This is a genomic window from Colwellia sp. Bg11-28 (assembly GCF_002836245.1).
GTDB classification, from domain to species: domain Bacteria; phylum Pseudomonadota; class Gammaproteobacteria; order Enterobacterales; family Alteromonadaceae; genus Colwellia; species Colwellia psychrerythraea_A.
Genome location: NZ_PJBA01000002.1, coordinates 115343 through 173013, shown reverse-complemented (window position 1 = coordinate 173013; position 57671 = coordinate 115343). Strand labels below are relative to the sequence as shown.

General features: G+C 37.4%; 52 protein-coding genes. 16 read left to right on the top strand and 36 right to left on the bottom strand.

Annotation, left to right across the window (positions count from 1 at the left end):
* Nucleotides 1-58: 58 nt before the first annotated feature.
* Both CXF79_RS02705 and CXF79_RS02700 read right to left on the bottom strand, forming a co-directional pair.
* Nucleotides 59-358, bottom strand: coding sequence for a PTS sugar transporter subunit IIC (locus tag CXF79_RS02705; RefSeq protein ID WP_101153833.1), 300 nt, complete (start codon nt 356-358; stop codon nt 59-61).
* Between the two features lie 668 nt (nt 359-1026).
* Nucleotides 1027-1791 (bottom strand): NRDE family protein, encoded by a 765-nt coding sequence (locus tag CXF79_RS02700; RefSeq protein WP_101153832.1) that lies wholly within the window; start codon nt 1789-1791, stop codon nt 1027-1029.
* Between the two features lie 283 nt (nt 1792-2074).
* Between CXF79_RS02700 and CXF79_RS02695 the strand changes: the two genes are divergently transcribed.
* The 3 genes from CXF79_RS02695 (at nt 2075) to CXF79_RS02685 (ending at nt 3900) form a co-directional block, all read left to right on the top strand.
* Nucleotides 2075-2566, top strand: a complete 492-nt coding sequence (locus CXF79_RS02695) for a VOC family protein (protein WP_232769058.1) — start codon at nt 2075-2077, stop codon at nt 2564-2566.
* Between the two features lie 149 nt (nt 2567-2715).
* Nucleotides 2716-3168 carry a tellurite resistance TerB family protein gene (locus CXF79_RS02690; RefSeq protein ID WP_011042669.1) on the top strand — a complete coding sequence of 151 codons (453 nt, stop codon included), beginning with the start codon at nt 2716-2718 and terminating at the stop codon, nt 3166-3168.
* A gap of 108 nt (nt 3169-3276) precedes the next feature.
* Nucleotides 3277-3900, top strand: a complete 624-nt coding sequence (locus CXF79_RS02685; protein ID WP_011042668.1) for a MarC family protein — start codon at nt 3277-3279, stop codon at nt 3898-3900.
* 169 nt (nt 3901-4069) lie between these two features.
* Here the strand turns inward: CXF79_RS02685 and CXF79_RS02680 are convergent, their stop codons facing one another.
* From CXF79_RS02680 to CXF79_RS02625, 12 genes are all read right to left on the bottom strand, one after another.
* Complete coding sequence (locus CXF79_RS02680; protein ID WP_101153830.1) at nt 4070-5257, bottom strand: ABC transporter permease; 1188 nt, start codon at nt 5255-5257, stop codon at nt 4070-4072.
* Nucleotides 5254-6441, bottom strand: coding sequence for an ABC transporter permease (locus tag CXF79_RS02675; RefSeq protein ID WP_101153828.1), 1188 nt, complete (start codon nt 6439-6441; stop codon nt 5254-5256). The genes CXF79_RS02680 and CXF79_RS02675 overlap by 4 nt, the downstream gene beginning before the upstream one ends.
* 4 nt (nt 6442-6445) lie before the next feature.
* Nucleotides 6446-7444 (bottom strand): HlyD family secretion protein, encoded by a 999-nt coding sequence (locus tag CXF79_RS02670; protein WP_101153826.1) that lies wholly within the window; start codon nt 7442-7444, stop codon nt 6446-6448.
* 2 nt (nt 7445-7446) lie between these two features.
* A complete protein-coding gene (locus CXF79_RS02665) occupies nt 7447-8847 on the bottom strand; it encodes a TolC family protein (protein WP_101153825.1) in 1401 nt (466 codons plus the stop codon).
* Between the two features lie 494 nt (nt 8848-9341).
* Nucleotides 9342-9629, bottom strand: coding sequence for a hypothetical protein (locus CXF79_RS02660; protein WP_101153823.1), 288 nt, complete (start codon nt 9627-9629; stop codon nt 9342-9344).
* 271 nt (nt 9630-9900) lie between these two features.
* Nucleotides 9901-10305 carry a hypothetical protein gene (locus CXF79_RS02655; protein ID WP_011042660.1) on the bottom strand — a complete coding sequence of 135 codons (405 nt, stop codon included), beginning with the start codon at nt 10303-10305 and terminating at the stop codon, nt 9901-9903.
* 64 nt (nt 10306-10369) lie between these two features.
* Nucleotides 10370-12352 (bottom strand): S1 family peptidase, encoded by a 1983-nt coding sequence (locus CXF79_RS02650; RefSeq protein ID WP_101153822.1) that lies wholly within the window; start codon nt 12350-12352, stop codon nt 10370-10372.
* A 586-nt stretch (nt 12353-12938) separates the two neighbouring features.
* The gene (gene torD / locus CXF79_RS02645; protein WP_101153821.1) at nt 12939-13649 is read right to left on the bottom strand and encodes a molecular chaperone TorD; all 711 of its coding nucleotides are present in this window, start codon (nt 13647-13649) and stop codon (nt 12939-12941) included.
* On the bottom strand, nt 13646-16138 hold the full coding sequence (gene torA, locus CXF79_RS02640; protein ID WP_101153819.1) for a trimethylamine-N-oxide reductase TorA: 2493 nt from the start codon (nt 16136-16138) through the stop codon (nt 13646-13648). Before torA ends, torD begins: the two co-directional genes overlap by 4 nt.
* Nucleotides 16139-16153: 15 nt before the next feature.
* The gene (gene torC, locus CXF79_RS02635) at nt 16154-17332 is read right to left on the bottom strand and encodes a pentaheme c-type cytochrome TorC (RefSeq protein ID WP_011042656.1); all 1179 of its coding nucleotides are present in this window, start codon (nt 17330-17332) and stop codon (nt 16154-16156) included.
* Nucleotides 17333-17392: 60 nt separating this feature from the next.
* Nucleotides 17393-17566 (bottom strand): trimethylamine N-oxide reductase system protein TorE, encoded by a 174-nt coding sequence (gene torE / locus CXF79_RS02630; RefSeq protein WP_011042655.1) that lies wholly within the window; start codon nt 17564-17566, stop codon nt 17393-17395.
* A gap of 383 nt (nt 17567-17949) precedes the next feature.
* Nucleotides 17950-18711, bottom strand: coding sequence for a TorF family putative porin (locus CXF79_RS02625; protein ID WP_101153817.1), 762 nt, complete (start codon nt 18709-18711; stop codon nt 17950-17952).
* Between the two features lie 239 nt (nt 18712-18950).
* Here CXF79_RS02625 and torR point away from each other — a divergent pair, with 239 nt between their 5' ends.
* Complete coding sequence (torR, locus tag CXF79_RS02620) at nt 18951-19673, top strand: two-component system response regulator TorR (protein ID WP_101153816.1); 723 nt, start codon at nt 18951-18953, stop codon at nt 19671-19673.
* A gap of 51 nt (nt 19674-19724) precedes the next feature.
* Here the strand turns inward: torR and torT are convergent, their stop codons facing one another.
* Nucleotides 19725-20795 carry a TMAO reductase system periplasmic protein TorT gene (torT, locus tag CXF79_RS02615; RefSeq protein WP_101153814.1) on the bottom strand — a complete coding sequence of 357 codons (1071 nt, stop codon included), beginning with the start codon at nt 20793-20795 and terminating at the stop codon, nt 19725-19727.
* A 52-nt stretch (nt 20796-20847) separates the two neighbouring features.
* On the opposite strand from torT, the gene torS reads away from it, so the two are divergent.
* The gene (gene torS / locus CXF79_RS02610) at nt 20848-23850 is read left to right on the top strand and encodes a TMAO reductase system sensor histidine kinase/response regulator TorS (protein ID WP_101153813.1); all 3003 of its coding nucleotides are present in this window, start codon (nt 20848-20850) and stop codon (nt 23848-23850) included.
* Nucleotides 23851-24113: 263 nt separating this feature from the next.
* On the opposite strand, the gene ribA is transcribed toward torS, so the two are convergent.
* The 3 genes from ribA to CXF79_RS02595 form a co-directional block, all read right to left on the bottom strand.
* Nucleotides 24114-24710 carry a GTP cyclohydrolase II RibA gene (gene ribA / locus CXF79_RS02605; RefSeq protein WP_198560025.1) on the bottom strand — a complete coding sequence of 199 codons (597 nt, stop codon included), beginning with the start codon at nt 24708-24710 and terminating at the stop codon, nt 24114-24116.
* Nucleotides 24711-25119: 409 nt separating this feature from the next.
* The gene (locus tag CXF79_RS02600; protein ID WP_101153811.1) at nt 25120-25839 is read right to left on the bottom strand and encodes a hypothetical protein; all 720 of its coding nucleotides are present in this window, start codon (nt 25837-25839) and stop codon (nt 25120-25122) included.
* 282 nt (nt 25840-26121) lie between these two features.
* Nucleotides 26122-27360 (bottom strand): acyltransferase family protein, encoded by a 1239-nt coding sequence (locus CXF79_RS02595; RefSeq protein ID WP_101153809.1) that lies wholly within the window; start codon nt 27358-27360, stop codon nt 26122-26124.
* 162 nt (nt 27361-27522) lie between these two features.
* Between CXF79_RS02595 and CXF79_RS02590 the strand changes: the two genes are divergently transcribed.
* Together CXF79_RS02590 and CXF79_RS02585 are read left to right on the top strand one after the other, a co-directional pair.
* Nucleotides 27523-28608: a sensor histidine kinase gene (locus tag CXF79_RS02590; RefSeq protein WP_101153808.1), complete on the top strand. Its 1086-nt coding sequence runs from the start codon at nt 27523-27525 to the stop codon at nt 28606-28608.
* Between the two features lie 109 nt (nt 28609-28717).
* Entirely contained in the window at nt 28718-29500 is a 783-nt protein-coding gene (locus tag CXF79_RS02585) for a LytR/AlgR family response regulator transcription factor (RefSeq protein ID WP_011042643.1), read from the top strand.
* Between the two features lie 216 nt (nt 29501-29716).
* Here the strand turns inward: CXF79_RS02585 and CXF79_RS02580 are convergent, their stop codons facing one another.
* From CXF79_RS02580 to CXF79_RS02560, 5 genes are all read right to left on the bottom strand, one after another.
* Nucleotides 29717-30109: a MerC domain-containing protein gene (locus CXF79_RS02580; protein ID WP_011042642.1), complete on the bottom strand. Its 393-nt coding sequence runs from the start codon at nt 30107-30109 to the stop codon at nt 29717-29719.
* Between the two features lie 52 nt (nt 30110-30161).
* A complete protein-coding gene (locus tag CXF79_RS02575) occupies nt 30162-30788 on the bottom strand; it encodes a DUF2796 domain-containing protein (RefSeq protein ID WP_101153806.1) in 627 nt (208 codons plus the stop codon).
* A 27-nt stretch (nt 30789-30815) separates the two neighbouring features.
* Nucleotides 30816-31520 (bottom strand): DUF1826 domain-containing protein, encoded by a 705-nt coding sequence (locus CXF79_RS02570; protein WP_101153804.1) that lies wholly within the window; start codon nt 31518-31520, stop codon nt 30816-30818.
* On the bottom strand, nt 31517-32725 hold the full coding sequence (zigA, locus tag CXF79_RS02565) for a zinc metallochaperone GTPase ZigA (RefSeq protein WP_101153803.1): 1209 nt from the start codon (nt 32723-32725) through the stop codon (nt 31517-31519). Before zigA ends, CXF79_RS02570 begins: the two co-directional genes overlap by 4 nt.
* Nucleotides 32726-33255: 530 nt before the next feature.
* The gene (locus CXF79_RS02560) at nt 33256-33825 is read right to left on the bottom strand and encodes a DUF3299 domain-containing protein (RefSeq protein ID WP_101153801.1); all 570 of its coding nucleotides are present in this window, start codon (nt 33823-33825) and stop codon (nt 33256-33258) included.
* A 116-nt stretch (nt 33826-33941) separates the two neighbouring features.
* On the opposite strand from CXF79_RS02560, the gene CXF79_RS02555 reads away from it, so the two are divergent.
* Both CXF79_RS02555 and CXF79_RS02550 read left to right on the top strand, forming a co-directional pair.
* Entirely contained in the window at nt 33942-34637 is a 696-nt protein-coding gene (locus CXF79_RS02555) for an ABC transporter ATP-binding protein (RefSeq protein WP_101153799.1), read from the top strand.
* The gene (locus tag CXF79_RS02550) at nt 34634-35872 is read left to right on the top strand and encodes an ABC transporter permease (RefSeq protein ID WP_198560018.1); all 1239 of its coding nucleotides are present in this window, start codon (nt 34634-34636) and stop codon (nt 35870-35872) included. Before CXF79_RS02555 ends, CXF79_RS02550 begins: the two co-directional genes overlap by 4 nt.
* Nucleotides 35873-36065: 193 nt before the next feature.
* On the opposite strand, the gene CXF79_RS02545 is transcribed toward CXF79_RS02550, so the two are convergent.
* The gene (locus CXF79_RS02545; protein ID WP_011042613.1) at nt 36066-36752 is read right to left on the bottom strand and encodes a MaoC family dehydratase; all 687 of its coding nucleotides are present in this window, start codon (nt 36750-36752) and stop codon (nt 36066-36068) included.
* Between the two features lie 194 nt (nt 36753-36946).
* Nucleotides 36947-38401, bottom strand: a complete 1455-nt coding sequence (rimO, locus tag CXF79_RS02540) for a 30S ribosomal protein S12 methylthiotransferase RimO (RefSeq protein WP_101153797.1) — start codon at nt 38399-38401, stop codon at nt 36947-36949.
* Between the two features lie 399 nt (nt 38402-38800).
* On the opposite strand from rimO, the gene CXF79_RS23560 reads away from it, so the two are divergent.
* Complete coding sequence (locus CXF79_RS23560) at nt 38801-39388, top strand: PEP-CTERM sorting domain-containing protein (protein ID WP_232769057.1); 588 nt, start codon at nt 38801-38803, stop codon at nt 39386-39388.
* A gap of 477 nt (nt 39389-39865) precedes the next feature.
* Here CXF79_RS23560 and pntB read toward each other — a convergent pair whose 3' ends face one another.
* Both pntB and CXF79_RS02525 read right to left on the bottom strand, forming a co-directional pair.
* Nucleotides 39866-41275, bottom strand: coding sequence for a Re/Si-specific NAD(P)(+) transhydrogenase subunit beta (gene pntB / locus CXF79_RS02530; RefSeq protein ID WP_101153795.1), 1410 nt, complete (start codon nt 41273-41275; stop codon nt 39866-39868).
* Between the two features lie 9 nt (nt 41276-41284).
* A complete protein-coding gene (locus CXF79_RS02525) occupies nt 41285-42814 on the bottom strand; it encodes a Re/Si-specific NAD(P)(+) transhydrogenase subunit alpha (RefSeq protein ID WP_101153793.1) in 1530 nt (509 codons plus the stop codon).
* Nucleotides 42815-43306: 492 nt separating this feature from the next.
* Between CXF79_RS02525 and CXF79_RS02520 the strand changes: the two genes are divergently transcribed.
* From CXF79_RS02520 to CXF79_RS02510, 3 genes are all read left to right on the top strand, one after another.
* A complete protein-coding gene (locus CXF79_RS02520; protein WP_101153791.1) occupies nt 43307-43900 on the top strand; it encodes a PEP-CTERM sorting domain-containing protein in 594 nt (197 codons plus the stop codon).
* Between the two features lie 405 nt (nt 43901-44305).
* Entirely contained in the window at nt 44306-44833 is a 528-nt protein-coding gene (locus CXF79_RS02515; protein WP_232769056.1) for a PEP-CTERM sorting domain-containing protein, read from the top strand.
* A 241-nt stretch (nt 44834-45074) separates the two neighbouring features.
* A complete protein-coding gene (locus tag CXF79_RS02510; RefSeq protein WP_101153786.1) occupies nt 45075-45404 on the top strand; it encodes a NirD/YgiW/YdeI family stress tolerance protein in 330 nt (109 codons plus the stop codon).
* Between the two features lie 79 nt (nt 45405-45483).
* Here CXF79_RS02510 and CXF79_RS02505 read toward each other — a convergent pair whose 3' ends face one another.
* Both CXF79_RS02505 and CXF79_RS02500 read right to left on the bottom strand, forming a co-directional pair.
* A complete protein-coding gene (locus tag CXF79_RS02505; protein WP_101153784.1) occupies nt 45484-46317 on the bottom strand; it encodes a lipase family protein in 834 nt (277 codons plus the stop codon).
* A gap of 376 nt (nt 46318-46693) precedes the next feature.
* Nucleotides 46694-47614, bottom strand: coding sequence for a LysR family transcriptional regulator (locus CXF79_RS02500; RefSeq protein WP_011042605.1), 921 nt, complete (start codon nt 47612-47614; stop codon nt 46694-46696).
* Nucleotides 47615-47746: 132 nt separating this feature from the next.
* Between CXF79_RS02500 and CXF79_RS02495 the strand changes: the two genes are divergently transcribed.
* Nucleotides 47747-48187 carry a hypothetical protein gene (locus tag CXF79_RS02495; protein WP_101153782.1) on the top strand — a complete coding sequence of 147 codons (441 nt, stop codon included), beginning with the start codon at nt 47747-47749 and terminating at the stop codon, nt 48185-48187.
* Nucleotides 48184-49341 carry an alkene reductase gene (locus CXF79_RS02490; RefSeq protein WP_101153780.1) on the top strand — a complete coding sequence of 386 codons (1158 nt, stop codon included), beginning with the start codon at nt 48184-48186 and terminating at the stop codon, nt 49339-49341. Before CXF79_RS02495 ends, CXF79_RS02490 begins: the two co-directional genes overlap by 4 nt.
* A 122-nt stretch (nt 49342-49463) precedes the next feature.
* Here CXF79_RS02490 and CXF79_RS02485 read toward each other — a convergent pair whose 3' ends face one another.
* From CXF79_RS02485 to CXF79_RS02460, 6 genes are all read right to left on the bottom strand, one after another.
* Nucleotides 49464-50843, bottom strand: coding sequence for an ATP-binding cassette domain-containing protein (locus CXF79_RS02485; RefSeq protein ID WP_011042602.1), 1380 nt, complete (start codon nt 50841-50843; stop codon nt 49464-49466).
* A gap of 434 nt (nt 50844-51277) precedes the next feature.
* Nucleotides 51278-52261, bottom strand: a complete 984-nt coding sequence (locus CXF79_RS02480; RefSeq protein ID WP_011042600.1) for a glutathione S-transferase family protein — start codon at nt 52259-52261, stop codon at nt 51278-51280.
* Between the two features lie 54 nt (nt 52262-52315).
* Complete coding sequence (locus tag CXF79_RS02475) at nt 52316-52762, bottom strand: DoxX family protein (RefSeq protein ID WP_101153778.1); 447 nt, start codon at nt 52760-52762, stop codon at nt 52316-52318.
* A gap of 582 nt (nt 52763-53344) precedes the next feature.
* Nucleotides 53345-53986, bottom strand: coding sequence for a hypothetical protein (locus CXF79_RS02470; protein WP_101153777.1), 642 nt, complete (start codon nt 53984-53986; stop codon nt 53345-53347).
* Nucleotides 53987-54126: 140 nt separating this feature from the next.
* Nucleotides 54127-54960: a pirin family protein gene (locus tag CXF79_RS02465; RefSeq protein WP_101153775.1), complete on the bottom strand. Its 834-nt coding sequence runs from the start codon at nt 54958-54960 to the stop codon at nt 54127-54129.
* A gap of 106 nt (nt 54961-55066) precedes the next feature.
* The gene (locus tag CXF79_RS02460) at nt 55067-55513 is read right to left on the bottom strand and encodes a DoxX family protein (protein ID WP_011042595.1); all 447 of its coding nucleotides are present in this window, start codon (nt 55511-55513) and stop codon (nt 55067-55069) included.
* 120 nt (nt 55514-55633) lie between these two features.
* Here CXF79_RS02460 and CXF79_RS02455 point away from each other — a divergent pair, with 120 nt between their 5' ends.
* Nucleotides 55634-56533 carry a LysR substrate-binding domain-containing protein gene (locus CXF79_RS02455; protein WP_011042594.1) on the top strand — a complete coding sequence of 300 codons (900 nt, stop codon included), beginning with the start codon at nt 55634-55636 and terminating at the stop codon, nt 56531-56533.
* A 95-nt stretch (nt 56534-56628) separates the two neighbouring features.
* Here CXF79_RS02455 and CXF79_RS02450 read toward each other — a convergent pair whose 3' ends face one another.
* Entirely contained in the window at nt 56629-57504 is an 876-nt protein-coding gene (locus tag CXF79_RS02450; RefSeq protein WP_101153773.1) for an SDR family oxidoreductase, read from the bottom strand.
* Nucleotides 57505-57671: the final 167 nt, after the last annotated feature.

The following is a 57671-nucleotide window of genomic DNA, read 5'->3' as shown; positions in this document are numbered from 1 at the left end:
GTATGAAATAGGCACTTACCTGAACAGATTAAGTATGGTCTTTATCAGGAGTTAAAGACTATATAGTGGCAATAGCAGCAACGATGGCAAAAACAGGATTAGCACCTAAGGCTAATGCGACAAGAGCTGCCGCAGCAGGCCCTCCCATAGACCCCGCAGCGAGGCCAGTTTCTCTTAGGAAATCAATTCCAAGAAAATCACCTGAGATGTAGGCATGAATAGCTTCAACGAGAAAACTAGCAACCGCCGCGGAGGCAAGTCCGCCCATGGCTTTTGTGCCGTAGGGCGCAAAACGACTAAATAAAGAAAATGCGGTTAACGCAGCGAGAAGAAGGGTAATACCCTTAAGTAATTCCATAAAAAATTCCTAAGCAAAGGCGGCATATGTTTTGTTTTTTTGAAGGTATGAAAAACTCAAATAATGATGAGCGTTCCCTTGTTAACATTGCCATGTAATTGTTGAAGCATTAATAATTCACTGTAGATATTTACTACTATCTAGCACCTATTAATAATGCTGTATTGATTATCTATCTGATCGATTATTGAGCTGGTTTTTAAATATCTAAAAATTTGACCTTTTCATTATTCATGTTTACTAAGATACAAAGGTTGAGATAGCGCAACAAAATACACTTTAAATGAAATAAAATCCACAATAGTGAATAAAGTTTCCTATAGGAAACTCGTTTATTTTGTTTAAATGGTCATTAAGCAATCAATTACATTGAGTTCATCACGAGAAGATACGCTGGGTGCATGGATAAACGTTGAGGGTTATTTTGTCTATACCCATTTTATTGTTGAAAAATACATCAAGGTTACTTGTATTAGAAAGCTATTATTATTCATTATCACGAGGTCTACCTTTGATATAATAATGATCACTGAATAAGCTTATTTATTTTTCAGAGTTCAGTGAGAGTAAACACCTATCAATCAATAATCATGATGTATTTTGAATACTTCACATTTAAAATATCAACAACATAGCACTACTTTATTAATTCAATAATAAAGAATCAGTTAATCAAAAACCGTTGCTAAATTAAATTGTTGCTTAGTAATACACTCACCAGAGGGCGCATAACTACGGTCATAGGTTTCAACATTACCTTCGACATCTTGCGTGATAATAGTGGTTGTTCGTGTCCCATAGGTAGGTGATTTAATAAAAATGGCACTGAGTAGTTGTTCCCATTCCTCATCAAGGCCTGTTTCAGGCAATAAATGCGGTAAAGCTTGTTTGTCATTGGTCATTAAATCAAACAAGGCTTCAATGGATAAGTTTTTTTGTGAACGTATAGTCTCACTTAGCAGCTTTTCTCCTCTTGCCATTTTAGGCCAAATATCATCTAACGCACCATTACAAATGCTATGCACTCCATCACTAAGCTGATGACTTTGATTATTTACACTGTCATAACAGTACAGTTGCTTCAAAGAACCATAGATGAGGTTAAAGCCGTGATATTGGCTTGCTTGCTGAGCCAACTCAGCTGTCATGTTTATTTTAGTGTCGACTAAAGCCTGTAAAACAAGATCGCCCCTAGATTTTTTAGGTGCCTCACTTAAGGGGAGTTTTCTAAAGTTAGTTAATGCGGCAAATTTTCCCGTTGACGATAAACCTAACCAAGTCCCGCCTGCTTGCAGATCTTTTCCTGCCAAGATATTGGACTCTTGCCAGACATGCATAGCCTGCGTTGGACGTTGATGAAACTCATCTCTATTAGCACAAATAATCAAGGGATACTTTGGGTGTTGCTCGATAGCAATAAATAATATGCACATGAATGAATTCTTAAATCGGCTTAAGTTAAGGCTTAACCTGATTATTGCACCCTGTTAATGTTGTGACTAGCTATTAATTGTTAAGTTATTGTCATGAGGATGACACTATATTTGGTGATAATTGGGAGAGGAGCTTTCTAAGTAAAAAATTCTACAAACACATTGTTACCATTTTAAAAGTTACTTTTAAAAAAATCGTTTTATAATTTATTAATAATAAATTTTTGAAACAACTGACGTTATCAACGGTCTATTGAAATACAGTGTATTAATGGAATTCAATATGAATAAAAGTTTTATAGCGTTATTTTTTATCACATCACTTATTACTACTAATAACGCAGTGGCTAACTCGGCGATAAACAAACTTGATAACCCAATAACCCAAGGCATAAACCATTTAGGTTTAACGGTCTCCAATTTAGAAAAATCTACTCAGTTTTTTACAGAGACATTGGGTTGGAAAGTCGTTGGTGGTTATGATGATTATCCGTCAAAATTTGTCACTGATGGCAAACTATTTTTGACACTCTGGCAAGTAACAAAACCATCAAAAAGTATCGCCTTTGACAGGAAAAATAACGTTGGCCTGCACCATTTAGCCTTAAGTGTTGCCAGTATAGAAGATTTAAAAACGCTTTATGAACGTTGTAAAAAGACAGATGGTGTCATTATTGAATTTTCACCTGAGCCTAACGGTGATGGTCCAACTATTCATATGATGATAAGAGAGCCAAGTGGTAACAGAATTGAATTTGCTGTTACGCCTAAATAAATATAATAATCACTGTGATGTTAGATTAGAACGATGTCGAAGTGTTAGCTATCCATCATAGTGATTTACTATTTTAAGCTATTGAAAATATCGCTGATAATGCAAGTATGTATACTAGTAATCAGACTGACAAAAAATAAGGAATAAACATGTTAACAAAACTTAAAAACTTCTTTAGCCAAGAGCTAAAAATTAATGACCAAGAAGATACACAAGATAAAATTCAGTTAGCCGCTGCTATATTACTCATCGAAGTTAATAGAGCAAGTTTAGAAAAATCATCTATTGAACAACAGGCAATTAAAGTCGCACTCGGAAAATCCTTTAATTTATCAGGACAAAAGCTTGATTCACTGGTTGAGCATGCAACCGCCCACGGTGAAGATGTTACCTCGCTTTACCCGTTTGTTAAGTTAATTAATGAAAATTATAGTGGCCAACAACGCGTTCAACTGGTGAAGACTCTTTGGGAGGTAGCATTAGCCGATCAAAAAATCAGTATTTATGAAGAACATTCCATTCGCCAAATTTCAGATTTACTACATGTACCGCACAGTGACTTTATTAAAACAAAATTGGAAGTATTAGAGTTAAACACTTAATTACTATTAGACTGCCAACACTATTAAAAATAACAAAGTAGTCATATGGCTGATTAATGCAGTTCTATTATTCAAGCGCGAGAATACATATCAAAAAAATGAGATAAAATGAATTTATTAATGGAACATGCATTAACCGTTTTCATGGCTTTTTTTGCCATAATGAACCCTATCGCCAACACCGCAGTTTTCGCAGGATTAACCGGAGATAAAAATAAGCTTGAACAGAGAAAAATTGCAGCTAAGGCCTTAATTATTACCTTTATAGTTATTGCTAGCTTTGCAATTTTAGGTAAATCAATCTTTCACTTATTTGGTATAACGCTCCCAGCGCTGCGAATAACCGGTGGTATATTAGTCTTTATTGTCGGTTACCATATGCTTCAAGGTTCCGGTTCTAAACTTCATCATACCCAAGGTGATGATAGCTCTGATTCTGATGTAGCAGTGTCTCCATTGGCTGTGCCACTTCTTGCAGGACCAGGCACCATTGCCACAGCAATGAATTATTCATCATCTAACGGATGGATGGAAATAATAATCACCCTCTCAGTATTTGCAGCTTTATGCCTAATTACCTTTATTTGTTTTATATTTAGTTCGCGTATTTTAGCCGCTATAGGTAAAAGTGGCTTGAGTATTGTTACTCGATTGATGGGGTTAATTTTAGCTGTCATAGGCGTTCAGATGTTATTAGTTGGAATCAAAGCAGTCATTAGCACGCTAGGCTAAAACATCGAGAAACAACATTAACGCTTCAAGTATGCGCTCAAAATTATGATTACTAAACCGAATGATTCTAACTGAAATTAACACAGTAACAGAAGATAGTTGACCATCCGTTAACGCGGGTAGTGCAAAGGTTGTACTGCTCAGTTAATGAAGATTAGCCTTTCTATCATCAACTCGATTTAATCATTCTATTGAGTTCACCTTGCTTTTTAGTCATCAATACACCAGCAATCATGGCATACAATAATGTTAATGACCAAAGCTGCATTTGAATTTGTACTAAATTATCAATGCTATCTCCCATCTGATTTAACCGCAAAAAACCATTAATTGCTGGCGTTGATGGAAAGAATTGAGTAATGATATTAATCACTGTAGGCATGTTGGATGTAGGCCATATAAAACCAGCTGAGAATACTAAAGGAAGCGAGCTTAATAATACAACAAGCGTTGCTAGCTCCTTTCTTGGTATTAATAAACCAACGACAGTACCTAGAAAAATCACAGAAAGTAAAAAAGGAAAAGCCAGTGTCATCAAATCAGGAATGGTGGCTAAGCGATTGATACCATAACTTTCAAAACTGTACCCAAAATAAAAGCTGAACAACACTAAATAAATAGTCAACATCAATAATGAGCGAACAAGCAAAACTCGCCAAACAGGATAAATGAGCCAGTAACTTGATTGTAATTTTGAAATTGGTTGTGATTTCACTTTATTTTCATACTGTCCAGCAGTGAGTAGGCCCAAAGCAATAAGCAAGGTTTGATGTAAAATTAAGACAAATACAGCTGGAACAATATAGTTTAAATACCCTAAACTAGCGTTAAAAGTGGGTTTAAGATTCAAACCAATTGCGGAATACTGTGAAGAAGCTAAAGCAATATTATCTCCTCGCATAACCATTCGACTTACTTTAACTTCAGCTGCTAACGTTGATGTTGAACTAACCAGCCCTTCAATGACAGTACCATAAACTAAAAAATACGAAGCGTTGCCTGCAAAAAGTAAATGTGGGCTTTTCTCAAGAAGTAAATCACGATAAAAATGTTGCGGGATCAGAAGAAACCCCGTTATATGTCCCTCAATGAGCAAGGCCTTCGCTTCTTCAATACTATAGACTTGCTGGGTAATATTAACTTGTGGTGTAGCATTAGCCATGCGCTCAATAGTGCGACTTAACTGACTATCATCCAAATTAATCACAGCAATACTTTGTTCTTGTGGCGTTTGGTTAATATAAGGCAAAGGGTAGAGAAATGAATAAATGATCACGCCGCCAAATACGGTAACGAGTAAAGGAATATTAGTGAAGATAGCGTAAAATTCGCAACTTATTAATCGTTTCCAAGTCATAAATTACAACCTTTTTCGACAATTTCTTTCTTTGCTTCATGTAAACTATTTAAGCGTTGGCGTTTCTCAACCAGTAATTTTGCAATATAAAAGCCACTCACAAAAGTGATTAAGGCAACAAAGCTTCCAATACTATGATTAAGGGTTGTTGCATAATTCACCTGCTGAATTTGTACGGTTATATAATGACTAATAGGTAATAAGGCCCGCCATAGTTGCGCTAATAAAGGCATATCGGTTGTTGGAAATGTGACGCCCATAAAAGCAAATGCAGGGGCTGCGAATCCCGCCACCAAACTCATGGCACGTGTGACATCAAGGGTAATAAAGAAAAATAACGTCGCAACACTTGCGCAGGCTAGGACCAAGAAAAATTGAGCTAATATCAATAAAAGCCAACTTCCATGCATGGGCCACTGAAGTGTGCCGTAAAACACACTGAGATATATAATACCCTGCATCCAAAAAATTAAAATATACGGGATTAACCTTTTCAGTTCTTCATTAAAATTAAGATGAGCAAGCCATTGTTCTAATGAAGAATTTTGCAGAGGTCTTGCCCAGACAAGTACGATAGTCGCAATAATAATAATTTGCCACATAGCAGGAATAACCGCAGTAACAAGAAATTGACCATAATGCGTATTAGCATTAAATAATGGCGATATTTGTGACGAAATAGGTAGTGCTTCCCCTATCGCTTTTTTTACGTTGCCACGCGTATTTGCTAAGTTTTTAAAGGTTTCTATTTGGGCGACATAAGTGCCATGAGCACTTAGCATGGCCGAATTAATTAACTTACCAATCAAAATGAACTGACTATTATAAAAGGCTGTCACTTGAGGCATTTTGCCTAACAAGGTGTTTTTTTCTAAGGAATTTGGAATAATGACTAACGCATAGATACTCCCTTCTCTAAGCGCTGCATTGGCATGCTCCATGGAGTTAAAATGGTGTACTACGGCTAAGCTAGGACTGGCATTATAATATCGTATGAGCGAACGTGATACTGAACTGTTGTCATGATCTACTACACCAATAGGTAAATCGCGCGCAATACCTGCAGAAAAGACGCCCCATATCGCGATAGCAAGTATTACTGGCAACCAAAAAAGCAGTGCTTTTAACCAAGCATCATGACAAATTAATTGCCATTCATTTTTAATGCTTTGTAATAGCTTCACGTTACTATTTAGTCACACTGGTTAGTAATACAGTCATACCGACTCTTAACAAGGGAATGTGCTCAAGTGGCCTCGCTTCAACTTCAAATGTTCTCATATCAAAGCCTTGAGCGCTATCTGTTGCTCGCCAAGTAGCAAAGTCACCCATAACAGAAATATGCGATATTTCAAAAGTAAAACTCCCCTCGCCTAGAGCTGGAATGGCCACTTCTATTTTTTGCCCTTTAGGGAAGTCTTTCAATTTATCTTCTCTAATATGAAAAATGGCCCATGCGTCATTTATATCTACAATAGTAACGACAGGAAAACCTTGAGGGGCTAATTCTCCTTCTTGAAGTAATACCTGACTGACTTCACCGTTATGCCAGCTTTCTATTTTAGTATCTGCAATGTAAGCCTCAACTTCGGCTACAGCACCAGCGGCCATATTCTCTTTTTCTTTTGCCGCTCTTTTTACTTCGTCGCGTGCGCCTTCTTTAGTTAGGGCATACATTTGATAAGCGGAGCCTTCATTATATTTTGCCGCTTGCCATTGCGTATAAACTTCATCACGCTTTTGCTCGGCGACAATACCATCGTTAAATAAGTTGTTGACTCGGTTATAGGTTTTTTCCATTAACTCATTCGCTGCTTTTGCTTTTTCCCACTGAGTTTTAGCTGCGGCTATCTCCTGAATTCTTGCACCTTTTTCCGCTTGTTCAGCTAATGCCCCAGCTGCTTTTTCACCTGCTTTTGCTTGTTGAAGTTTTGCCTGTATCTCAGGGCTTAACAGGGTGAATATCATCTGTCCCCTTGATACTTTATCTCCTTTTCTGACAAGCACTTGCTCTATTCGACCAGGTATTTTCGAAGATATACTAAAGTTTTGCGCTTCAATTTGACCTTGTATTCTTTCAGGGAGTGGCTGATAAGCTTGATAAAAAGTATAAATCAGCCAAATCACTAAAGCGATTATCATTAAAATTATTGGCCAAGTTCTGCTTGTTTTTTTCAAATTGTGCATCACTATTTAACCTCTATACCTTGATAAGATTGATAATGTTTAAAGTTATGAATGTCTACGCTTAATGCGAGTAGCTTAGAAAGAGATAACATGTATTGATACGCGGCAACAAAGCGTTGGGTTCTTATACTCGCAACAAATAATTCTGCATCCACAACATCTATTGATGTTGATACCCCCTGTTTAAAGGCTTTAGTGCGTAACCTTAAGTTTTCATTTGCTAAGGCTAAACTTGATGCAAGACCTTGATATTCTTCTAGAGATTGATTTGCTTCTCGGTAGGATTTTTCCACCAAAACAGATAAATCTTGTACGGCTTGTGCTTTAAGATATTTTATTTGCATTACTGAACTATGCGCTGCTTTCATTTTTCCTGAACGACCAGAGGTATCGAGAATAGGGATCTTGACCCCAACCCCGATTTCCCAATCAGGTGCGATTTGAGAAGCTAAGTTATCTTCCTCATACAAGTTATAGTTTCCATAAAGATAAACTTCCGGATAATATTTACCTTTCTCTATCTCGATTAATCCGACTGCTTGTTTCTCTTTAGAATCAAGCATTTTTAGTGCTGGGAAATCAGCTAGTGATTTATCTAAATAGTTAGACATTTGAGGTAATGATTCATTAATGAATAGTGTCGTTGTAGGTGTGATTTTTGCTCGGGTTTTAAGTAATCGGCCTAAGGCGATTTGTGCGATTTCAGCATCTCGAAGTGATTTTTTTCGCTCTACTTGGGATTTATCTAATGAAACCTGTGCTTGTAAACGTTCTAGTTTATTTATTTGCCCTTGTTCTTCTAGTTTTACAGCATTTTCATAGTGCGTCTTTAAACCTTGCTCTACATCTATTCTCGTTTGAAGTACTTGCTCAGAAAGTACTACTGCAAAATAATACTTCACTAAGTCTTCAAATTTTTCTAGCTGTTTCATCGTCAGTAAATGACTTGCTTCATCATTTTGGGCTTTAGCAATTCCTTGAACAGCACTGACACGTCCTCCTGTGTAAACGGGCCATAAAGCACGGATTGAACTAGTGAAAATATCACGTTCAGATAAAGTCGAAGTAAAAAAGCTATCTAAGTTATCTGTCGTGATACCAAAGGCTTCATTGATACTATCAATAGGCATGCTCGCTATCACTTCAGAAGGTCTAACTCTAACGGCATGGTCTAAACGCGTGTAGTTTGCCCCTATAGAAATACTGGGTAATAACAGGTCACTTGCGGCTTCCTGTAAATATTGAGATCGTTCAATATTTTGTTTCTCTGCCGCGAGTGCGTCACTTTCTTGCAGTACAGTTTTCCATGCTTGGGAAAAAGTGAATGTCTGAGCCACAATAGGCTTACTTGATAAGCTTATAACTAAGATTAAAACTGCCAGTAAAACTACATTATTTTTCATAATATAACCTATCATTTACCTTGTTTATCAAGCTGATAATAAACTCTACTCTCTATCATCTTGACCATAATTACAAGCACCTAAATATTTATTCAACCTAGCTTGTTAAAGTAAACTGCAATTAAGAAGTAAATAGAATAAGTATTATTAGACCCAAATTAGTTATAAATTTATGGTCTCGTTGGATGAATTAATAACTAATAACTCAGCTAACGAATCGAATTTATAGGTGGTTTATTTAAGGAATAAAATTAATGGCATATATATATGCATACATTTGGAAGGCACAAGTTAATTGGCATGTGACTGGAGGAAAAACATTTAGCTGCACAGTCAACGATTAAGACGCTAAACTGACACTCAAAATTGAGCGCCATATTTAGCTTAAAAATCATTTAACTAATGAACGTTACTAACTAGTTCAGGCGCATTCATCTACAAAGAGCCGAGTGCACTACTATAAATTTAAAAACTGAAGGGATCTCAGCAATGCTCTAATTTGATGAAACTTTGTTACTATTTAATTGAGATTTAGTCATGATTTCTTCGTACATCAGTAGAGTCTCTTTAGCCAACGCCCCATATTCAGGGTGTCGAGTTACAATGGCGATAACTTGGTGGGTGTCCATTAAGACCTGCTCTAGGTAGGTTAGATCATGTTGATCGAGTACAGCACCGTTACCAACTTTCTCTTCGAGCTGTTTAATTCTTGGGTAGCGTTCATGTTCAAAACGTTTGAGGAGTACTGCTATCACTCCTTTATCTTTTTGCTCTATATCCATATTACTTCCTATTGAATTGTCTGTTCCATAGAGTATGGGCTTAAAAATGATTATTTCCAATAACAACAAAAAATACTGCTAGCCGACGTTTTCTTGATTTTATTGATAACTTTACTAAGACACCTAGGTATCTAAAACAAAGTCCTAAACCTCATGGTCATCTGTGTTATCAATTAGTTTCTAAATTGGACTAGGCTATCAAATCATCACAGCTATTGGTTCCCTAGTGACTTGCAGTCGTTAGCCAGTAAGGGAACTTCAACTATGTGAACTACATCTTTTTCTTTTTACTTACGGGTTTAACTGAAAAAGGATTGCTCGCTGTAAACTGGCTACCAGTAATATTGCTATCATTGATTGGCATTTCAATACTTACCAACCGAGGTAAACCTCGGCATAAATCGCGTTTTGTGCGGAAGAGACTGGCTTCTGCGGTATCATTATCTAGGCGCTTTAATCGTAAGTTAAAATTTTTCTCGCTAGTACAGCCATTAGACTTCACTAAAAACCATAAACCATCAGCTTTGATATCAAAACCATAAATAACTTCAAGAGAGTTAGCTTGTGTGGCCACGTTGTCTTTCTTTTCTTCTGCTGATATAGCTGAGCAAGCTGATGTTGTCATAGCAAGCAATAATAGCAGCATGCTCTGAGTAGACTTTATTGATTTACTCATAAATTTCCTTAATAAAAAGATAAATGAGTGGGGAACGAACAGTGCCCACTCTAACAAAATATTATTACTTACGACTTCTTAGTGATAAAAATAACAACGAGAATAGCAGTATAAAAGCTCCTGCACCGCCGCTCTTTTTGGCCTCTACAGTATCTTTAGTCTCGGTAGTATCTTTAGTGATGGTTACACTTCCCACTTTACTTGAAGTAGCACCCTGCTGGTCCGTAACGATTACTTTAAAGGTAACGTTACCTGCTTTATCACCTGCAACAAACGTTGCTTGAGCTGAAGTAGCATTATTAAGCACAGAGCCGAGTTTATCGCCAACTAACTCCCATTTAAAATGAAGAGTATCACCCTCCTCATCTGCACTTTTAGACGCATCTAATGACACTTCCTTCTGAACTTTTACTGCATAAATGCTCTTAGATAAGTTAATAACAGGAGCAGTGTTCGTTGTACTATTTTGTACAAGATCAATATAGGCTTTATTAAAACCTACCTCAGCATCATCATCCGTCTCATCTTTTGAAAAGATAAAAGCAATTCGATCAGTACCTGGGGTTAAAACAACTTTTTCTTCTTTAAATATGGTTTGCGTTACACCCGTTGCGAAAAACTCTGTTTTGCGACCATTAAGCGCTATTTTTAGACCATCATAGCCTTCTTCAGCTTGTACTAAATAGTTAAACGAAAAATCGCTAACTTCAGGATTTTTAATAATCGCTAGTAAGACCGAATTCTGTGAATTGATAATATCGCCCGATTCAACGGCATTATCACCTTTGAGTACTTGAGTCGTTTGCGCTTGCCAAACTGCATCACCGCCAGAATACCATTCAATATCGTCGTTATTAATATCTAGTAAAGTCTTCATGTCTAAACTTGTTTTTTCAAGGGCATTAATAGCAAAGAATTGCTCTGCTAAGCTATTCCCGGGGTGAGTAGTACTAACGCTGATATTAAAACCCCCTTCGCCTAATTCAGTACTTGTCACTTTAACGGTAAACTCACAGCTCTCATTTTGTTTTAGTGCTTTACTATTACAATTGTTCGACTCAACTGTCGGCTGCGCAACTTTGTTTAAATCGGTGAACTTAATATCTGTAATCGTATATTCTGTTGCGCTTAAATTCTTAAATTTCAAGGTAGCAATGTCTTCATAACCATTTTCAACATAACCCGGATTCGGTTTTTGTTGGTATGATACGCCGGCTTTCTTTTCTTTTATCCAATCAAGGAATTTTGAAACACGCGCATACACCCCTGGAAAACCTGCTACAGCACAGCCGTCTCCAAAACTAACGACACCAGCTTGATACCACTCGCCGTTTTTATTTATCACTAACGGACCTCCACTGTCACCTTGACATGAATCTTTACCGCCCAATTCAAAACCAGCACAAAGCATTTGCTCGGTAAGCCCCCCGCCATATGCAGTATTACACTTATCTCGGTCGTATAACGCAACGTCTACTTTTTGCAAAACAGTAGGAAAAGACGGATCATCAACTGACAAGTTCCCCCAGCCCATCACCGTTAATAGGTCCCCTGTTTTCAATAAGGACTCAAGCTCTACTGTTAAAGGTTTAATCGGCGTAACATTGGTAATAGCCGTTTCTAATTCAAGTATTGCGATATCATTGTTGGTAGCAACGGAGTCATAGTCTTCATGCATATAAATTTGCGCGACTTTATAACGAACTCCGGTAGTGCGATCTTTAAGATTGTGTTCACCAACAACCACATCGATGTCTGAAGCGGTAGATCCATCAACACAATGTGATGCGGTTAATATATAGTGACCACCAATAAAAGAAGCACCACAAAAGGGTGATATTTCTCCGCCCTCTTTAGTCGATGAAGCAATTAAGCCAGTAATAAACGGGTAATCGTCTTTTTTAGCTTCTACACCATTGATAATTCGTTGCGTTGCAGTTCTCTTTATTTGATCACCTGAATCCGAGGAAGGTGCTCCTGAACTGGTTTGGCTATAAAGAGTGATAGCTGAGCTAACAAACGCGATCACAAAGGTATTTAATTTCATTAAGTTTATTCCAAAATATATTACCGGTTAGGCAAAAGGGTACTGGTGACATCGAATAGTTATCAGGCGCTTACAAAGTAAGCCGTTAAAGCGAGAACTCCACTGATAAACCTAGCTAAATATCATATTAAAAACACATAACTGACTTAACGGTTCAGTTGTTGGTTGTTACATCTACACTCTATTTTTTCCTATTGAATAATATCAATATTTTTATTATTAACAATAGAATGCTATCAGTATATTTACATAATATTAACATTGTTTTACGTTATAATTAAGATAAAATTATTTAGTTGAGTTTGAGACATTATTATCCTGTAAAAATTCAACTATTTTTTGTAAGCGCGGGAGGGGATTCTTTGTAAGCGAAGTATTTGATAATAAGGAGCGAGTATTGTTATAAACACGATATTTTAAAGACGGTGCTAGACCACTGTTTAAATCGTGAAATAAAGGCAATAATGACCTTTCTACTAAACCCTGTACGTATAAATAGCACATAAAAATAAGGGAAAGCACACGCTATTCCCTTATAAAGTAAGATATTCTGCCAATTTGCTAAACACTGCAAACGATTAATCTACTAGTCGCTTAGCAAAAATTCTGTATCGACTTTTAGCCACTCAAGCGTTAAATCAGCTACGAAACAATAAAACAGACCATGATCATGCTTATTCACTTGTTGAGTAAAGTCACTTAGCCAAGTCATTAAATAACTATTGATGAAATTAAGTTGTTGTTCAGACCCACTGGTAACACACAGATGAGCAATATAAGCCAAGATAACTGCAATATGATCGCCGGGTTCTGGAAAATCACTGTGTATTTGTAATTTGTTGTCCGTTAGAAATTCGGTCATTTGCTGATGAAGTTCACCAAACAGTTGAGCTTTATTGTTTTTACTTTTTGAACCTGACTCATTTATAGCGGCATTGCTTAGTTTTTCACTTGGTTCTCCACCTTGCTCGACGCTAAGGTATTGACCTGCATATGGCGACACGCTCGTTCTACCATCGACTAAGAACAAACCACAAAAGTCAGCAGCCAATTCAAGTAATGATTCCTTACTGTTCAGCTTGACTAATTTAGTATTAATCTCATTTACCGATGCAGACAAGCTTGGATCAAGCGCAAGTGATTTTAAAAAACTTTGCCCTTGAGCTGATGTTAATTGTGCCACTAAGTCACTAGTGACTTCTTTAGCAAAGAGTGAGGAGAGAAAGTTATACACTATCGCTCTTGCTTCTCTTTCTTCAGAAATTTCTTGTGCTGTTTCTTGGCTTACATGACTCATGCGCCGATCTCCAATGGTCCTTGAAATGAGGTTACTGGCGGCAATTTACCGCTAAACTTTTCATAATCTACTAAACAAGTATAGGCTGAACAAGCTTGAGCTAATTTAGATGAGCCAATATCTTGCGTTAAAGTATTAGGATCGCCATAACTACAAATCGCTCCCACTTTTGCGCCACCCGTAATACTACCATCATCGCCAACGGGTCCATACCAAGCGCCCTCATGAATCCGAATAACACCTTCAGGGAAGTTAGCACTTACCACTGCGCCAGCAAGTAATTGGCCTCGATCGTTAAATACTCTCACCACATCGCCATTTTTAATGCCACGGTGCTTAGCATCTGCTGGATTTAAATAAACCGGCTCTCTGTCTTGTACCGTGTAAGTATCTCGATATTCTTTTGATTCACACATTTGTGAATGCAAACGTTTGTCTGGGTGACAAGACTGCATCCAAATAGGGTGTTTATCTGAGCCAGGACCACCGTGACTGCGTTCTGATTTTTCCATCCATGTTGGGTGGCCTTTACAATCATCATATTGATAACGTTCTATTTTTCTACTGTGTATTTCAATCATGCCAGAAGGCGTGCCTAACGGATTTATTTCAGGATCTTCTCTAAAAGCAGCATGTCGAGTCCACGGCTTACCTTCACCAAAGTGTACATATCCATCTTGCCAAAATTGCTCAAATTCAGGCATAACAAACTTACCGTCATTGGCTTTTTTACAATCATTATATAATTTTGTTAGCCAATCAAACTCATTCATACCGCGGGTATATTCTTTTTCTTTGCCTAACACTTTGGCAAAGCGAGTGAATATTTCATAGTCAGATAAGCTATCAAATAATGGTTCAACCATTTTTTGCATAGCAAGCAAGCCACGATTGGCATAACTACCATAAATATCGATATCGTTTCTTTCCATGGTAGTACAGGCTGGCAGTACAATATCTGAGAAACGACAGGTTGCCGTCCAGTTGATATCGATACTGACCACACATTCCAGTTTATGAAATGCTTTTTTCATACGGTTTCTATCTTGATGATGGTTCCAAGGATTGTTCCCTGAGAAAATCATCATTTTAATATCAGGGTAAGTCACTTTAGCGCCATTGGCATCAATCACTTTGCCCGGCTCTAAAATCGCATCTATCCAACGGGCAACAGGAATAGTACTACTAGCGCCTTTAAAATCAGTGCTGTCAAATATCGGCTTTTGACCTTCATCTACATTGCGAGGAAAGGCACCCGGTGCTGCAGCGCCAGAAGAAGGTACACCAATACCAGAATAATGATGACCATAACTAATTCCACCACCAGGTAAACCAATTTGACCTATCATGGTCGCTAATACAGCAGCCATCCAATAAGGTTGTTCACCATGTTGCTGACGCTGAATACACCAACCCATTAATAATTGTGTACGACCAGCGACCATGGTTTTAGCGAGTTCTTTAATTACGTCGGCAGGTACAGCCGTAATTTTTTCTGCCCATTCGACTGTTTTAGCAATGCCATCTTCTTCGCCCGTTAAATACGGCACAAAGCGCTCAAAACCTAAGCTGTAACCTTTTATGAAATCTTTGTCATGTAAGTCGTTGGTGTAAAGCTCATACGCAATAGCGAGCATTAAGGCTACATCTGTTTGTGGATTTACATATATTTTTTCACAACCTAAGTAATCTTGAGTTTTTGATGCCACGGGATCTATGCTGATCACGCGGACCTCACCTTTTTTTACTTTTTCTTTTAGCTGAGCAAGATATTCAAAACTTTCATGGGTTTCAGCATTCCAGCCAACTTGTAAGTTTTTATAAGGGTCGTTTGCCCATAATACGATTGTCTTAGCATTATCTAAAATTAATGGCCATGATGTGCCTTGGGCATAAACTTCGGTTGAGCCTAAAACATAAGGTAAAATTGTTTGACCTGCACCCGTGGAGTAATCCCCAATTTTTTTAACAAAATTACCGTGCATACCAACAGCTCGTTGCATGTGGCTAGTACAAGAGTGTAACTGCCCGGTGGCACGCCAGCCTGTTTGTCCTGCGTGTAAACCAGAGGGGCCATAATTTGTTTGTATTTCATCAAGTGATTGTTTAAACAAGGTTAATGCTTGATCCCAAGTGACTCTAACAAAACGAAAATCACCGCGTTGACTGGTATCACTTTTATGACCTTTTAATAAAAAGTCTAAGCGAACCATAGGGTAGCGAATACGTGATGGATTATAAACTAAGCCTTTAATTCCGTTGATCATATCGGTTGGATATTTATCTAAATCAAATGGTTTTACTTGATCAATAACACCATTTTTACGTTTCATTTTAAAGGCACCAAAATGAGAACCTGTTGTTAGCCAATCGTCACGGTTTTTAGCTCCTATTTTTGCTAAAGCGGTCAATGGTGTCAAAACCGAAGCAGTGCTAATTACGGTAAATGATGTCGCTAAAATGCCTTTTAAAAAATTTCTTCTTTTCATGATACTTAGCTCCGATTAATGTTCTTTTTTAACAAAAGTTGATGAATGTTGTTGTAGATATTTTTGTACTAATGCTTGGGTATCTTGGTCCATGTTGACAAAAGCTATCATGCCTTGGAACATGCCTGGCCAAGTATTTGCGTCAAAGTGAGCTTCGTCTGGTTGCGTGTGGCAAACACTACAGCTGCTTCTAAAGGTTGTACGAGCATAATCCCAAAGTGGCTGTTGCTCGGTAATTAGGTATTCAGCATCAGTCCATAATGTTGTTTCAACACGTTGCCATTTCAAACCGGTCATCTCGTCTTCTTTTTCTTCAAAGCCATTGATGACACCTTCAGTTTTTGCCGCTTCTTTTGATAATTGTGCTGTTAACATATTGATACCAAAGTCATAATAAATAACTCGGCCAGCACCAATTTGTTTACGCCAACCACTAATTGAAACTTTAACTCTGTTCTCTTTGCTCTCTAATATTTTAACCTTGGTTGCGACATTTAACGTGCCTGCTTCTACATCACCTTTAGCGCTAAAAAATAGTGGCTTGGTCAATGCACTGAAGTAGTATTGTTCATTGGTGAATTTACTTGGTCCAGTGCCTACTTCAGCAATTAACTGCGGTGCTCTTGCGGTTCCCATATCGGGTAATATGTGTGCGATCCCTTTGTGGCAATCAACACAGCTTTGATCTTTTTCGGCGGCACGCTTCATTTGTTTTTGCGCCAACTTAGACATGGTGTCCCATTTCATCGAGTCATAGTTGTGACAATTCTTACAAGCCAACGAGTCATCTCTCTCGAAGCGAGCCCATTCACGTGACGCCATTTCTAAACGTTTATCTTCGAATTTTTCACTGGTGTTAACGGTGTTAAAAACCCAACCCCAAACATCACTGGATGCTTCCATTTTTCTAGCAATTTTACGACCCCAGCTATGTGGAACATGACAGTCTGGGCAAGTGGCACGTACGCCAGAGTGATTAGACCAATGCACTGTTTTTTGTAATTCTTGATAAGGTTTACTTTCCATACTATGACAACCAATACAGAATTCTTCAGTATTGGTTGCCTCTAAAGCGGTGTTGAATCCACCCCAAAAAACAACGCCCATAATGAAAGCTGTTAAACTGATGGAGCCTAAGGTTAAGTATTTGGCTGGCGTATTAAGTGTTTGCCAAAGGTTTTTGAGCCATTTCATGTTGATAATCCTCGTTATTCTTAATTTTTTACTTTGTTTGAGAGAATGCTAGTGGCTTTCCTAATGAGGAATTACGCCGCCAAATGCCTGAATTAACCAAATAATTAGGCCGTAACCACCAATAGCGAATACGCTGAGTACGGGAAATAGCACTACAATAATGAATCCTAATGCCTTAAGTTCTTTACGCTTTTTCTTTTCACCTGTTTCTTTGTTTATTTGTTCCGTGGTCATGTCGAAACTCCTCGCTTAATCAATATCTGGGATGTTTTTTGAATGACTTATCGTTTCATTCAAAGTTTTTTGATGAGCTAATTATAGTTGAAGAATGTGAATGACCATGAACTAGGAAATGACAGCTTGCGTGAAGTTGTGAAAAGATATGAACAGAAATGTTTATATTCGAGCGACTTGAAGAGACATAAGCTAAGCAACTGAAGAGCTTTAAGTACTGATAATTTTTATAACCGTAAAATGATAAAAACAGCAAAACTGTTAAGCTTCACTGCCCTTCTCTCTTTTGTTTATTTATTGCTTAAGCTAAGTTGCTTAAATTAGCTAACTTAAAACCATTTATTTAAAGAAAATGACTTTAAGTAAATGGTTAAAAAAGGTGACTAAAAGCTTTTGCTAACACTAAAAACAAAGCGTTCATCGAAGATTCTTTGGCCTTGTTCAGAGCCATAAACTTTATGTGAGCTATCAACATCTGAGTCGTGATAACGCACATCAACATTAAGGCCATAAACGTTTTTACTTATACCTAAGTTCCAATGAGCCCAACCTTCAGCACCTTCTCCTGATAGTTCTTGATAACCAATAGAGCCAGAAAGTTTAATACCATTATCAAACGTTTTGCTCGGGTGAACAGCGTAGTTAATACCGCTCCAGCCATCAACACCAAACCAATCATTTAGGGTTGGAGTTACTTCAAGTTCTATTTTTACAGGACCAAAGTCTTTAGCAACCTTCATCCAAAGTTCGGTATAGTCCATGTCTTCTACGCCCGGATAGGTATAATGAAAGACAAAAATATTGTAACTAATATCACTGTCGCCAAAAGTACCAAATTTGCCAATATACGGCGCTAGTACGGCTCTAATGTCAGGGGTAGATTCAAACTTATTGGTTGCGCCAAATACGCCCGCATAAACACCATTTTCATGAGTCCAGGTAAAGCTACCTTTAATGGCTGGAATATCGCCATCACCTGTTTCCGATTCACCACGAAATACGTAATCGGTTGCCATTTCTAGTGAACCACTGAAAGTGCCATTAAATAGTTCTTCTTTACTTTGTTCGCTACTTGCTAAAAAAGGGCAAGATAGTAACATTGTGCCAATTAGTACGCGGTTTGCTGTTTTTATTACTTTATTCATAACTTAGAACTCCAAAATTGATATAAATCAGATAAACTATTTTTGATGGCGTTATTGTATCGCTCAGTTATGAACAGCATTGTGTGGTTAAATGAACACAATATGTAAAAATGCATAAATACCAATTCAATTAAGTTATTCTCACTCAGCGAAAATTATTTGATTTGGTATGACTTATTGATAGTCTGTTACTTGGTGGTGTTGGTTTACTTCTGATAACAGTAGGATAGGAATAAAGCTTGAACGATAAACATATTTTAGTGGTAGAAGATGAAGCGATAACACGAGCCAAACTGGTGGGTTATTTCCAACATGCTGGTTATCGAGTTAGTGAAGCGGAAAATAAAAGCCAAATGATGGTGGTATTGGAAAATCATCACATTGATTTAGTCATGTTAGACATTAACTTGCCTGATGAAGATGGCTTGATGATCACTCGAAACCTGCGCAGCCATTCGAACATTGGCATTGTGCTTGTGACCGGGAGAACTGACTCTATCGATAAAATTATTGGTTTAGAAATGGGCGCTGATGATTATGTTACTAAGCCTTTCGAGCTAAGAGAGCTGTTAGTTCGCGTTAAAAACATTCTATGGCGCATATCATTAACCGAGCAAAAATCTGTTATAGCTACAGAAAATGAGGAAGATGACGATTTATTTCATTTTGGTCAATGCAGCTTTGATATTCCAAAACGAAAGTTGCTCAAAAATAATATTCCAATAAAACTAACTAAAGCTGAATACGATATTTTAGTGGCTTTTGTCGCTAACCCTAGCCGAGTACTCAGCCGTGATCGATTACTTAATTTAATTGAGCATAGAGTTGATGCACCCAATGATAGAACCATCGATGTGCTGGTTCGTCGTTTACGTCACAAAATAGAAGATAATCCGAAAGATCCACAGATTTTCACGACGATTCATGGTGAAGGGTATTTATTCGCCGCTGATATTACCTAGCTTAACAAATAATTGATGTCATCAATGATCAAGCTTAAATACTACTAGCGCTTATTTTACTTCAGTAGCTTTAATACTATAAATAGGCTTAAAGTTACTTGGTGACAATGACAATTCAGTCTTTAGTTTTTTTATAGTCGCTTGATCTATCGTGATAATTGTAGGTGCCTGCAAAGTTTTCACCTTCCCTATTTTTAGGTAATCAACGGCTTGGTTAATGGCCATTTTACCTTGCAGTACCATTTGATCTGAATTGGCCATTAATATTTTATGACGCTTAATACCACGATAAACGCCATGGCTAAGGTAATGACTTAGGATCTCAGGTTGTTGTTCTTTAGGTAACCTTCCGACCTCATTTATTGCCATTTCAGCCATCACAGCATTGCCCGCTAAATAATCGATGTTATTATATTTTTTCAAGGTGTCTTTGAGCAAAGAAAACTGAGTTATCTTCTCATTTAAGCCGTGCTCGATAGCGATTATTTCAATAGGACTATTCACAAGTGCGGCTTGTAAACCTTTGGTAGATTGTAAACTGCCCCCTCCCCTTTTAGGGCCAGGAAACCAAGCAAGTGTTGCTGGTGTAGTATTGAAATTATTTTGATGGTGCTTAACCAGATATTCTCCCAACTGATAACCCATTTGATACCAAGAGACACCCGTTCTGCCACTAATATTGTTCGTGGCTATTTCATTTACTAAGGCAAAAACTGGCGTATGCTTGTTAACTTGTGCAAGTTTTTGATTTAATGCCTCAAAATTAACCGAGCCTACTAATATTGCGCTTGCTTGCCAATGAATACATTGTTCAATTTGTCTTAACTGTTCATCCTTATTCTGGTAGCCTCCGGCATCTAGGACTTTTAATTCAATTGATCTTTGTTTTGCCTGTTCAGTCATGCCAAAATTGATGCTAAGCCAATAAGAATCTTTTAGATGAGGGTAGACCGCACATAATTTAATTTTTCCTGTGGATACTTTACTTGTTGATAGCTCGCTTACTGCTATTGTACTCGTTGCACGATTGTTATTTAACTGGTCTTGATTAGTTGCGACTGCCGTTGATAAGAAAAACAAACAATAAACAATGTTGAGTAGTAACACTAAAAGTATTTTCACAAAAAACTCTATTTAAAATTAATACACGGGCCGTGTAAAAGAGGATATTACATTGCACTTTCGTCGAAGTATAGGTAACAAACTATTATTTGCCTTTAGCTTTGTTGCGGGTTTACTGCTGTTTGTGAGTATTGTCGCTTGGAATGGTCTCAGCCTTATTGCCAGCACTGGTGATATTATTACTCAACAAACCTTACCTACCCTTTCAAGTGCAAGAGAACTAGCGAACCTTAGTTTGCAAATCACCCATAAGACGACGTTATTAAAAAATGTCACCGATGAAGAACAGCGTCAGGAAATCAGTCAGACATTAACATTGCTACATTTGGCGGTTGAAGATAAATTTATTGCTCTTGAGTTACTCAATCTCAACAAGAAAAATTTACCTTCGTTAATTAGTTTAAAGAAAGATATTAACCAAGGCATTGAGCAACTTGATCTCTATGCCAAAAATAAAATCACCAATCAACAACAACGTGATCAAGCCTTTACTGTGGTGAAAGCATCGGTTCATGAGATTTCTGTTTTATCTCAATCACAGGTAGCTAATGCGAGTACCTTTGCGTTAGTTCGTTTATCAGGGCTTTATGATTTAATTGAGCAGAAAAGTAATCTGCTACAAGCAAAACAAGATATTGATTTAATCATTGATGAAGACCTTAATTTACTTGATAAAATGGCCGCGTTAGAGCGAAATGCTTTGGAGTTAGAGCAAATTGCTAACTTGGTTATTACCACACAACAGTACCAGCCGCTTAATGAGCTAACCCACAATAAAAACAGACTAGTGTTGCTGATATCAAACTTAGTGGATTCAATTACTGATCCCTACAGAGCTAACTTGGCCAATATCGCACTTATTAAGCTTAATTTATTTGATAACTTGCTTGATAATCAACAAAGAGCCATTGAATTGGATCAAAAACAAAGCTTACTTCACCAACATATTTCTAATCAATTAACGCAATTAAACCAAGGAATATTGTCACTGGTTGAAAAGCAAGGTGAGTTAGCCAAAAAAACCAGTCAACAACATCAAAAATTGGTTTCTTGGTCCCAGAACGTATTTTTAATTACCACCTTATTATCCCTTATTGTCATTGTCTTTGTGATGTGGAAGGTGGTTTATCAAGGTATTGTTTTTAAGCTGCAAAAGCATACCGACGCAATAGAAAGATTAGCCGCTGGTGATTTAGAGATTACGGTCGAGTCATCAAATGATGAAGAGTTAAAACATTTAGCTGAAGCGCTCGATGTTTTTCGAGAGCATGCGATTAAAAAGCAACAGCTTGAGTATGAGCAGCTTCAAACAGAGCAAGAATTACGTTTGCATAAAGAAAACCTTGAGCAATTGATAAATATTAGAACGCAAGAGTTAAGGTTTACCAATGAGAAGCTAAACAGTGAATCTAAAGCGCACGCCTTAGCAAAGCAGCAAGCAGACGAAGCCAATAGAGCTAAATCGGTATTTTTAGCGAGCATGAGTCATGAAATACGTACGCCAATGAATGGCATGATCGGCACATTAGAGTTGTTAACCGATACCAAGCTCACGTCAGAGCAGCAAAAGTATGCTCAAACTATTTTATATTCAGGCGAAAGTTTATTAGATATTCTGAATGATATTCTTGATTATTCAAAAATTGAAGCAGGCCATATAGCGCTTTCTTACCGTGCCATTGATTTAGGCAAGCTAGGGGAAGATGTCGTGCATTTAATGCGAGCAAGAGCGCAGAATAAATCATTGCAGCTGCACTTTGAAAAAAAAGGAAATATTGAAAACTGGCGCGTTGCTGATTTAGGTAAGTTACGACAAATATTAATAAACTTGATTAACAATGCCATTAAGTTTACTCAACGGGGCAGTATTGTTTTATCAATAGACGTTAATGATGAAAGTAGTTCTGGAGATTCAGAGGTAACATTTTCAGTGACTGATACCGGCTGCGGTATTGCTAAAGACAAGCAAGCTGACGTTTTTCAGGCGTTTACTCAGGTAGATAATCTTCAAAGTGCTGTCGGCACAGGCTTGGGTCTAGCAATATGCCAGCGACTTGTCAGTGCAATGCAAGGCACTTTATCCCTTGAAAGTGAAGAAAATCGTGGCAGTTGTTTTGCCTTTACGATTCCATTAGCTCGAGCTTCAGCAGAAGCGATTAGCGCACAGCAAGTACTATTTTTGCCACCACAAGCGTTATCTCAATATTATCAGGTGCTTATTGTCGAGGATAATGAAATAAACCTTGATGTCGCCTGTGCCTTGGTTGAAAAACTGGGTCATAAAGTAACAGCCGCCAAAGATGGTGCTAGCGCGCTGAAATGTATGCACAACAATCGATTTGATTTAGCCTTACTCGATATCAATCTACCTGATATTGATGGCGTGACTTTATCTCAACAACTCAAGGTTATTGCGAAAGAAAAGCAGACTCCTTTCAAAACTATTGCAGTGTCAGCTCATGTTTTTAATGAAGATATAGCTAAATTTATAAAGTCAGGCTTTGATGGTTTTGTTGCCAAACCCGTGCAAATGAAAAAATTAAAACCAAGTATTGCCAAAGTAATGTTTAATGTTAGAGGATTCGTTAATCAGGAAGTCGAAGGTGGGGCTGAGCAAGAAACGGAACCTTGTCTTGAACTAAAAGTTGAAATGCCTGAAGCCGTAGTCATTGCTTCAACGAATAAGGACTCTCTAGTTGAAAGTCAGGAGCTTAGTGAATTTTTATTATTTGATGCCGATATTCCCAACCAAGATATTGAGTACTTGGGCAGTGATAAAGTAATACAACTTACTCGGTTATTTTGTCAACAAATAGATAACGAATATAGTAATTTTTCAAGTTTATCGGCCATTGATCAACACGCAAAATTACATAAACTTAAAGGCGCTGCCATCGGTTTAGGTTTGGTTCGGTTATACCAACTTTGTCACACACTTGAAATCAACACTGAAGATAATAAACTGACATCTTCACAGTTACTTATGATTGACGAATTAGCTCAATTATCCAAGCGATCGCTTAATCAATATGCGCAAAGCCTTAAAAATATTTAGCATTGAAATTCTTTGGATAACAAAAACTGACATCTGACTAAACATCATCCTCTTCCGCTTTTAATCCCCAAACTCTTTTGCCATACTGGTTTGGCTCAATGACTGAAAATTAAAACTAGTTATCTGCCAATAAAGCAGTAAATAACACCAATACATTCGCATCCGAAGGGGTTCCAGAAGGTAAATTTACTATTTATCCATCACCAAAAATAATTTTAGTAGACCTCTACTCTAATAGGTAAAACTTAACCTTTGATAACCCCTTAAATTAATGACGATTCTAATTGATGATCTGATAATTCATATTTAGCTAAAAGATAATTTTTATTATCTTTTTTTAAATAAGTTTTGGTATTTTGAATCGACTCAATCAATATTTCTTTGCCAATAGCGTCTATCTTTAATGGATTATTCGTTAATAGATGTAGACTCGAAACATTCAGTGCTTTGAGCATATTTATTGCGTCATCATAGTTTCTATCATCGTCATTGAAGCCTAGTTTTCTATTCGCCTCATAAGTATCAATCCCCTGCTCTTGAAAAAGATATGCATCTAGTTTGTTATATAAACCTATGCCTCTCCCTTCTTGTCTCAGGTATAAAATTATCCCGCCATTATCTTTCATTATGTTGATTGATTCGTCTAACTGTTCACCGCAATCACATCGAGAAGAATGGAATAGATCGCCCGTCAAACATTCAGAATGAACTCTTACTAAAGGAGATTTCTGCTGTTTGTCTGCGCTTTTAAATACTATGGCAATATGTTCTTTATCATCAACAAGACCAGTAAAACTGATAATTTCTGCCGGAATATCTTCTTTTATACTTAACTTTACCCGTGCTCTTATTGCGGGTATGCTTTCATTTAACGTCATATTTATAACCTAGATTAAATCGATTAAGCTCGCTGCCATTTAAAGCAATAACGAAACTAAAATAAGTTTTATCCAATCTTTTACTTTTCATTGTCTAACTGAGTTCTAACAATAGAACTGAATATTGACCAAGTTGAACTAGCACAAAAACCGTACTACAAAATATTATTGCGGATAAAACTAAATACATTAGATACTTTGAAAATGAGGATAAAAATAGTGAATACAAGGTTTACTGGTAAATAATTGCTTTAGAGTTAATCAATTAAGGTATGAGTCCCATGTAAAATACTGCTAAATTTAACATCTTTTACGCCGTTGATATCGAACCATCACGTTGAAAATTATAACTAAATGATATAAAAGTAACAACCTCCGAATAGCTCAGAAGTTAATTATGCTCATTTTTATTTATTTGTGAATCAATCATTTTAATGGTGTTATCAATCACTGATAACGCATGCTCAAATTCACTTTTTTTCTCTTGCACCAGGCGAATAGCAATAGAGAAATTATTTTTGAACATAGTGGTAAACACTATATCTGGGGCGATTATCTTTCCAGATTCAAAATCCATACTCTTATTAACTGCTGGTGCTGCATGAATCATCACAAGATTAGCCTGAGTATTTTCAAGTCGTTCTGTAATTTCATAAGTACGTTCAATTTCTTGCAGATTTTCAATGATTTCTTTGCTATTAACGTATTTGATTTCACCACTATAAACTAACGTTTGGAAGACACTGCTTTGTCGCCTAAAATCTCCATATTCGAGCAAGCGAATAACTTTACTTGCTAGGACCTCAAGATTTTCCTGATCATTTTCATTGATTAATTTCATCCCAACTAGATAATCATCTATTCGCTCATTCATACCATATATTTCTGCTGAAAGTTTTTCTTTATCTGCGGATAATTGGAGTTTAATAGTTAACAAATAGTGATGTTCGATTGCTTTTTTTTGCTGTGCTAAATCATAATTATTAACCTGAAGGGCAATGAGAATTCCAGTAACGACTAAAAAAATCTCACCAATGGCATAAAGACAATACTTACCAAACTTACCATCTCTAATAAGCGCATTTCTCATCTTTTTAAATTGTATTAGCATGACAATACCTTAAAGAGTTAATGATTAAATTTGGACTATCTGTGAGTTATATACCCGTTACAATTGATATTATAGTTGCCTAAGCACCTACTTGATTCAAAAGTGATACGCACATATTACTTAACTTGAGCAGCTCAATGACTAAGGTATTGAAAATATATTATCAATCCTGCAAGGGGCTTTTTATTTATACTGTCATCAAAGCATTGTATTTGGATGACAGGGTGAATAATCTCCAAGCGACCTTATAACGTTAGCATTATTCCCTATATGGCTCTCGACTTAGCTTATTTTGTCATTGTTTATAACAATCGATTTAGAGCAGAAATCATCAACTATTGATTCTTTATTCTGCCATGACATACCAAATAATAACCTTAAAATATTGACCCTTTTAATAAGTAGCTCATAGAGTAAGGCGCAAATAACAAAGGTACCCACCACTATGGTCAAAAACTCAAGAGTTCCAGACATGCCCCAATCGATCACGTAGAAACCAAAAATAATGATGACGGTTTGATGCAAAATAAAAAATGGATAAACAATGCTATTACAATACTTAAGGGAGCTATTGGTATAGTTCAGGTACTTTCTAGCAAAACCAATAATTAACGCTATCCAAGACCATTTAACTAATATTTCAACTATCCCCCAAACTAAACCAGTATCGAATGGAAACATCTCATTAGGTAAAAGGAAGAGTGTTAATAAAACAGAATAACTCGCTAGGCCTATTGCTAAAGATATAAAACGATTCTCTTGAAAAGATAGCCATATTTTCGGCATTCGGACAAAAATTAATCCCATGAGCACGGCAAAAAGAAAGATTGCGTGCCCATACCAATCATCGTAGAAAGTATGAGTGACTTCATGGTTATTGAAGGCGAAGAAAATAACAAAATAAATGGTTAGTGGTAACCAGATAACACGCGAACTTTTGGTAAGGAATTTTTCAATTTTTTGCAGTATTACTATACCTTTTTCACTATTAATAAAGGCACAAAGAGGTAACAACAAAACGGTATAGTGGAACAAGTACAACACATACCACATGTGATTATACGTTGGAAATGGAGCGTTCATACGCTTATCCCATGCGAAGGTAAAATAATGTGAACTCCAAAACTGCCAGAAGTTTCCCTCAAAAACACCTTTTTGAATCGCTTCATAATACGATTGTGGGGCTACAACAATAGCAATAGCAAAGAGAAGTGGTAGATATAACTTAACAATTCTTTGCCAGGTAAAAGACTTAAGTGGCATTTTAGTTATCATATAACTGATTGCCACACCTGAAACAAGAAACAGAATATCAAGTCGCCATTTAGAGCTAAGTATCATGATAGTTTTCAAAAAAGTGCTGTTATAGCCACTTTCAATATGAAAACCCCAATCAACAAACATTAATGCGCTGTGATAGAAAACCAAAAATGCGAAGGCTAGTATTCTGATCCAATCTAAAAAATACAGTCGGCTTCCGAGATTATTTTCCAGGTGTTTATTTAGTACTTGTGTTGTCATTTTGATTTTATCCTCTGCTCATTTATGCTGAGAATAGAAAAACAGAGCTAAAAAATAAATGACTAAGGGACAAGTGGGTCTTTGGACGTGTTAACAAGGAAACATGCCATTAATAAATGGTGTATTATTTTAATTAACTACTCAGTCGAGTCATTGTAAAATATGCAAACTCTAAAAGCGCTGCTACATTTTTATTCCACCATTACCGCTAAGCAGATTCTGATAGGGCTTGTTTCACTTTCTATCGTCGCTTTTTTTATCACACAAACCGCAATAGCCGATCGTAAAGATTCGCTATCATGGGAACCTTGGCTTTTAGAGTACAGCGCTGTTTATTGTTATGGCCTAGTTTGTCCAATCATTATTTTTTGCTGTAAAAAGTGGTCACTAGATGAAACGCATAGATATAAATCAATGCTAAAAGTGGCGATTTTGTATATCCCATTTACCTTCCTTTTTATCTCACTAATGATCGGAACAAGGCATTTAGCCTATTTATTAATTGAGGGTAGGCTTTGGGATAACGGTGATTTACTTACAAGGTATATCTATGAATACCCTAAAACGATAGGCTTCTATTGTGCCATAGTATTCGGCGCTTACACTAAAGTTTATTTTGAAACATACCAAAAAGAACAAATTCACGCTGCAAAACTCAACGAGCAATTACTCACCGCACAAATAGCTGTTTTAAGGAATCAATTACAGCCTCATTTTTTGTTTAACACCTTGAATCTTATTTCTAGCACTATGTATCAAGATGTTGATAAAGCCGATTCAATTATTATGCGTTTAGGAAATCTACTGCGTTATTCATTAGCTGCAGAACAAAAGCCTTGGGTAACCTTTAATGATGAGTTACAGGCTATGACTTCATTTTTAGAAATAGCTCAGTTACGCTTTGGTGATAGATTATCTACAAAAATAGAAATTGAACCACAAGTAGAGTCCGTTTTGATCCCTGCAATGTTACTACAGCCATTACTCGAAAATGCCGTGAAATATGGTATTGAGCCTTCTGATGATATGGGCGAAGTTCACCTTAAAGCCTATAGTGAAGATGGGATGCTTTGTATTACTATTATGAATCCATTACTCGAATATGAAAACCAACAACCTTCTTTTGGTATTGGTTTACAAAATACCAAAGAAAGACTCGAACTGCTATATGGTGATTCGGCAAACGTTTCACTTGTTCAACAAGGTAACAACTCCATTATATTAACACTGACTTTACCTATGCAATAAACCCGACATAGCTTATCTAACAGGCATATTAAAAACACTGCTAAAAGTAATTGTCTTTGTTAGGATAGGATAGGATATAAATGCCCTACTCTTTTTATAGGTTAATAACATGTCAGAACTCGCTCAAGTCTCTAGCTCGTACAAGGTACTTGTTGTAGATGATGAACCTGCTGCACGTCAAAAGCTTATTCACTTTCTAAAAGAACACAGTGATTTTGACGTCGTTGCAGAAGCAAGAAATGGCGTGGAAGCACTAGAGTGCATTGATAAGTTTACCCCATCATTGGTCTTTTTAGATATTCAAATGCCCAAACTGGATGGCATTTCTGTCGCCAGTAATTTAGAGTTTAACAAAGAAGTTTCCATTGTATTTGTGACTGGTTTTAATGAATATGCGATAAGTGCATTTGAGTTAAATGCGGTTGACTATCTCCTTAAACCCTATGACAAAGCTAGGTTAGCTAAAACACTTAATCGCTTTCGTGAATTTTCTGGAACAACACAAAAATTTGATATTCCAAAGCTTGTGCAAGATTACCGAACAGACCAGCACTACCCAAAAACTTTACTATTTAAAGCTGAAGGCTCAATTGAAGTAGCGAAAGCAGATGAAGTTCAATGGATTGAATCTTCGGGTAACTATGTAAAAATTTGCCTTGAAAGAACGGCATTTATTGCCAGACAAACATTAACTGGCGTACAGAGTCAGTTAGACCCCACTATTTTTGTACGCATACACCGTTCGCACGTTATCAATATTAATGAAGTTATTCAAGTGACTCCCATTAGCAAAGGTGATCATACCTTACAGCTAAGATCAGGAACTGAACTAAGGTTATCTCGAGCTTACCAAGAAAACTTCTTTAAGGTATTCAACCTTACCTCAATATAAAATTCATTTCTTCAAGCTCGACTAGACCCTGCCTACTATGTATTGATTGTTATGTCCCCTGAACACTCAAACAACCCGACTCATCCCTATCATATTTATTCTCATTCACCGCTTATCTAGACTTGTGCTTTAAATTATGGGAATTGAAAGGGGTAAAATTAGCACTATGTTGCTCTAAATTCTAACCATCACGATGAAAAATTTAGTTTATATTATTTAATCTTCACAGCGGTGACAAAGGGTGTGTTGCTGACACAAGCGGTAATTCCAATAATGACCGCCTGCAATAACCGTCGATCCCACTAGGGTAAGTGCCTTTTCCCAAAATTCGTTACCTATCCATACTGCGAGAACTAATAAAATTAATCCCAAAAAGCCAATAAATAGTAATCTATAACGTTTATGCTGCTTACACCCCATAAATAGTGCGTAAACACTTGTCGGAAGAACAATTATTACCATCCAAGTATGAAACGCTTCATTGTTGAGTTGTAATACCATAAAACTTGGCAGTAATAGCAATAGTAAAGGCAAAGCTAAACAATGAATAGCGCAAGCAATTGATAGCGTAATTGCCATTTTATCAGTAACATTTTCTATTTTTATCATCTTTTAACTTCCTGACCACTATAGGTCTTTTTTATAATCTGTTTTTTAATAATCATAAACGCATTATTTTACGTTCAGCACTCAGTGTCACGACACCTTGTTTTGTATCTGTTATCCACATCGCACGAATTTTCTGAATTCCTGAAAACTGTTCAAAAGCAAGTACAGTAATAGCTGATAACGTTGATTTTTCTTCACAGTGATAGCGATAATTTGCAACTACTTGGCTGTGATTTTCATGACTTGTATCTTGATCGCTGTGAGCATCATGTGCTTTTTTGTTGTATTTCGGCTGATGTTCATGCTTATTTTCATCAAGTTTTATTAAACCTGATACATCAATCGCAGTATTAATGAGCGTACAACCACCACCTGAGAAAGAAAAAAGTGCTGCGGCATTACTCAATAGTGCTTTAGCATTATTAACAATCGTAATCTCTTCTTTGTTGCTTGCTTTATGCTCAAAACCAAAGAGATTGACCGTTGGAGAAATCAACTGAATATCCAGAATTCCTCCTTCAATCGCCATCGTCATCGTCATTTCAGATAAACCATGTACATGGGCATTTAAGCTAGTGCCTTGTTCGTGCTGATTTTTTGCATGAACGTTTTGACCTAATAAAAAGACATTTAATAGTATTATATTTAACAAAAATGATACTAACTTTTGTACTTTCATTTTTAAACTTCCCTTCACTAACAATATTTAATCGTTAATAAAATCAAGCGTTAATAATAAACGACGTTCATTTAGTAAACCTTCTGGCTGAACGGGTGAGCGATGTACTAAACCGCCACCTTCATTATCATGCCAAAACTCACCTTTGAGTAAGGCGACATCACCTTCGCTCAGTTGACGAATATCATCAGAGCTATCAAAAAGACCTGATTGTTCATCTGATTTACCTTGGTTTCCCGCACCTAATTTATTGCGGTCAACCAACTGATGAGGAAGCCACTCTGTGGCAATTCCATGATATGTTGTTACTAGTCGACACGGAATTCGATCAAAGTGAAATCTGGGGCACATAGCACGGTCGAGTGCTGTTAATCGTAATCCAACCTCTTTGAGATCAAACAAACAGCAAAACATATCAACCAATAGTGTTATGTCATCGCTCAACCTCCTCACAGCGATCGTCTCACCTAACGCATTACAAAGCGTAGCATGGACAGTTTTTACGCTAACTGCCTCTGCAATTTTAACTCTTACACCCGTTTTTAAAATCTCATCCACAGCCAGTACTAGTTTGTCAGACAATTTACGTTGCCAAATTGCAATATTGGTGTCATCTCGATAAATATCGGTAAATGCCTCAGGTGAGTCACTTTCACTGGCACGTTTTGTCAGTGTTTCAGGTAAGAGTAGACTTGTTGATTGACTTTCATTAATAGTATTTATTGTATTCACGCGCTTTCACTCCACTCTGGAAACGGATCACTTAGTGTTGCCCAGTAATTTTTCCCTTTGAGTAATTCATCATCTGTCAACAGGCATTCATTGAGTGCATTAGTCATAGCCCCTTGATCTAGTTGCTGACCAATGAACACTAATTCTTGACGCATATCACCAAATGGCTCAACCCACTGCTTCTCTATAGCGTTCAATGACTCCTCATCGATAGGCCAATCTTTTTTGGGCACCGATTTCCAGAACATAGCAGCAAAACCATAATGAGCAATGCCACCTGCCTGATTCCATTGACCTGAAAATTGGGGACGAGTGGCCAACCAAAAATACCCTTTGGAACGAATTAATTTACCAAATTTTTCAGTGTCATGAAGAAAGTGATAAAATTTCTCAGGATGAAACGGACGGCGAGCAAGAAAACTAAAGCTACTAATACCATATTCTTCGGTTTCAGGAATGTGTTCACCTCGCATCTCCTTCAACCACCCTGGCGCGCTCTGGGCGCGTTCAAAATCGAACAAACCAGTACTCAGCACTGCATCAATATCGACTTGACCTTGAGTAATAGGGCTTATTCGGGCATGGGTATTAAGCGTTTTCAGTATTGCTATTAGGCGATCAATATCAGAAATATCAACCAAGTCGGTTTTGCTAATCAAGATGACATCGGCAAATTCAACTTGGTCAACGAGTAGATCAGAGACACTACGTTCGTCTTCTTCCCCTAACGACTCTCCTACTTCTTGTAAAGAAGATGCCTCTTCGTAATCCTTTAAAAAATTTACCGCATCAACAACCGTAACCATAGTATCCAGTGTTGCCACATCTGATAATGAAATACCGTCCTCGTCGGAAAAAGTAAAGGTTTCGGCTATCGGCAATGGCTCAGAAATACCCGTAGATTCAATAACCAAGTAATCAAATCGTCCATCTTGTGCTAATTTCGTAACCTCTAAGAGAAGATCTTCACGCAATGTACAACAGATACAGCCATTACTCATTTCAACAAGCTTTTCATCGCTGCGGTTGAGAGATACTTCGTTAGCAACCGTAGCTGAATCGATATTGACTTCACTCATATCATTAACGATGACAGCCACTTTTTTACCTTGACGATTATTCAAAATATGGCTTAGTACTGTGGTTTTTCCGGCACCGAGAAAACCCGATAGAACAGTAACCGGTAACTTTTTTTTGTGAAGCATGAGAGCACTCTCTGTTTTTATACCCAAACTACATGAAGATGCAGGTTTCAGCTGGAATTAGAAACGTCTTTAGGCAAGGCATTGATTGAAGAGAATAGTTATTCTATTGTCAAAATCAATAACGCAGCAAAAAGCGTTTAAAAACCAGCCCTGCGGGGACGTCTGAGCAAGCCATGCTCTTCGTTGTCTCCTTTTTTAAGAAAATAACCCTTAATAAAATGAGACGCCTTGATCATGAATCGCTCAAGTGCCCTGAAACACGCATATTCAAGTAGCTTGGGTAAATCATTAAAATTGACTAGAAGAACCATCCAGACATTAAGCTATTATGTTATAACATCACAATTACTTAATAAAGCGTTATTGTGATATTATAACACTAAACCAATCTAGTTATTTTATTTTTGAGAGAACCTTGAAGGTTAATTGTATGGCATTGCTCTAATGAGAGATTGATCTAATGAATTAGTAATTAAGTGGCAAGCCGTTATCGCTAGTGATAATAGTGAGTATCTAAAATTTACGTACCCTTAATCTTTGTAAAGATAAGCCTTATTAAGCTGCAAACTATATGCTGATTTTCCTAGGAGGCTATCTGTTGTATCAATACTTAAAACCCCTTGAAACCAAAACGCGTCGTATAAAGAGGTTACTTCAATGCCCGCCGACGATTTTACGAAGATAATTTGATTTGGCGGCGGTGGTGGCATATGTAAGCATGCTCCAAAGTAGGGAACAATAAAGAATTGCGTTACCCGTTGTTTTTCATCTGTTTCTAGAGGCACGACAAAACCTGGAAGTCGAATGCTTTTACCATCAAATGTCTCTACAACCCTTGTTGATTCTAGCGCCTGTTGATACCTTTTTGCTGCTTCATCGGTTGAACTAACTCCTTTTAATGACTCCATATTATCGTTTTCTGATTGATCTTCTATATCAAACAAAAAGTCTGGCGGATTAAGTAATACCGCTAAATCATCAGCCGGGATTAATTCGGTCCATTCTATGTCGGTATACTCAACCTGTGCTCTTACCGTTAAACTAAATATTAATACCACTAGCACAAGGATTATTGAGCATAAAACACATCGGCTATTCATTTTATCCAAATCACAAATTTTCTTTCCACCTTAGCCATCAATGTTATAACATAACATAACATAAAACAGAAGCGGATAGGAATACCTATGCTGTGATTATCGAAGGTGAATAAGATTTGTCAACACTTGCTATCAACTTACAAAATATACACCACTATTATAAAGATACCCCTGCCAGTTATGCTGGGTTATCTATTGCTCAATGGCAAGTCGATATCACTGAACGTGTATTCTTACATGGAAGTTCTGGTTCCGGGAAAACCACGCTTTTAAATTTATTGTGTGGAATTTTACTACCAACGTCAGGCAGCGTTAGTCTATTCGATCATAATATCAGTGCGTTATCAAACAGCCAGCGGGACTTATTTAGAGCAAAAAATATTGGCGTGGTATCTCAAAAATTTAATCTTATCCCGTATCTATCGGTGCTTAAAAACATTCAGCTCGCAGCCTACTTCGCCAAAAATTCAAGGCCTGATGTGAATTCTGACGTGCAAACGTTGCTTAACGCATTGCAGTTACCCAGTAATATTATGCACAGACAAGTTAACCAATTGAGTGTTGGACAGCAGCAACGCGTCGCAATTGCCCGCGCTCTGATTAATCATCCACGATTATTATTAGTTGATGAACCTACCTCGGCACTCGATGCATCGGCAAAAAATGCATTTATGGACTTACTTATGCAGATCTGTGACAACACTAAAATCACGCTTATTTTTGTCAGTCATGATGCCTCCTTGTTGCATCATTTTGATAGTAACCTCGACATTACTACATTGAGTAAAGCTGAGGAAACCATGTCATTATGATATTACTTTCTGTTGCCTGGCACAGCTTATTAAGCCGAAAAAAAACGGCCATCTTGACCTTCATATCATTAACCATCAGCATTGTAGTATTGCTAAGTATCGAACATATTCGCCTGCAAGCAAAAGAAAGTTTTAATCGTACTATATCAGGCGTAGATTTGATTGTTGGCGCGCCTAGTGGTCAATTAAACTTATTGTTATATTCTGTTTTTAGAATGGGCAGCCCTGCCAATAACATTAAGTACACGAGCTTTACCATGCTCGAAAAGCGACAACTAGTTGACTGGGCTATCCCTATTTCTCTTGGCGATTCTCATCGTGGTTTTCGAGTTATTGGCACAAATAACAGCTATTTTACTTATTATCGCTATGGTAAAAAACAGTCATTGCAATTTGAACATGGCAGTAAATTTTCATCCTTATTTGACGTAGTTATCGGTGCCGATGTTGCAAAAGAACTTAATTATAATTTGGGCGATGAAATAATTATTGCTCATGGTATTGGCAATACAAGCTTTACCAAACACGAGCAAACAGCTTTTGTAGTAAGTGGTATTTTAGCAAGCACTGGCACGCCCGTTGATAAAAGTGTTCACGTAAGTTTAGGTGCCATTGAAGCGATCCACTTACCGCCATCAGCATTAAAAAAATGGCTAATAAATCCAGAAAAAACACCACCCGTACCTAAAAGTATTACGGCTGTTATGCTTAAGCTAAAAAGTAAATTATCAACATTTGGATTACAGCGAGAGATTAATAACTATCCAACAGATAGATTAATGGCAGTTTTGCCTGGTGTTGCCATGACAGAGCTGTGGAGTTTGATGGCAACCGTTGAAAATTTGCTGCGCGCCATAGCGGTGCTAGTGCTTATTTCATCCTTGTTTGGACTCACAACTATGTTGTTGGCCTCAATGAACGAGCGTCAAACAGAAATAGCAGTATTACGCATGTTAGGGGCTAGTCCTGTTACCCTATTACTGCTAATTTTGTTAGAAGCCGTTATTTTAGTAAGCCTAGCAATCATCATGTCAATAGTAGTACTAACACTCGCACTTTATAGTCTTGAGGCATGGTTTGCTGCTGAATTTGGTTTGTTTTTAAGTGATGATATTTTTACCATGGAATTGATGTGGTTAATCTCCATGATATTTATCGCAACATTGATTGTGCCTTTGTTGCCAGGAATAGCAGCATATAAGCATGCTTTACACGCTCAACTTTCAAGTCATTAAACATTGAACACTGTCTGATTTCTCAGACAGTGTTTTTGTAGCCTAAAATTTTATAAAATTAATCTTCTACGCGAACGACCCAAACATCATGTTCGTCTGCATGAATGATTTGTAGCAAAATTTGATAGCCCGACTTGGCATTTAAATGTACGTACTCTATTGAAGTTTCAAACTCTTATTCTGAAAAGAAGTACTAAAAATATAAACGTAATACGGTTTCAGCCACACAGGCTAAACGCTTACTATTTTCAACTTCAATACTTACCTCATTAACAACTTCAATACTACGCTTCATAGGTACTAAGTTGACTAATTTAATACTGGCCCTAACACGAGTACCCGCTTTAACTGGATAAGGAAAGCGCACTTGATTCAAACCAAAATTAATAACCATCTTTGCTTCTGGATAAGGGTTACTATCTAAATCTACTGAATTAGTTAACTTGGGAATTAATGACAAGGTTAAAAACCCATGTGCTATTGTCGCTTTAAAGGGCGACTCTTTCGCTGCACGAATAGGATCGGTATGAATCCATTGTTTATCACCTGTGACTTCGGCAAATTGATCAATACACTCTTGCTCTACCTCATGCCAATCACCTACAAATGTTACTGTATCGATTTTTTCAAGCAGGCTTTTGTAGGTTTTTTCTGCTTGTGGTACTTGTATCAATACCTCCTCGGGTTTACTTTCTTCCGCATCTACAGGACTAAATTGAGAGAACCAAGGGTTATTTAGCGTATTTCTAAAAGGCATAGTGATTTTGTTATTGAATAAATTTGATAAGTTCTTAAATTTAGGCTCTAACTTGGCGATAAACTGATCATTTTGGTGTTGTAAATTTTTTCTCTTTTCTCTAATAAACGCTATAACTTTCATATAGTAGCCTTATCAATATCTTGATGCCTAAATTTATTGTCTATCCGTATTTTAAATTAACTATACACTACGACATCAATAAATTATTAAAGTGAATCCATTCTCTCTAGATCAACTCGGCTTTGGAGTATTTCAATTAGTACAAGTGGCAATAATAGTTAGGCTTAAATTGAGTTAAGCCTAACTTAATACGATTAATCTTCTACGCGAACGCCCCAAACATCATGTTCATCGGCATGAATGATTTGTACCCAAATTTGGTCACCTGGTTTGGCATCATAATCATCTGACAAATAAACTTTACCGTCAACTTCTGGTGCATCCATATATGAACGGCCTACAATACCTAAACCATTCACTTCATCAACAAGAATAAGGTATTCTTGACCAATGCGTGCTTGTAATTTATCGCTACTGATTTTCGCTTGCACTGCCATAAAACGTTGCAGACGGTCTTCCATTACTTCATCTGAAACATGATCAGGTAACGCATTAGCGGTAGCACCTTCAACAGGTGAATATTTAAAACAACCAACTCGGTCTAATTGTGCTTCTTCTAAAAAGTTTAATAACTCTTCAAATTCTTCTTCTGTTTCACCTGGGAAACCAACAATGAAGGTTGAACGAATAACTAATTCAGGACAAATCTCTCGCCATTTGGCAATACGCTCTAATACTCGGTCTGAGCTACCAGGACGTTTCATTAATTTTAATATGCGTTTGTTTGCATGCTGAAATGGAATATCTAAATATGGCAGTATTTTACCTTCCGCCATTAATGGAATGATTTTATCCACATGTGGATACGGATAAACATAATGAAGGCGTATCCAAACGCCCTGCTTCGCTAATTCTTCACATAATTGCTGCATGTGAGTTTTAACTGGCATGCCATCCCAGAAATCTGTTTTGTGTTTTACATCAACGCCATAAGCAGAAGTATCTTGTGAGATCACTAATAACTCTTTTACACCCGAATCAACTAAGCGTTTTGCTTCACCTAATACATCACCCACTGGACGAGAGTCTAAATCGCCGCGCATTGATGGAATAATGCAGAACGTACAGCGGTGATTACAGCCTTCTGATATTTTTAAATAAGCATAATGCTTAGGCGTAAGCTTAACCCCTTGCGGCGGTACTAAATCAATAAATGGGTTATGTTCAGGTTTAGCGACATGTTCATGTACTTGAGCCAAGACTTCATCATAAGCATGAGGACCAGTAACACCTAATACATTGGGGTGTAACTCAATAATTTCATCTTTCTTAACGCCTAAACAACCAGTAACCAACACTTTACCATTTGCAGCTAACGCTTCGCCGATGGTATCTAAAGATTCTTGTACTGCGCTATCAATAAAACCACAAGTATTTACAATCACTAATTCCGCATCATCGTAGCTATTGGTTACGTCATAACCTTCAGTACGAAGTTGAGTAAGTATACGCTCACTATCAACTAAGTTTTTTGGGCAGCCCAGACTTACGAAGCCTACCTTTGCACCTTTTTTTGATGCGCCTGAGTCAACAACGGCTTGATGTTGCTCTGCAATCATTTTAGAGGGAATATCTAAAGTCGTTGTTTGGCTTTCTGCAGAATTACTGCTTTTCTTTGGTGTTTGCGGGTCGAATTGTTCTACGGTCATATTGCTCTCAACTTACTCTATATTTTTTGTAACAGGTGCTTTTTCAAGTATCTAATCAAGAGAAGAGCAGCGTCATAAATGGTGGTTTTAACGCCTTTATTGCAAACTCAGGGTGTTTGCTTAGGCGATTGTTCAATGCGCGGGATTATACAGGAATGTTTTGTTGGATGGTAATAATCGTACAAGTAAAAACAATGTAAAGAAAGCAACTTTAAAACAACATCTTACAAACATCATAGTGTCCGATTACTTTACACTAAGGATGTTGTGCTCAATAAACACTCAGCTATCATAGTGAAAATTAACAATTAAATATAGCTGGCTCAATTAATACTACACAAAGGTACAATAACTAGAATCCATTTCTATTATCAGGAATGTATTACAAGGGAAAATACGATGAATATGAAAATGTTAAAAGCGGCTTTGGCTGGTTTGGTTTTATCTGTTAGTAGTTTTGCTAATGCTGGAGTTATTCCATTAGGTAACTTAGAAGATGGTACTGTATTTTCTGGTACTGTCATCGGTGACGATGATAGTTTTATAGCTTCACTCGGTGATTATTGGACTTTTAATGGAGCCGCAGGTGACATAATTGATATTGATATTAACAGAACTGAAGCATCACCAGATTTAATTGCTACTCTATTTTTTGGTGATGTTACAGGGTTGGATGTCGATTCACTTAGCCCTGACGGTTTAATCAATGGGCTCCTTGTATCAAATGGTGTTTTTGGCCCATTAACAGTAATAGATACTCAGGATGATACGGAAAATGATTCGTTTGGAGGTCCTTTTGGAGATCCACGGTTTAATTTATCCTTATCTTCTACAGGCACTTACACTTTACTTGTAGCTACTTTAAGTGCCCCTGGTTCGTATGAAATAAGCACTACTGGGATTACATCAGTCCCAGAGCCTTCTACCCTTGCGATCTTTGCATTAGGCATTATGGGTTTAGCTGCACGAAGATTTAAGAAACAATAAGCCAAACTACTCACTTTTAAAAAAAGCACCATAGATACTGGTGCTTTTTTATTGCCTGTAATTTAGTTAAATTCCCCCTAATCGTTTGCTCAAACCACTACTTCGACAGTAACTTACGCTTATCACTCATACCCAATAAGCCAGTTATGCTAGAAAACTATTCAAACAAAGCATCAGTCAATTGCATTGTTCGACAACACTTAATTAGACCATTGTTCAAGTAAGCCAAAGACGGCGAACTTGGTCGGTTCGTTTGAGTGTATTGATTATACTGAAAAAAATCTGAAGTATTATTGAAATGCTATAGTGACTTTTCCGCTGCAAAGCAACGGCTGAATTAGTTTAGGCAGTCAAGAGATACAAAACCCATTTTCACAGCGCAATTTGAGTCTTTATTTTCATTCGCTGAAAAATGAAACGCACCAGTTTAGACCGTAGAATAAATATAAACTGGTGTATTTATTAATGCACCTCGTATTAAAGTGCTTTAAATATTTGCTCCACACTATCTTTAGCATCACCAAACAGCATTTGAGTATTGTCCTTAAAGAACAATGGGTTTTGCACTCCAGCATAACCCGTACTCATTGAGCGTTTGAACACAATAACTTCTTTAGCATTCCAAACTTCAAGCACCGGCATTCCTGCGATAGGGCTAGTTGGGTCTTCGGCAGCAGCGGGGTTAACGGTATCATTCGCGCCAATAACCAATACTACGTCAGTCTCTGAGAAATCATCATTGATTTCATCCATACCTAAAACGATATCATAAGGCACTTTTGCTTCAGCCAGTAATACGTTCATATGTCCTGGTAGACGACCAGCCACCGGATGTATAGCGAAACGAACCTTTATTCCTTTATTTATGAGTTGTTGGGTCAGCTCATAAACAGGATATTGCGCTTGAGAAACAGCCATACCGTAACCTGGGGCGATAACGACAGATTTGGCATTACGTAATAAGTCAGCAACCGCTTCCGCATGCACTTCTGTGTGCTCACCGTAGTCTTTATCGTTATCAATAACAACGTCTGTACCAAAACCTCCGGCAATGACACTGATAAAAGAGCGATTCATTGCCTTACACATAATGTAAGATAAAATAGCCCCTGACGAGCCAACCAAAGCCCCCGTAATGATGAGTAAATCATTACTTAACATAAAACCAGCAGCAGCTGCTGCCCAACCTGAATAAGAATTTAACATAGAGACAACAACTGGCATATCTGCACCGCCAATTGAAGCAACCAAATGCCAACCAAATACCAAAGCCGTAATAGTCATTAAGAATAAGGCTATATTTGAACCGTCATGATTGACAAAAGAAAGTAGCAATAAAAAGCTGAAAATCCCTGCGGCTAAATTCATTTTATGACGATGAGGTAACATTAAGGCACTAGAGCTTATCGTTCCACGTAGTTTCGCAAAAGCGACAATAGAGCCAGTAAAAGTCACAGCACCAATAAATATTCCGATGAAAATTTCACTTAAGTGTATTTTCATAGCGGTGTGCTGGGCTGCTGTAAGCACAACACTATGCCCCGAATCAAAATAGCTATTAAAACCAACTAACATGGCAGCTAAACCTACAAAACTATGCAAGATTGCAACAAGCTCAGGCATTTGTGTCATTTCAACTTTATTCGCTAATCTTAGTCCAATTCCTGAACCAACAACCATCGCAATAATAATGATAAAGACATTAGAAACCCTTGGATCAATAATGGTGGCAAGTAAAGCGATAGCCATACCAGCCATACCAAATAAGTTCCCCCTTTGAGCCGATTCTTGTTTGCTTAAACCTGTTAAACTGAAAATAAATAATAAAGCAGCAATCACGTATGCTGCACTAATGAAGCCATTAGACGCTATTTGTGTAGATTCCATACTACTCCCCTACTTACTAAACATTTTTAACATACGACTAGTGACTTTAAAGCCACCGACAATATTGATAGTTGCCACTAAAGTCGCTAATGTGGCGAGTATCTGTACTACAATATTGTCCGAGCCTATTTGTAATAATGCCCCCACAATAATAATGCCAGAAATCGCATTGGTGACACTCATCAAAGGTGTATGCAACGAATGACTGACGTTCCAAACCACGTAATAGCCAATAACACAAGCAAGTACAAAAACAGTAAAGTGAGTAAGGAAATCTGCAGGAGCAATACTAGCCACCCAGCCAAATAACGCTATTCCAGCCCCTATAAAAGCATATTTTTTAATTGGAGAAGCGACTTCTTCAATCGGCTCAGCAGCTTCAACTGTTGCTTTTTTCACGGGCGCTGCACTTACTTGAATAGGCGGAGGTGGAAAAGTAATTTCATCCTCTTTAACTACTGTCATATTACGAATGACTACATCATCAAAATCAATATCAAGCGTTCCATCTTTGTTCTTACATAATAACTTAGTTAGATTCATTAAATTATTAGCATAAAGCTGTGAAGCCTGATTAGGTAAACGTGACACTAGGTCAGTATAACCAATCACTTTTACACCATACGTATCAACAACTTTACCAGGGACGGTACATTCACAGTTACCTCCACCTGCAGCAGCTAAATCTACAATCACACTGCCTGCCTTCATTGATTCAACCATTTTTTCAGTGATTAATTTCGGCGCTGGTCTACCCGGAATCATCGCGGTGGTAATAATTATATCAACATCCTTGGCTTGCTCTGCAAACAACGCCATTTCGGCATCAATAAATGCTTTACTCATTTCTTTGGCGTAACCATCACCCGAGCCAGTATCTTCTGGCTCTTCATAGTCGAGTTCAAGAAATTCAGCTCCCATGCTTTCTATTTGCTCTTTAACTTCTGGACGTGTATCAAAAGCTCGTACAATGGCACCTAAACTACCTGCGGTACCAAGTGCGGCTAGACCGGCAACCCCTGCACCAATTATCATCACTTTAGCTGGCGGCATTTTACCAGCTGCGGTTATTTGCCCAGTAAAAAAACGACCGAAATGGTGAGATGCTTCAATAACGGCGCGGTAGCCCGCAATATTTGCCATTGAACTCAAAGCATCCATTGGTTGAGAACGGGTCATCCGAGGTACCATTTCCATGGCTAAGGTAGTAATTGACTTGCTTCGCAGGGCTTCTAATAATTCAGAGCTTTGCGCTGGCGCAATAAAACTAAGGAGTGTTGAGCCATCATTCATTAACTCAACTTCTTCTAGTGTGGGCGCGTTTACTTTAAAGAGAATTTCGCTTTGCCAGCAGGCTTTCTTCGAGACAATTGCTGCATTAGCATCGCTAAACTCTTGATCGGTAAAACTCGCCTTAGTACCCGCACCTTTTTGTACTTGCACAGTAAAACCTAATTTAATTAATGCACTAACCGAGCTTGGTGCTGCTGCAACCCGACGCTCACCTAAAAAAGATTCTTTGGGTATACCTATTCTCATTTGAATTTCCTTAGTATATATATGAATAATTTTTTCTGACATGGCTTGTTCAAAATTAATACAATAAGCTGTTAAATTGCAAGCTCTATTTGAAGCATAGCTTACTGAAATGTTGCGCTTCGAACATTGTAGCTGGAATGTATAACCTGGTTTTTTGGTTTTGGATCGAATTGTCTACAGTCGGAACTATCACAAAATCAAGGTGACAGCTAAGGCAATTTTTTAATGCATGGAATTATTCATAATAATTTTTGCTGGATGGTAATATTCGTATTTGTTAAACCAATGTAAATAAAGCAACTTTAAAACAACAACTTATGCGCATCATAATGTCTGTTTTTTTTACACAATGGAAATTGCGCTCAATAAATACTCATCTATCGTAATGAAAATTAACAATTAAATATAGCTGGCTCAATTAATGCTTAAACAAATGTACAATAACTAAAAGTCCATTTCTATTATCAGAAATGTATTACAAGGGAAAATACGATGAATATGAAAATGTTAAAAGCGGTAATTGCTGGATTAGTTTTATCTGTTAGTGGTTTTGCTAATGCTGCCTTAATTACTACTGGTGACTTCACTGATAATGGAGGCGGTAGTTATACAATAACTACGGTTAGTGGTAATGGTGCTACAACTACAGATTCAAGTATTGAATCTTTTCTGTCTTTGGTAGCTGGTTCTCTAGATGTTTTGTCTACAGGAAATGCAACAACTGGTTCTGCATTTGGTAACAGTATACATGTGAATGCTGGACAAATATTTTCATTTGATTGGGTTTGGGATTCAAATGAGAGTAACTCTTCAAGTTATAATGACTTTGCTTTTGTAACACTAGATCTTGATGGCATTAGCTTAATTGCAGATACAAGTACGGCTGATAATAGCGGCGGCACTTTTTCGTGGTTAGCAACATCAACTGGTACACTTAACTACGGAGTAGGTATTCTTGATGTTAGAGATTCGATTGTTGATTCATTTTTAACCGTATCTAACGTACAAGCAGTCCCTGAGCCTTCAACCCTTGCTATCTTCGCTTTAAGCATTATGGGATTAGCAGCTCGTAGATTCAAAAAATAGTAAGCTAATTTTCCATACAACCTTCTACGATTAGAGGTTAGTAAAATATAAAGCACCATTAACTGGTGCTTTTTTATTGCCTAAAACCTGTGAATATCACTCAAACGCCTTCCTAGATCACTATTAAGACTTACAGCTTTATAATTAATGACCTAACTGCTTTCAATTATTAATAGCAATTAGTACTAAGGAAATTTTTTAATGCGCAGGGTTGCAGGGTTGCAGGGTTATACGAGAATGTTTTCTTAGAGGATAATACTCACACTTGTTAATTAATGTAAATAAAACAATTTTAAAATAAAAAACTAAAAAAAGATGGTATAATTAATGCTGTAAACAAAAGTAACAATAACAATGACTAAAGATACCTTTCTATTTTCGGAAATGTATTACAAGGGAAAAACAATGAAAATGTTAAAAGCGGCTGTTGCCGGATTAGTTTTGTCTGCTAGTAGCTTTGCTAATGCGGGAATGATTACAAATGGTGACTTTTTGACCAACAATTTAACCGGCTGGACTACCATTCCAACATCAGATTACGCAACAGCATCAAGTGGTGTTTTTATGACATTTGACAATAATGGCTTGAGTGGTCTTAGTCAAGAGATTACAACTAGTTCTCTTTATAGCTATGAGTTAACTTTTGACTCTTATGCATCCCAGATATTAGGTAATGAGATGGAGTTTCGCATTGATAGCGATATTTTCTCCGTAGTTACAACTACCTCGTGGAATACGACAACCTATAACTTCATTGGTACTGATTCAACTAACACTTTAAGCTTTCTATTTGCTACAGATCCAGGAACTGGAGTATGGAACTTTGATAATGCTTCCTTGATTGCAGAGTTAGTTGCTGTCCCAGAACCAGCTACCGTTGCTATTTTCGGATTAGCTCTTATGGGTTTAGCATCACGTAGATTCAAAAAATAGCAATAGAAGCTATTTTAGACCCCGATTTACCCACTAAAGACAAGTAAATCATTAAGCACCATTCATACTGGTGCTTTTTATTGCCTGCCTTTCAGGACTAGCCTCTTAATTAAGTACCGACATTAGCCATATCACTAAATAAAAACCACACACACTCAAATACAAACTATAGACTTGTTACATATATAATACTCATATCTTAACTAACGTATATAACGAGTTTAGAATGAAAATATAATTAATCGGTACTACTTTACTATTATCATTAACTGCTAATGCTGAGTTTATAGGCGAAGGCGGTACAGCTGAAGTTACAACAATTAAAAATGCTATTGAATTATCAGACGACAGTAGAGTGATAGTAGAAGGCCATTTAGTTAAAAAATTGAAGAATGAACTTTACCTTTTTAAAGATGATAGTGGTGAAGTAGAAATAGAAATAGAAATTGATGATGAAGACTTTAGAAATATAAAAATATCATCTGATGATAAGGTTAGAATTACTGCTGAAGTAGATATCGACTGGACAACTACAAGCTTAGAAGCTGAGTATTTAGAATTAGCGAAATAAAAAAACAACTAAAGTCAGAATCAAAAAGCATCATTTATTGGTGCTTTTTTGGTTATATAAAATTTAATTATTAGGATGTTTATTCATTATCAGACCTTTCTAAATCTTTTATTAGTCTAGGTATGTAACTTTCTTCGTCAGCACTAAGCCTATGATTATCAGCAACATCTAAGACTTCAGTTGCATTAGAAATAAATACTCTTAGAGCCTCTATTCGCTGAGAGAACCATGATTCATCAGAATGCTCTCTCACCTCTTCTTTCAGTATTACCCGAGCACCTGGGTGGCTATAAAATGGTTCAGGTGGTATATGAGGAACAACATCACCAAAATTTACGACTCTAAAATGAGGACCTATAATTTTATTATTTAAACCCACCTTAAAAGCTTCATTTCCAGGTCTAGGGCTAGCGAAAGTATATATCCCATATACTCTATATTTATTTTCTATCAACATACCAGCATAAAGAGAGCTTAATGCGCCACCAAGACTATGTCCTGTGATCCATATTTTTTTATTTTTTGATAACACACTATCTAGCAAGTTGGTAATGCCTATAACCGCAGGAAATAGGGAATCTTGAAAACCTTCATGAGCTTTAGTACCCTTTAAAGGTCCAGGGTCATAAACAGCCTGAAAGTTTGCAAACCAGTCTTTTAAGGCGTCGCTACCTCGAAAAACCGCTACAATATTATCTGCATTCGACATAACATAACATTGAGTATCTACATCTGGTTTTTTTACAATTTCAATTGCACCATTAAATTGATACCCCCAACTTTCGACTACTGAAGCTATTTTATTTTCATCTTTTTCATAAGCTAAATCACATGCGATTGCTAAAGACAACGACGTTTTTTCATCGTAAGAATCGGTTTGCTTTATTCCTTGGAACTTATCGTAATAATTCATAACTATTTCCCTTAGTAACAATCTATTAATTTAGAAGATATCATTCTGAAAAAGTCCTCGTTAATGGGGTTTAGCTTGTATCTCCAAAGCTACGACTTATCAACAATGAATACTAACTAGTTATACTAAGCATAAAAGGTTCACTCAACCCCATATGTATAATTATAATATACTAAAAATAGCAGAAAATTCGAGTAGTACAAAACACACACGTAAATAGTAGTGTTTATAGCAAAGCAAGTTAGGTACAGGTTGGTATTGTATTTAAATAATTAGAGTAGAGATGTCTAAAATTATATTTTCCATTGAATTAAATCACTGATTTTTAGTAGATTTCCAATCTCGATTAGAGAAGATTAATCATTAGTTTAATAAATTAACTGTCTACCGAAGTAAAGTGCTGCTTCAAAGCTTCAATAAACGCGGTGGTTCTTAGTGAAATGAACTTTCTATTCGGGTATATAACATGGAGATCAGCCCCTCCGGTGGTTCCTGTTCGATTAAAGTCATATTGGTAATTATCCATAACCGTCACTAAGCGTTTTGCTTTTAGATCCTCAGCAATATCCCAATATGATTTTAATGCAATACCGGCCCCTTCAATGGCCCAGCGCCTAATCAAAGCACCGTCATTGGACGCTCTCGTCCCTTGAATTGAAATTGAACTGTTACCAGCGGTACCTTGAAAATGCCAAGTAGTTAGTGGTTCAGCCATACGAACCATGGTCAAACAATCATGCTGTATTAACTCTTCAGGAAGCACAGGTATGCCTTTACGCTTCAGATAATCAGGTGAAGCACACAATACTCGACGATTACTCGCCAATCGACGTGCTATCAGCGTGCTGTCTTTCAAACTGCCGAAGCGGATCCCTAAATCAAAACCGTTCCCTACTAGGTCGACAACACTGTCAGAAAGAAAGAGATAAGGTGTGATGCTAGGATGCTCTTCTACAAACCTTGATAACACGGGTGCTATGTGTTGTTGTCCAAGATCAGATGGTGCAGTTATGCGTAGTGCGCCTGTAAAGCTTGTTTGACCCGTTTGTAATGAAGTTTCGGCCTGCTCTACTTCCGCTAAAATTCGCTCGCAGGAAACGTAAAACTTACGTCCTTCATCGGTTAGTGAAATCCGGCGAGTTGTTCGGTTTAACAATCTAACGCCGTACCTTTCTTCTAAGCCATTTATACGCGCAGTCATTCTTGCCGGTGAAAGCCCAACTTCTCTACCTGCTGCAGCTAAACCTTCATTTTTTATGACCCGCACAAATAATTCAATATCACCGAGTTTATCCATATTATTTTATACCGCTCATATTATTCCGAATTAAGGAAGAATGTTTTAATAATTATGGCAATTGTTTTGTTTATGGGCAAGACCTATTATTTCATTAACAAAACTCATCACGAGCATTTAAGAAGGTATTACATGAATATTAATCACGTATTAGTACTAACGACAGACCTTAGAGCAATGGAGTGTTTTTGGGTAGATCTGATTGGTTTACACGAAGGAAAGCGGCCACCTTTTCCATTTAATGGTCTATGGCTATATAGCGATGACAATCCGCTTATACATATTGCAGAGCAACCCTTTTCAGCCTTTGGTAATGGTTCAATTGCCCATGTTGCTCTTGAAGGGGCTAATTACAACGCATTACTCAAACGACTTGATAATAGCGCTTATTCCTATACCGAAAAAGCTCTGCCTATTTCAAACGAACGACAGCTATTTATTATTGGCCCTGATGGTTTAACGGTAGAAATGCTTTTCCCACTTGACGAACATCAGGAACTAACAGAGAAAAAACAAACTCTTGTTTATGAAACTAACGAAAATTTTGATTTTTTAGGAGGCAAAATATTATGAAAAACTCAATTCTATTTAACGCAAAAAAACTAGGTACATTTGAAGCGAGCAATCGCGTTGTATTGGCGCCAATGACACGTTCTCGTACTGCTCAACCTGACGATGTGCCAACGGATTTAATGGCAGAGTATTATGCGCAACGCGCCAGCGCAGGCTTTATTATAACTGAAGCAACACAAATATCTTCTCAGGGAAAAGGTTATTCATTTACGCCTGGTATGTTTACCCCTGAACAAGTCACTGGTTGGAAAAAAGTAACCCAAGCAATTCACCAAGCTGATGGCCATATTGTTTCTCAATTATGGCATGTTGGCCGTATGTCTCATGCTTCCTTTCATGTTGATGGACTGCCTGTGGCTCCTTCTGCAATTGCGCCTGATGCACAAGTATGGGTTGTGGGTGAGGATGGAATAGGACGCATGGTAGATTGCCCCATTCCACGTGAATTATCAAAGCAAGATATTAAGGATATTGTTCTAGATTACCGTCTCGCTGCAAGCAACGCCATAGAAGCAGGTTTTGATGGTATTGAAATTCATGGCGGGAATGGTTACTTGATTGATCAATTTTTACGTCGTAGTTCAAACAAACGTAACGATGAATACGGCGGTTCAATTACTAATAGATTACGCTTTGTTATGGAGGTTGTTGAAGCGGTGAGTGAGGAAATTGGCGCAAATAAAGTCGGCATTCGTCTTGCCCCATTTATTACTCAACGTGGTATGCATGATATTGAAGCAATTGATGCCATTTTACTTGCTAGTAAAAAGTTTAATGATTTGGGCTTAGCTTACATCCACCTTTCTGAGGCAGATTGGGATGATGCACCGCTAGTGAGTGATGAATTTAGACAGGCTTTACGGTTAAACTTCAACGGTAGCATTGTTGTTGCAGGTAATTACACAGCAAAAACAGGCGCGGATTTAATCGATTCTGGCTTAGTCGATTTTATTGCTTATGGTCGAAAATTTTTAGCTAACCCAGATTTACCTTATCGTTTTAAACATGATCTACCATTAAACGACATTACTGACCCATCAACATTATTTGGCGGCGATGCGCGTGGTTATACCGATTATCCACGTTATTCAGATCAAGCTTCAGTTGCGCAAAGCAATGATAGTACAAAACCAACAGCGGAAATATTACGTTAACGACTCGATAGTTATTATGCTGTGATTCCAATAACATAAAGATATAAGGTAAAGGAGTGATTACTCCCTTACCTTTCTCGCTAACAGATACTCGTTCTGGATCTAACTAGTGAATGCAGAACTTACAATTTTATATGCTGCTCAAAAATTGATAGGTACTCATCTTTACGATGACTCACTAATAACATGGTACTGTGCTTTTGTTCGGATAAGTGTTCTAAAAAATTAAGTACTCTATGTCGATTAAGCTCATCTAAACCTTGCGTTGGCTCATCTAATATCAATAAATAGGGAGATTTAACCAAAGCTCTAGCAATTAAAGCTAACCGTTGTTCTCCATAACTTAAGCTGCGAAAAGAACTATGTTGGTGCGCCAATAAGCCAATTTTTTCTAACCACTGTCGAGCTATTTCAATTTTATGCTGATCAGCTTGTTGATAAAGACCAATAGAATCATAAAAACCTGAAAGAACTACCGTTAGCAGATCGCCGTTTACGCGATATTGTCGGTGTAATTCAGCACTGACAATACCCATGTCTTTCTTGAGTTCCCAAATACTTTCACCTGAGCCTCGTTTATAGCCTAAAACATGAATGTCATTACTATAACATTGGGTGCAATCCCCAGTAATTAACTGCATTAAGGTAGATTTACCACTGCCGTTTGGACCTGTGATCAAGGTATGCTGCAATGGTTTGATGTAAACATCTAAATTTTCAAAAACGCTTACCCCTTTGTACTGAACTTTACCCTTACATAGTTTTACTAGATAGTCGTGCTTGAAGTCACACAATTCTTGCATGTTAGTTGGCCAACTAACATTGTCAGATACTGGCATTAACAATGCGTCTAACTGTCGTTTGGTTTCGTCACTTTCTAGTTTGCCGACAACATCAAACTGTCCTCGTTCAATAAAGGCGATATTGTTACACCACGCAGGAATATCTTGTCGATTATTTAGCATCAGTAACACATTAATGCCTGTTTTCGATAAGCGTTCTAATGCATTTGACAAAGCGATACAGGAAGCTTCATCTAAGCTATCAAAAGGGTTATCGCATACAAGAAGCTCTACGCCATTAAATATCGCCTGTAAGATTAAGAGCTTTCTCCCCTCACCTGTACTTAACTGTCGATAACCACTTTCAAGTCGGTGGCTCAAACCAAATTCACTGATCAGCACATCATTAAGTTTATCTTTAGGTAAAAAGTCTTTAGCTTTAGTACCAATATCATTGGCATCGGTATAATCAGAAGCATCCATTTTTAATTCATGCTCATAAACCTCTTGTTGGCTTTCAAAAGAAACCATTCCAACCTTATCTGCATGGGGTATTTTAAATTCATCGACTGAATCTGGCTGTAAAGTACCCGTTAAAAGCTGATCAAGGTATTGTTTTCCTGAGCCATTTCGCCCCAAAATACACCAACTTTCATTTTCAAGTACTTGCCAGTTTTTAATCGCTAACTTGGTGTGTTCAAAATTTGTAATGTTTATCATAAGATCGTTAGGCTCAATTCGAAGTTTAATAAAGTTTGTTTGATTAATAGCATTAAATATAATGATTTAGATTATGGTAACCTTGCTTTATATACTCTATCAACAGCTTTATTTGATTCCGCTAATGTCTTATAAACGAATAAACAGCACCCCATGTAATGCCTGAGTTCAATAACAAATTAAAAGCAAACAAAATCAAACGCTTGAATAACACATAAGCATTACATCATCTTCTATAGCCAATACCCACTGCCAATCAAAATGAACCGCTAGACTCTTAACACGTTAAAGTAACGATACGCTTATAAATGTAACTTAAAATCAGCAAGGGCCAGATATGGATAAGCAAAAAAACTTACGTCACGGTTAACTGACGTAAGTTGGGTTGATTTATAAGCTTATTGTTACTGCACAAAAATTCTTTAAATAACAAACTAACTAAATTGCTTATCTCGGTTGTGCTGGGCGGTCCAATCTTGCTGGTGAGCAATAGGAACAATGCCATAAGGGTTAATCGCCACATGACTCGCATAATAATGACGTTTAATGTGCGCTTCATTTACCGTTTTAGCGACGTTAGGTACTTGAAACAGTTCCAACATATAATTGTAGATGTTGCTAAATTCTTTGATCAATTTTAAGTTACATTTAAAATGCGTATGATATACCGAATCAAATCGAACTAATGTTGCCCACAAGCGCCAATCAGCCTCGGTGATTTCATCACCTGTTAAATAACGTTGTTTTGATAACTTTTCATCAATCTGTTCTAATGCGGCAAATAATTCGTTTACATTTTTGTCATAGGCTTCTTGTGTTGTCGCAAAGCCAGTTTTATACACGCCATTATTAATTTTGTGATAGACCAACTCATTTTCATGATCAATTTTTTCACGTAAGTGTTCAGGATAAAAGTCTAGTGTATTACCCGTAATGTCATTAAAAGCACTATTAAACATACGAATGATCTCAGATGATTCATTATTTACAATCACTTTATCTTTCTTATCCCATAACACAGGAACACTATTAACACCGCTGTAATCAGGATCTTGGGCTAGGTATTTTTCAGAGATAAATTTTCCGTCATATAAATTATCTCCCGTTGTGCCATAGAGCTTGGCGGACTCTTCATCATGCTTAAAACTCCAGCCATTTTCATGCATATCTGGATGAACCACACTTACGGTAATTAAATCTTCTAGCCCTTTTAATTGGCGGAAAATCAATGTGCGATGTGCCCATGGGCAAGCAAGTGATACGTATAAATGATAACGGCCAGCCTCAGCTTGAAACCCACCGCGTCCTGTTATGCCAGCACTGCCATCAGTGGTGATCCAGTTTCTAAACTGTGATTCTTTACGTTGGTATTCACCATCTTTTATACTGCTGTTCCAACTGTTTTTTACTGATTTCATTGTAGTATCTCTCTGTTATATGTGAATAAATATTAAAAGGAATTATTTGCTTTATTAACCTAAGCGCTGTTTCAATACGTTATCTAGTGCTAACTTACCTGCACCACTAAACATCAACGAAATTGATATAGCGAACAAAGCAAGTGCGAACTCATAACCGTTATTCGTCATAAATAGTCCATTGGCAAAATGCACACTAAAGATGGCGACTACCATGGTGATGCTAAGCATCAATGCTGCTGGGCGAACCAGTAAACCAATTAATAAAGCGATACCGCCGAAAAACTCTGCACTACCGGCTAATAACGCCAATTGATATCCTGGCTCAAGCCCTATTGATGCCATCCACTGACCAGTTCCTTCTAAACCATAACCGCCAAATGAGCCAAACAATTTTTGTGCGCCATGAGCGATAAAAATAATAGCTGTTGGAATTCTAAGGGCTAACGCAGCAAAACCAGCATTAGTTGTCATAAGTGTTTTTATAAAAGAGGTGTTCATTTTATTCTCCAAAGTTTGTTATTAAAGTTCGTTGTTGTTGTTCAATGAAGCTATTATATTTAAAGACTCTAACGAATAATAACGGTTAAATCTGAACAATTAGTTCAAAAATATTGATGTAAAGCCCGCTCCAATGACATTTAGTGCCTTACAGGTATAGGATACTGAACGTAAGCTAAGAAGAGCCTTGACCTCAAGTTATTTTAATACGGTAAACGCGAGCGCTGAACAAGTCCGCCAATAACGAGTTGATACTTATGGCAAAGCAAAGCACTAACGATACAGGAGTAACTGAGGTTCAATACACGAGTAGCAGAAGCCGTGTTTGGTATCTTGCGGGCTGGCTTAGACGGCCTTGAAAAAGCCGCACAAGCTGAATTATTGATGGGAGTTTGGGTAAGTTACCTACGAGATATAAGTAGTCAAACTCATATACCTTGTACGTAGTTAACTTTATAAACATACCCAGTGCTTATAAAGTTTTTTATTTTGTGTCTGCGATTTCTATCTCTATTGTCAGTGCTCAAAATTAAAAACCTAATCTGAGCGATTATGTCGCTAAATTTAACTGAAAACTCTTCTTTATTTCCGACTTAATTGAGCGTCTAGGTCTCTATTAATATATATTTCTAGGAATCCTGGCAGCCCGCCTGCTTTGACCATTTCCTCGAATGGCTGATGATATAGTGGATCATTATTCTCGGTCAAAATCACAATGCGCCAAGTATTTAAAGGAGCATCTTCAGTACCTGCGACGCCATGTTCAACATGGAATAAAGGCTGGTATTCGTTGGTACGTATAGTTTTTCCAGTCTCAGTTGTCAGTTTATCTCGACCAAGAAAAATCATTCGTCGTTCTTTGTGACTAATGAAAACTTCTTCAAATACTGGTCCGATCGCATCTTCAATTATCCAAGCCTTTGCTTCTATCTCTCTCACGAAATATTCACTGTCATCGTCGAAAGAATAACGACCCCACGCATGGTCACGAGAGACAACATATGGAATGTAGTTAGCAGGGTTCCACGCCTTCTTAAGCTCCATATCCCAGACCATATTGCCCGTAAGGTGAACAGGTTTTCCAACCTCATAACATTCACTTAGTACCTTGTTAACATCAGGTGCCGGTAATTCAAAACGTGTATTTCTTGGGTTTTCCCATGCGTTTTCAAATTCCTGACTAGCCGCAAAGAACGAGTGCTCGATATTCGCTACATTACTCATTTAATAACTCCGGTTTATTTCATAAGGCCGAATAATCGAATATTACCCTGGTAAGATTCGGTTATTCTGACCTGACTGTATTTGTAAAATTACCTGTATAAAATTTTAATTCACATTACTGTTTAATACTCACAGTAAGATTAAGCAATGCTGCCAAACTTGCCCTGCTGATAATCTTCTACCGCTTGACGAATTTCTTGTTCGGTATTCATCACAAAAGGTCCCATGTGAACAATTTTTTCTTTGATTTTATTGCCAACTAAAATAAGTGCACCTGCACCGTCATCACTTGCTGTAATCGCTAATGCCTGCTGGGCATCCACAATCGCTAATTCTCCTGCGTTTAGACGAGGGCTAGAAAAACGCCCGCTGTGCACATAAACTAATACTTGCTCGGCATCAGATAAATCAAACTCAGCTTTAGCGTTACTCTCAAGCGTTAAATCTGCGAGTGCAGCATTTGCAGCCAACTCAGTTAGCGGCGATGAAGCGGTTTCTCCACCAAACGTCCATTGACCCGCCATTAATTTAAGACTTGCTCCTGTTGTATTGGTTAAATTCGGTAAACTTGTTGAATCTTGATAGCGTGCAGGACGTAATTTGTCTTTCGCTGGCATATTCAACCATATTTGAAAACCGTGCATACCTTCGTTTTCATCAGTTATTGGCATTTCAGAGTGAATTACCCCATAACCGGTACTCATCCACTGAACATTACCCGCTGTAATTAAAGCGCTATTACCCAGTTGGTCTTTGTGTTCAAAGCCACCTTTGATCATATATGTAAAGGTTTCAATACCACGGTGAGGGTGTGCCGGAAAGCCACCAATAAAATCATTTTTATCATCAGACTTTAACTCATCAATCATCAAATAGGGGTCAAAGTATTTACCAGTAAAATCAGCAATACGTGAAATTTTGACGCCATCGCCATCTTGTGTTGGTTGTGAATTGACTTTATTTACTACAATCATTTTTTGCTCCTGAATAACTTTAATCGTGCACTAGGGTAGTATTCACCACCCTAGATACTAAATTTATACTTTACTGATGGTCTCTTAATTCACTACTTTTAGTGAATTAAGCTAACTTTTCCGCTAATAAGTTATCTAGAGAAAGCTTACCTGCACCACTAAACATTAATGAAAATGATACCGCTAATAAGGCAAGCGCAAATTCATAACCGTTATTCGTCATAAATAAACCATTGGCAAAATGCACACTAAAAATGGCGACTACCATGGTAACGCTAAGCATTAACGCTGCTGGGCGAACCAGTAAACCGATTAATAAAGCAATACCGCCGAAAAACTCTGCACTACCGGCTAATAACGCCAATTGATATCCTGGCTCAAGCCCTATTGATGCCATCCACTGACCGGTTCCTTCTAAACCATAACCGCCAAATGAGCCAAATAATTTTTGTGCGCCATGAGCGATAAAAATAATAGCGGTTGGAATTCTAAGGGCTAACGCAGCAAAACCCGCATTAGTTGTCATAAGTGTTTTTATAAAAGAGGTGTTCATTGTATTCTCCAAAGTTTGTTATTAAAGTTCGTTGTTTTTGTTTAATGAAGCTATTATATTTAAAGGCTATAACGAATAATAACGGTTAAATTTGAACAATTAGTTCAAAAGGATTGATGTATGACTTCCCCGATAACACTTGATGCTTTAAAGGTGCTTGATGCCATTGAGCGTAAAAAGAGTTTTGCCGCTGCTGCCGATGAATTATTTCGAGTGCCGTCAGCCATTTCCTATACAGTAAATAAACTTGAAGACGATCTTGGTATCGCATTATTTGATCGCAGTAAGCGCAAAGCAGAGCTGACATCTGTTGGCATTATGCTCGTAGAGCAAGGAAGACTGATATTAAAAGCCACCGACGAGCTGACTCATATGGCAAAACAATCAGCCGAGGGGTGGGAGCTGGAACTACGCATTTGTATTGATAGCATTTTACTGTTTCAACCCATTTACACCTTAATCGCACAATTTCAGCAGGAATACCCATGGATTAATATCCGTGTAACAGAAGAAGTGTTTGGTGGTACATGGGATGCATTGGTTGCTGGCAGATCTGATCTTATTATTGGTGCCACAGGTGAACCATACAATAGTGACTTTTCTCTTTATAAATTAGGCAATGTGGACTTTGTTTTTGTCGTAGCAAAAGATCATGCATTAATTAAAGAGCAACAGCCTCTTTCAAATGAAATAATAAAAAAATATCCTTCTGTAGTGGTGGCCGACAGCTCAAGAAATCTACCAGGTCGTTCTGCAGGTCTACTGGATGGACAATCGCGTATTACGGTATCAAGTATTGAAAAAAAGATAGAAGCACAGCTGCTAGGTTTAGGTGTAGGATTCCTGCCGATTCATCGCATTAAATCACAATTAGAATCGGGGCAGCTCGTTATCTTAGCTTTAGAAACTACCGAAAACAGAAATAGCGAATTATGTATGGCTTGGCGTAATGATAATCAAGGTAAAGCACTGGCATGGTTTGTTAGCAATATACAACAAATGGCTGTTAAGTTAATCTGATGGAATTATGGTAAACATAGCATTCTTATATATTACAAAACCAGTCTATATTTATAGACTGGTTTTTAGGTTACAACTAAATTATTTCGACGAATTTAAACAAACGCCGCTTTATTACTGGCAATAAAATCTTTTAATGTGGTTAATGGGCGACCTAATAATTGCTCACCATCAGGGCTTACAACAGCCGCTTGATTCGTTGCAAATACTTCAAATAATTCTAACATACCTTCTGCTTGCCATTGTGGCCAACCTGTCGATAAAAGTGAGTCTAAAGTTTGCTGTTTTGTAGGTGAAATATACGCTACGGTCTTCCCTGTAACATCGGAAAATACTTTCGCCATCTCTTCACCACTTAATAATTCTGAGCCAGTGATATTGTAAGCTTTATGCTCATGACCTGATGTGGTTAAAATATTCGCTGCCATTTCGCCAATATCAGCAACATTTAACGGAGCGAAGCTACCTTCACGGATCCCAAAATATAAGCCACCTTGTTTAACACCATCAGCCCAACCGAAAAAGTTATCTTGAAAGAAAATAGTGCGTAAGTGGGTCCAGTTAAGGCCTGATTGCTCTAAATATTTCTCACCCGCTCTAAATTGTTGAGCAAATAATATCGCTTCATATTCAGCGCCAACAACAGAATAGAATAAAAACTGCTTAACAGTGCCCGCTTGTACTGCGGCATCAATGGCGTTTTTAGCATGCTGTTCTCTTTCTTCAACATTACCCGGTATCATGAATACTTTTGTAACACCTTCATAAGCCGCGGTTAATGTTTCAGGTTTATCAAGGTCAATGATAACTGTTTTGATTGATGGGAATTTTTTCTTTAATAGCGTTGCTTTATCAGTACTACGAACTGCGGCAACAATAGTGTCTTTAGGTTGTTTACTTACTAAAGACTCGATAGTTGCCATACCATTGTTACCAGCAGCACCAATAATTAAGATAGTTTGATTGTTCATTATTTTTCTCCAAAGTTTATTTAACATTTTATTTAACCTAAGGGCATAACGCCTTTGTTTTAAGTGGTATCAATTTGATGGAGGCATATTAAAAGAAATCTAAGTCAAAAAATAACGCAATGATTTGTTCTTTGAGTTCAATATATTTGAACTTAATTAATAGGGGA

What these genes read in the sequence shown, in the direction of transcription:
- zigA (WP_101153803.1), bottom strand. Translation starts at nt 32,725, where the DNA reads ATGCTTCACAAAAAAAAGTTACCGGTTACTGTTCTATCGGGTTTTCTC.
- CXF79_RS02505 (WP_101153784.1), bottom strand. Translation starts at nt 46,317, where the DNA reads ATGAATTATTACGATAAGTTCCAAGGAATAAAGCAAACCGATTCTTAC.
- CXF79_RS02685 (WP_011042668.1), top strand. Translation starts at nt 3,277, where the DNA reads ATGAATTTATTAATGGAACATGCATTAACCGTTTTCATGGCTTTTTTT.
- CXF79_RS02515 (WP_232769056.1), top strand. Translation starts at nt 44,306, where the DNA reads ATGAAAATGTTAAAAGCGGCTGTTGCCGGATTAGTTTTGTCTGCTAGT.
- CXF79_RS02600 (WP_101153811.1), bottom strand. Translation starts at nt 25,839, where the DNA reads ATGCTAATACAATTTAAAAAGATGAGAAATGCGCTTATTAGAGATGGT.
- torC (WP_011042656.1), bottom strand. Translation starts at nt 17,332, where the DNA reads ATGAAATGGCTCAAAAACCTTTGGCAAACACTTAATACGCCAGCCAAA.
- CXF79_RS02450 (WP_101153773.1), bottom strand. Translation starts at nt 57,504, where the DNA reads ATGAACAATCAAACTATCTTAATTATTGGTGCTGCTGGTAACAATGGT.
- CXF79_RS02560 (WP_101153801.1), bottom strand. Translation starts at nt 33,825, where the DNA reads ATGAATAGCCGATGTGTTTTATGCTCAATAATCCTTGTGCTAGTGGTA.
- CXF79_RS02705 (WP_101153833.1), bottom strand. Translation starts at nt 358, where the DNA reads ATGGAATTACTTAAGGGTATTACCCTTCTTCTCGCTGCGTTAACCGCA.
- CXF79_RS02495 (WP_101153782.1), top strand. Translation starts at nt 47,747, where the DNA reads ATGAATATTAATCACGTATTAGTACTAACGACAGACCTTAGAGCAATG.
- pntB (WP_101153795.1), bottom strand. Translation starts at nt 41,275, where the DNA reads ATGGAATCTACACAAATAGCGTCTAATGGCTTCATTAGTGCAGCATAC.
- CXF79_RS02625 (WP_101153817.1), bottom strand. Translation starts at nt 18,711, where the DNA reads ATGAATAAAGTAATAAAAACAGCAAACCGCGTACTAATTGGCACAATG.
- CXF79_RS02525 (WP_101153793.1), bottom strand. Translation starts at nt 42,814, where the DNA reads ATGAGAATAGGTATACCCAAAGAATCTTTTTTAGGTGAGCGTCGGGTT.
- CXF79_RS02655 (WP_011042660.1), bottom strand. Translation starts at nt 10,305, where the DNA reads ATGAGTAAATCAATAAAGTCTACTCAGAGCATGCTGCTATTATTGCTT.
- CXF79_RS02670 (WP_101153826.1), bottom strand. Translation starts at nt 7,444, where the DNA reads ATGCACAATTTGAAAAAAACAAGCAGAACTTGGCCAATAATTTTAATG.
- CXF79_RS02470 (WP_101153777.1), bottom strand. Translation starts at nt 53,986, where the DNA reads ATGAGTAATGTAGCGAATATCGAGCACTCGTTCTTTGCGGCTAGTCAG.
- CXF79_RS02590 (WP_101153808.1), top strand. Translation starts at nt 27,523, where the DNA reads ATGCAAACTCTAAAAGCGCTGCTACATTTTTATTCCACCATTACCGCT.
- CXF79_RS02460 (WP_011042595.1), bottom strand. Translation starts at nt 55,513, where the DNA reads ATGAACACCTCTTTTATAAAAACACTTATGACAACTAATGCGGGTTTT.
- CXF79_RS02485 (WP_011042602.1), bottom strand. Translation starts at nt 50,843, where the DNA reads ATGATAAACATTACAAATTTTGAACACACCAAGTTAGCGATTAAAAAC.
- CXF79_RS02500 (WP_011042605.1), bottom strand. Translation starts at nt 47,614, where the DNA reads ATGGATAAACTCGGTGATATTGAATTATTTGTGCGGGTCATAAAAAAT.
- CXF79_RS02695 (WP_232769058.1), top strand. Translation starts at nt 2,075, where the DNA reads ATGAATAAAAGTTTTATAGCGTTATTTTTTATCACATCACTTATTACT.
- CXF79_RS02660 (WP_101153823.1), bottom strand. Translation starts at nt 9,629, where the DNA reads ATGGATATAGAGCAAAAAGATAAAGGAGTGATAGCAGTACTCCTCAAA.
- CXF79_RS02520 (WP_101153791.1), top strand. Translation starts at nt 43,307, where the DNA reads ATGAATATGAAAATGTTAAAAGCGGTAATTGCTGGATTAGTTTTATCT.
- CXF79_RS02680 (WP_101153830.1), bottom strand. Translation starts at nt 5,257, where the DNA reads ATGACTTGGAAACGATTAATAAGTTGCGAATTTTACGCTATCTTCACT.
- CXF79_RS02550 (WP_198560018.1), top strand. Translation starts at nt 34,634, where the DNA reads ATGATATTACTTTCTGTTGCCTGGCACAGCTTATTAAGCCGAAAAAAA.
- CXF79_RS02580 (WP_011042642.1), bottom strand. Translation starts at nt 30,109, where the DNA reads ATGATAAAAATAGAAAATGTTACTGATAAAATGGCAATTACGCTATCA.
- CXF79_RS02480 (WP_011042600.1), bottom strand. Translation starts at nt 52,261, where the DNA reads ATGAAATCAGTAAAAAACAGTTGGAACAGCAGTATAAAAGATGGTGAA.
- rimO (WP_101153797.1), bottom strand. Translation starts at nt 38,401, where the DNA reads ATGACCGTAGAACAATTCGACCCGCAAACACCAAAGAAAAGCAGTAAT.
- CXF79_RS02455 (WP_011042594.1), top strand. Translation starts at nt 55,634, where the DNA reads ATGACTTCCCCGATAACACTTGATGCTTTAAAGGTGCTTGATGCCATT.
- CXF79_RS02665 (WP_101153825.1), bottom strand. Translation starts at nt 8,847, where the DNA reads ATGAAAAATAATGTAGTTTTACTGGCAGTTTTAATCTTAGTTATAAGC.
- CXF79_RS02595 (WP_101153809.1), bottom strand. Translation starts at nt 27,360, where the DNA reads ATGACAACACAAGTACTAAATAAACACCTGGAAAATAATCTCGGAAGC.
- torA (WP_101153819.1), bottom strand. Translation starts at nt 16,138, where the DNA reads ATGAAAAGAAGAAATTTTTTAAAAGGCATTTTAGCGACATCATTTACC.
- CXF79_RS02690 (WP_011042669.1), top strand. Translation starts at nt 2,716, where the DNA reads ATGTTAACAAAACTTAAAAACTTCTTTAGCCAAGAGCTAAAAATTAAT.
- CXF79_RS02465 (WP_101153775.1), bottom strand. Translation starts at nt 54,960, where the DNA reads ATGATTGTAGTAAATAAAGTCAATTCACAACCAACACAAGATGGCGAT.
- CXF79_RS02490 (WP_101153780.1), top strand. Translation starts at nt 48,184, where the DNA reads ATGAAAAACTCAATTCTATTTAACGCAAAAAAACTAGGTACATTTGAA.
- torE (WP_011042655.1), bottom strand. Translation starts at nt 17,566, where the DNA reads ATGACCACGGAACAAATAAACAAAGAAACAGGTGAAAAGAAAAAGCGT.
- CXF79_RS23560 (WP_232769057.1), top strand. Translation starts at nt 38,801, where the DNA reads ATGAATATGAAAATGTTAAAAGCGGCTTTGGCTGGTTTGGTTTTATCT.
- torD (WP_101153821.1), bottom strand. Translation starts at nt 13,649, where the DNA reads ATGAGTCATGTAAGCCAAGAAACAGCACAAGAAATTTCTGAAGAAAGA.
- CXF79_RS02585 (WP_011042643.1), top strand. Translation starts at nt 28,718, where the DNA reads ATGTCAGAACTCGCTCAAGTCTCTAGCTCGTACAAGGTACTTGTTGTA.
- CXF79_RS02575 (WP_101153806.1), bottom strand. Translation starts at nt 30,788, where the DNA reads ATGAAAGTACAAAAGTTAGTATCATTTTTGTTAAATATAATACTATTA.
- CXF79_RS02700 (WP_101153832.1), bottom strand. Translation starts at nt 1,791, where the DNA reads ATGTGCATATTATTTATTGCTATCGAGCAACACCCAAAGTATCCCTTG.
- CXF79_RS02545 (WP_011042613.1), bottom strand. Translation starts at nt 36,752, where the DNA reads ATGAAAGTTATAGCGTTTATTAGAGAAAAGAGAAAAAATTTACAACAC.
- CXF79_RS02475 (WP_101153778.1), bottom strand. Translation starts at nt 52,762, where the DNA reads ATGAACACCTCTTTTATAAAAACACTTATGACAACTAATGCTGGTTTT.
- CXF79_RS02650 (WP_101153822.1), bottom strand. Translation starts at nt 12,352, where the DNA reads ATGAAATTAAATACCTTTGTGATCGCGTTTGTTAGCTCAGCTATCACT.